General features: G+C 40.1%; 47 protein-coding genes and 1 pseudogene (1 of these 48 cut by a window edge). 4 read left to right on the top strand and 44 right to left on the bottom strand.

What is annotated here, in order from left to right; translation table 11 throughout:
* Positions 1–293 precede the first annotated feature (293 nt).
* Positions 294–1,166, top strand: a complete 873-nt coding sequence (locus WMZ97_RS13800) for a YitT family protein (protein ID WP_343272671.1) — start codon at positions 294–296, stop codon at positions 1,164–1,166.
* Between the two features lie 646 nt (positions 1,167–1,812).
* On the opposite strand, the gene WMZ97_RS13795 is transcribed toward WMZ97_RS13800, so the two are convergent.
* From WMZ97_RS13795 to sleB, 34 genes and pseudogenes are all read right to left on the bottom strand, one after another.
* On the bottom strand, positions 1,813–2,499 hold the full coding sequence (locus WMZ97_RS13795; protein WP_343272670.1) for a zinc metallopeptidase: 687 nt from the start codon (positions 2,497–2,499) through the stop codon (positions 1,813–1,815).
* A 60-nt stretch (positions 2,500–2,559) separates the two neighbouring features.
* Positions 2,560–2,664: pseudogene (locus WMZ97_RS13790) on the bottom strand (sporulation protein YpjB); the annotation flags it as partial.
* A gap of 311 nt (positions 2,665–2,975) precedes the next feature.
* The gene (locus WMZ97_RS13785) at positions 2,976–3,554 is read right to left on the bottom strand and encodes a DUF1405 domain-containing protein (RefSeq protein ID WP_343272669.1); all 579 of its coding nucleotides are present in this window, start codon (positions 3,552–3,554) and stop codon (positions 2,976–2,978) included.
* Between the two features lie 135 nt (positions 3,555–3,689).
* A complete protein-coding gene (locus WMZ97_RS13780) occupies positions 3,690–4,466 on the bottom strand; it encodes a menaquinol-cytochrome c reductase cytochrome b/c subunit (protein WP_343272668.1) in 777 nt (258 codons plus the stop codon).
* A gap of 20 nt (positions 4,467–4,486) precedes the next feature.
* Positions 4,487–5,161: a menaquinol-cytochrome c reductase cytochrome b subunit gene (gene qcrB / locus WMZ97_RS13775; protein WP_343272667.1), complete on the bottom strand. Its 675-nt coding sequence runs from the start codon at positions 5,159–5,161 to the stop codon at positions 4,487–4,489.
* Positions 5,162–5,167: 6 nt separating this feature from the next.
* Entirely contained in the window at positions 5,168–5,680 is a 513-nt protein-coding gene (locus WMZ97_RS13770; protein ID WP_343272666.1) for a QcrA and Rieske domain-containing protein, read from the bottom strand.
* Positions 5,681–5,871: 191 nt separating this feature from the next.
* Positions 5,872–6,333 carry a DUF2487 family protein gene (locus tag WMZ97_RS13765; protein WP_343272665.1) on the bottom strand — a complete coding sequence of 154 codons (462 nt, stop codon included), beginning with the start codon at positions 6,331–6,333 and terminating at the stop codon, positions 5,872–5,874.
* Positions 6,334–6,526: 193 nt separating this feature from the next.
* Positions 6,527–7,102 (bottom strand): ReoY family proteolytic degradation factor, encoded by a 576-nt coding sequence (locus WMZ97_RS13760; protein WP_343272664.1) that lies wholly within the window; start codon positions 7,100–7,102, stop codon positions 6,527–6,529.
* A 34-nt stretch (positions 7,103–7,136) separates the two neighbouring features.
* Positions 7,137–8,399 carry a tetratricopeptide repeat protein gene (locus tag WMZ97_RS13755; RefSeq protein WP_343272663.1) on the bottom strand — a complete coding sequence of 421 codons (1,263 nt, stop codon included), beginning with the start codon at positions 8,397–8,399 and terminating at the stop codon, positions 7,137–7,139.
* A gap of 288 nt (positions 8,400–8,687) precedes the next feature.
* A complete protein-coding gene (aroA, locus tag WMZ97_RS13750; protein ID WP_343272662.1) occupies positions 8,688–9,977 on the bottom strand; it encodes a 3-phosphoshikimate 1-carboxyvinyltransferase in 1,290 nt (429 codons plus the stop codon).
* 45 nt (positions 9,978–10,022) lie between these two features.
* Positions 10,023–11,132, bottom strand: coding sequence for a prephenate dehydrogenase (locus WMZ97_RS13745; RefSeq protein WP_343272661.1), 1,110 nt, complete (start codon positions 11,130–11,132; stop codon positions 10,023–10,025).
* An 8-nt stretch (positions 11,133–11,140) separates the two neighbouring features.
* Positions 11,141–12,226: a histidinol-phosphate transaminase gene (hisC, locus tag WMZ97_RS13740; protein ID WP_343272660.1), complete on the bottom strand. Its 1,086-nt coding sequence runs from the start codon at positions 12,224–12,226 to the stop codon at positions 11,141–11,143.
* Positions 12,226–12,603 (bottom strand): chorismate mutase, encoded by a 378-nt coding sequence (gene aroH, locus WMZ97_RS13735; RefSeq protein WP_343272659.1) that lies wholly within the window; start codon positions 12,601–12,603, stop codon positions 12,226–12,228. The genes hisC and aroH overlap by 1 nt, the downstream gene beginning before the upstream one ends.
* Complete coding sequence (aroB, locus tag WMZ97_RS13730) at positions 12,600–13,676, bottom strand: 3-dehydroquinate synthase (protein ID WP_343272658.1); 1,077 nt, start codon at positions 13,674–13,676, stop codon at positions 12,600–12,602. The genes aroH and aroB overlap by 4 nt, the downstream gene beginning before the upstream one ends.
* Entirely contained in the window at positions 13,676–14,842 is a 1,167-nt protein-coding gene (aroC, locus tag WMZ97_RS13725) for a chorismate synthase (RefSeq protein ID WP_343272657.1), read from the bottom strand. Before aroC ends, aroB begins: the two co-directional genes overlap by 1 nt.
* Before the next feature lie 260 nt (positions 14,843–15,102).
* Positions 15,103–15,891 (bottom strand): CheR family methyltransferase, encoded by a 789-nt coding sequence (locus WMZ97_RS13720; RefSeq protein WP_343272656.1) that lies wholly within the window; start codon positions 15,889–15,891, stop codon positions 15,103–15,105.
* Positions 15,892–15,950: 59 nt separating this feature from the next.
* Complete coding sequence (gene ndk / locus WMZ97_RS13715; RefSeq protein WP_343272655.1) at positions 15,951–16,397, bottom strand: nucleoside-diphosphate kinase; 447 nt, start codon at positions 16,395–16,397, stop codon at positions 15,951–15,953.
* Between the two features lie 458 nt (positions 16,398–16,855).
* Entirely contained in the window at positions 16,856–17,827 is a 972-nt protein-coding gene (hepT, locus tag WMZ97_RS13710; protein ID WP_343272654.1) for a heptaprenyl diphosphate synthase component II, read from the bottom strand.
* 59 nt (positions 17,828–17,886) lie between these two features.
* Positions 17,887–18,594 (bottom strand): demethylmenaquinone methyltransferase, encoded by a 708-nt coding sequence (gene menG / locus WMZ97_RS13705; RefSeq protein WP_343272676.1) that lies wholly within the window; start codon positions 18,592–18,594, stop codon positions 17,887–17,889.
* A gap of 3 nt (positions 18,595–18,597) precedes the next feature.
* The gene (locus WMZ97_RS13700; protein ID WP_343272653.1) at positions 18,598–19,380 is read right to left on the bottom strand and encodes a heptaprenyl diphosphate synthase component 1; all 783 of its coding nucleotides are present in this window, start codon (positions 19,378–19,380) and stop codon (positions 18,598–18,600) included.
* A 662-nt stretch (positions 19,381–20,042) separates the two neighbouring features.
* Complete coding sequence (locus WMZ97_RS13695; RefSeq protein ID WP_343272652.1) at positions 20,043–20,315, bottom strand: HU family DNA-binding protein; 273 nt, start codon at positions 20,313–20,315, stop codon at positions 20,043–20,045.
* Between the two features lie 698 nt (positions 20,316–21,013).
* A complete protein-coding gene (gene spoIVA, locus WMZ97_RS13690) occupies positions 21,014–22,492 on the bottom strand; it encodes a stage IV sporulation protein A (RefSeq protein ID WP_343272651.1) in 1,479 nt (492 codons plus the stop codon).
* Between the two features lie 545 nt (positions 22,493–23,037).
* Positions 23,038–23,769 (bottom strand): hypothetical protein, encoded by a 732-nt coding sequence (locus WMZ97_RS13685; protein WP_343272650.1) that lies wholly within the window; start codon positions 23,767–23,769, stop codon positions 23,038–23,040.
* Positions 23,770–23,781: 12 nt separating this feature from the next.
* On the bottom strand, positions 23,782–23,976 hold the full coding sequence (locus WMZ97_RS13680) for a DUF2768 domain-containing protein (RefSeq protein WP_343272649.1): 195 nt from the start codon (positions 23,974–23,976) through the stop codon (positions 23,782–23,784).
* A 268-nt stretch (positions 23,977–24,244) separates the two neighbouring features.
* Positions 24,245–24,508, bottom strand: coding sequence for a stage VI sporulation protein F (locus WMZ97_RS13675; protein ID WP_343272648.1), 264 nt, complete (start codon positions 24,506–24,508; stop codon positions 24,245–24,247).
* A gap of 113 nt (positions 24,509–24,621) precedes the next feature.
* Entirely contained in the window at positions 24,622–25,659 is a 1,038-nt protein-coding gene (locus WMZ97_RS13670; RefSeq protein WP_343272647.1) for an NAD(P)H-dependent glycerol-3-phosphate dehydrogenase, read from the bottom strand.
* Between the two features lie 12 nt (positions 25,660–25,671).
* Positions 25,672–26,982: a ribosome biogenesis GTPase Der gene (gene der, locus WMZ97_RS13665; RefSeq protein ID WP_343272646.1), complete on the bottom strand. Its 1,311-nt coding sequence runs from the start codon at positions 26,980–26,982 to the stop codon at positions 25,672–25,674.
* Positions 26,983–27,169: 187 nt separating this feature from the next.
* On the bottom strand, positions 27,170–27,796 hold the full coding sequence (locus WMZ97_RS13660; protein ID WP_343272645.1) for a YphA family membrane protein: 627 nt from the start codon (positions 27,794–27,796) through the stop codon (positions 27,170–27,172).
* 1,060 nt (positions 27,797–28,856) lie between these two features.
* The gene (gene rpsA / locus WMZ97_RS13655; protein WP_343272644.1) at positions 28,857–29,987 is read right to left on the bottom strand and encodes a 30S ribosomal protein S1; all 1,131 of its coding nucleotides are present in this window, start codon (positions 29,985–29,987) and stop codon (positions 28,857–28,859) included.
* A gap of 69 nt (positions 29,988–30,056) precedes the next feature.
* The gene (locus tag WMZ97_RS13650; RefSeq protein WP_343272675.1) at positions 30,057–30,656 is read right to left on the bottom strand and encodes a lysophospholipid acyltransferase family protein; all 600 of its coding nucleotides are present in this window, start codon (positions 30,654–30,656) and stop codon (positions 30,057–30,059) included.
* Positions 30,657–30,672: 16 nt separating this feature from the next.
* Complete coding sequence (gene cmk, locus WMZ97_RS13645) at positions 30,673–31,350, bottom strand: (d)CMP kinase (RefSeq protein ID WP_343272643.1); 678 nt, start codon at positions 31,348–31,350, stop codon at positions 30,673–30,675.
* A 142-nt stretch (positions 31,351–31,492) separates the two neighbouring features.
* Entirely contained in the window at positions 31,493–32,152 is a 660-nt protein-coding gene (locus WMZ97_RS13640; protein ID WP_343272642.1) for a flagellar brake protein, read from the bottom strand.
* A gap of 106 nt (positions 32,153–32,258) precedes the next feature.
* Positions 32,259–33,593: a germination protein YpeB gene (gene ypeB, locus WMZ97_RS13635; RefSeq protein WP_343272641.1), complete on the bottom strand. Its 1,335-nt coding sequence runs from the start codon at positions 33,591–33,593 to the stop codon at positions 32,259–32,261.
* Between the two features lie 15 nt (positions 33,594–33,608).
* Positions 33,609–34,415, bottom strand: a complete 807-nt coding sequence (gene sleB / locus WMZ97_RS13630; protein WP_343272640.1) for a spore cortex-lytic enzyme — start codon at positions 34,413–34,415, stop codon at positions 33,609–33,611.
* A 241-nt stretch (positions 34,416–34,656) separates the two neighbouring features.
* Here sleB and WMZ97_RS13625 point away from each other — a divergent pair, with 241 nt between their 5' ends.
* A complete protein-coding gene (locus tag WMZ97_RS13625) occupies positions 34,657–35,622 on the top strand; it encodes an asparaginase (RefSeq protein ID WP_343272639.1) in 966 nt (321 codons plus the stop codon).
* A 333-nt stretch (positions 35,623–35,955) separates the two neighbouring features.
* On the opposite strand, the gene WMZ97_RS13620 is transcribed toward WMZ97_RS13625, so the two are convergent.
* From WMZ97_RS13620 to WMZ97_RS13610, 3 genes are all read right to left on the bottom strand, one after another.
* A complete protein-coding gene (locus tag WMZ97_RS13620; protein ID WP_343272638.1) occupies positions 35,956–36,945 on the bottom strand; it encodes a YpdA family putative bacillithiol disulfide reductase in 990 nt (329 codons plus the stop codon).
* A gap of 293 nt (positions 36,946–37,238) precedes the next feature.
* Positions 37,239–38,516 carry a Glu/Leu/Phe/Val family dehydrogenase gene (locus WMZ97_RS13615; protein ID WP_343272637.1) on the bottom strand — a complete coding sequence of 426 codons (1,278 nt, stop codon included), beginning with the start codon at positions 38,514–38,516 and terminating at the stop codon, positions 37,239–37,241.
* A 192-nt stretch (positions 38,517–38,708) separates the two neighbouring features.
* Positions 38,709–39,290 carry a genetic competence negative regulator gene (locus WMZ97_RS13610; protein ID WP_343272636.1) on the bottom strand — a complete coding sequence of 194 codons (582 nt, stop codon included), beginning with the start codon at positions 39,288–39,290 and terminating at the stop codon, positions 38,709–38,711.
* A 339-nt stretch (positions 39,291–39,629) separates the two neighbouring features.
* Between WMZ97_RS13610 and WMZ97_RS13605 the strand changes: the two genes are divergently transcribed.
* Positions 39,630–41,735 (top strand): catalase, encoded by a 2,106-nt coding sequence (locus WMZ97_RS13605; protein ID WP_343272635.1) that lies wholly within the window; start codon positions 39,630–39,632, stop codon positions 41,733–41,735.
* Positions 41,736–41,832: 97 nt separating this feature from the next.
* Here the strand turns inward: WMZ97_RS13605 and WMZ97_RS13600 are convergent, their stop codons facing one another.
* From WMZ97_RS13600 to WMZ97_RS13585, 4 genes are read right to left on the bottom strand one after another with little or no spacing between them, the layout of a single operon-like run.
* The gene (locus tag WMZ97_RS13600) at positions 41,833–42,156 is read right to left on the bottom strand and encodes a hypothetical protein (RefSeq protein WP_343272634.1); all 324 of its coding nucleotides are present in this window, start codon (positions 42,154–42,156) and stop codon (positions 41,833–41,835) included.
* 9 nt (positions 42,157–42,165) lie between these two features.
* Positions 42,166–42,738 carry a CPBP family intramembrane glutamic endopeptidase gene (locus WMZ97_RS13595; protein ID WP_343272633.1) on the bottom strand — a complete coding sequence of 191 codons (573 nt, stop codon included), beginning with the start codon at positions 42,736–42,738 and terminating at the stop codon, positions 42,166–42,168.
* Complete coding sequence (locus tag WMZ97_RS13590) at positions 42,722–44,269, bottom strand: RecQ family ATP-dependent DNA helicase (protein ID WP_343272632.1); 1,548 nt, start codon at positions 44,267–44,269, stop codon at positions 42,722–42,724. Before WMZ97_RS13590 ends, WMZ97_RS13595 begins: the two co-directional genes overlap by 17 nt.
* Before the next feature lie 13 nt (positions 44,270–44,282).
* Positions 44,283–45,329, bottom strand: coding sequence for a helix-turn-helix domain-containing protein (locus tag WMZ97_RS13585; RefSeq protein WP_343272631.1), 1,047 nt, complete (start codon positions 45,327–45,329; stop codon positions 44,283–44,285).
* 327 nt (positions 45,330–45,656) lie between these two features.
* Between WMZ97_RS13585 and WMZ97_RS13580 the strand changes: the two genes are divergently transcribed.
* Positions 45,657–45,911 carry a ferredoxin gene (locus tag WMZ97_RS13580; protein WP_343272630.1) on the top strand — a complete coding sequence of 85 codons (255 nt, stop codon included), beginning with the start codon at positions 45,657–45,659 and terminating at the stop codon, positions 45,909–45,911.
* 385 nt (positions 45,912–46,296) lie between these two features.
* Here the strand turns inward: WMZ97_RS13580 and WMZ97_RS13575 are convergent, their stop codons facing one another.
* The 3 genes from WMZ97_RS13575 to ccsB all read right to left on the bottom strand — a co-directional run.
* Positions 46,297–48,066 (bottom strand): ATP-binding protein, encoded by a 1,770-nt coding sequence (locus WMZ97_RS13575; protein ID WP_343272629.1) that lies wholly within the window; start codon positions 48,064–48,066, stop codon positions 46,297–46,299.
* Complete coding sequence (locus WMZ97_RS13570) at positions 48,066–48,785, bottom strand: response regulator transcription factor (protein ID WP_343272628.1); 720 nt, start codon at positions 48,783–48,785, stop codon at positions 48,066–48,068. The genes WMZ97_RS13575 and WMZ97_RS13570 overlap by 1 nt, the downstream gene beginning before the upstream one ends.
* 197 nt (positions 48,786–48,982) lie before the next feature.
* Positions 48,983–49,436: the 3' portion of a c-type cytochrome biogenesis protein CcsB gene (ccsB, locus tag WMZ97_RS13565; protein ID WP_343272627.1), read on the bottom strand. 734 nt of this gene lie beyond the right edge of the window; 454 of the gene's 1,188 nt are visible here — the last part of the coding sequence; its start codon lies off the right edge, out of view; its stop codon occupies positions 48,983–48,985.

Here is a 49,436-nt window from a genome sequence, read left to right as displayed (position 1 = left end):
ACATTTTATGATAGAGTGCCTTTTCTTTTTTGGCTAGAATATCGCTCAAATACCCTCGAGAAATATTTTACACTTACATTTCATTGGGGATAAATATTGTTTGTTCGAACGAAAAATTTTAACTATAATTGAAAAGCATATTGGCGTATACTGGAAATATTGCATTTAGATTCGGCGCTTTTTGTGGTAATATGTCTCCGTAACTGGGTATGATTCTTGCACCTAATTTGAAGTGTTATGTTTATCAGAGATTGGAACATCCTATTAATGGCGATAGTCAGGAGGTTATGTAGATGATTTTTGGGTTAAAGGTAAAAAATATTTTATTCATATTGATCGGTTCAGCTATTTTTTCATTTGGCATTGTTCATTTTAATATGCAAAATAACCTTAGTGAGGGTGGATTTACCGGTATTCAATTGCTTCTCTACTTCTTATGGAACTGGGATCCGGCAATTACGAACCTGGTGTTGAATGTACCCGTATTTTTTGTTGGATGGAAATTTCTCGGCAGAAACACTTTTATGTACACAGTTATCGGAACGGTGGCTGTTTCGATCTTCCTGAGTATTTTTCAGATTCATCCGTTTGCTGTTCACCTCCAAAACGATATGACATTAGCTGCGCTGTTTGCTGGTGTATTTATTGGAATCGGTCTCGGAATCATTTTCCGTTATGGTGGGACGACTGGCGGTGTCGATATCATTGCTCGGATTGTCCACAAATATGCCGGCTGGAGCATGGGAAGGACCATGTTCATGTTTGACTTTATCGTTATCGCTACATCGGTCATTGCCTATCTCGACCTTGTAGAAGGGATGTATACGCTTGTTGCAGTCTATATTGGTGCAAGAGTTATTGACTTTATTCAGGAAGGTGCTTATTCCGCTCGGGGAGCAACGATTATCTCAAGTCATAGTGATGAAATCGCTCAAAAGATTATTGTTGAAATGGATCGCGGCGTAACCGTGTTAACTGGAAGGGGCAGCTTTACGGGAGAAACGCGTGATGTATTATATTGTGTCGTTGGTCGAAATGAAATTGTCAGGTTAAAAGGAATAATCGAAACGGTTGACCCTCATGCCTTCGTCGCTATGAGTTCTGTACATGATGTCGTTGGTGAAGGGTTCACACTAGACGAAAATAAAAACCCTATTCAAGAGTAGTTCATGATTATTAGCTTGTTCGCATCAAACAGCTAAGCCTTCTACGCTTTTCCCATAGGCCATAACTAAATACTTTTTCATTAAAGACGAACGATTATAGAATGGAAATGTAAAATATTCTTTCTAAAAGATGAATCTAGACATAGTTAATGGAAAATGCGACATAGAATGAAATGGTGGTTGAATTGCCGCTATGGAAAAACATGCCCCTCCAAAGGGGGATGTTTTTCCGTAGCTGGTATGGTGTGTGTCATTTTTTATAAATAGCCTAACCAGTCCGGGATCGCTACGGGCGGTGACTCCAGCGGGAAAGCGAAGACGATGAGACACCACAGTGAGCGTTCTTTGCGATCGAGTAGGCTCATCGCGAGCCCGCGGAAAGCATCCGCCCGTAGCGATCCCGGACGATGGGAGCAGCACTCGTATTTAAAAACCAACATCCTCCTTGTGTCACAATCTATAGATACTTGATACTTAAAAAAACCATCAACAAACAGATACTTCTTCCCTAAAACTTGATACTTTCCTAACGCGCAAAAATCCGAACGAATACAAATTGAAGAATTTGAATCATCGTTCGGATTTCCCTATAACCGAATGCTTTTATTCCAGGCTCTATATCTTATGAATAACGATGTTTCGCATGTTATTCCTGACTGGCGACATACATGAGAACAAAGCGCAATAATTCGGCAACTGCTACTAATGCTGCGGCAACATACGTTAATGCTGCTGCATTTAATACTTTCTTCGTCTCGCGTTCCTCATTATTGCGAATGATCCCGGTCGACACTAACTGTGTCATCGCACGGTTGGATGCATTGAATTCAACTGGCAATGTGACCAGTTGGAACAATACAGCTGCCGACATGAAGACAATTCCAAATAGCACTAAATTCATCATGTTAAAAATAAACCCAGCAATAATTAAAAAGAAAGATGCATTCGAGCCAAAGCTTGCTATCGGAGTCAGCGCACCTCTAAATCGTAAAAATGCATACTCTTCTGCGTCCTGAATAGCATGTCCTACCTCGTGTGCAGCAATTGCTGAGGAAGCCATCGACCGCCCATGAAAGTTTCCACTGGAAAGACGAACAACTTTTTTACGCGGGTCATAATGGTCCGAAAGAAACCCCTTTGTTTCCTCTATCTGCACATCGTAAATACCATTATCATGTAAAATCTTTTGTGCCACCTCAGCTCCAGTCATCTGAGATGAGGTTGGTTTTTTTGCATACAATTTGTAAGTATTTTTTACTTTAGATTGAGCCAACAGTGGGATAGCCATTAAAATGACTATATAAATAAGATATCCACCAAATCCAGCGAACATGTACATTCCTCCATTTATTTATTGTTCTAAGGTCAATTTTAGTCAAAAATCGTTAGAAAGTCAACGATTTGGTCCTTTCTTCTTTCTTTCTTCTCCTTTATATTTCCGATAACCAACATATGTCAATGTAACCGCAATTAACCCGCCAATAATAGCAATTAGCCAATAAAACACGCTCATATTATTGGTTGCCTCGGCATTCATGTTTGCCACTTGTAACGTTAAAGCGCTTGTTTTGACTGGTAAATACAACCAAAGGAATAAGAGGATGACAATTGATGAGAAAAACCGAATCACTAGTTGCAAAATATTCACAGAGATCACCCCACATACATCTTCTATCACCAATATATGTAGGGAAACTTACATTTATAACAGACAAATATCCTATCTAAGGTTACTTTAACCCGTAAAGGTCCAATTCTGTTCGGGCCTGCACGAAGCACGTTGTGTCGAACCCCCCACTGAATGAAGGTTCACTTTATTGTCTTCTGCTTTCTTAGGGTTAACCAATACGCAATCATTATCGATAAAATGCTAAGCCAAAATGTGAAATAACCAACTTCTTTCATATAAATGGTTAATGACCCGTACATAGGCATCATGCCAAATACATAGTCAATAATATCATTATGTAAGGTCCAAATAGCTGCCACCGTTAGATGACGTAGCTTTATGCGATAATAAGGTGCATACAACAAACCTTGAACAGCCATCGCACCGTGTGATGCAATTAACATGTATCCTTGCCAGCTTAGCGACCCATCGATATAGAGGGTCAACAAGTTCATGACGACCGCCCATATACCATATTTAAATAGAGTCACCATTGCTAGGGCTTCCATGTATGGTACGTTTTTTCGGATCAAAAAGAAAAAAAGCACAATCGTAAAAAACAGACTTGCGGTTGGGCTGTCTGGAACAAATATAAAAAATATAGGCGGAGTAATGGCTAACTGAGCCTTATACCAAATAAATCCATAAATGGTCCCCAATAAATTGATCATAAATAAAAAGAAAATGAACTTCCTGTCCTGTAATATGTACCTTACCATTTGTAATCCTTTCCATTTCGAATAATAAAGCTATTGTTCACCTAGTCATTACGTGCTTATAATTTCATTGAAGAAAAGCTTTTATGGAAAAAACACCTTCACCATTTAATATGGCAAAGGTGTTTTTAGCATACATTATTCTGCATCTTCGTTGACAGAAACAATGAAATCAGCCAATTGTTTTAATTCTTTATCGTTACCTTGGAATACACCTGGAGGCATGTCTCCGGTTCCTTCCTGGGCAATTGTCTGAATCTCGTCAGCAGAATGATCGATTCCAATCAGAGAAGGTGCAGATGAACCACCTTGTAAATCGTCACCATGACAAGATGCGCAATTGTCTTGGAAAACTGCATATCCCGGGTCATCTTCATCAATTTCTACATCAACTGTTGGTTCCGGCTTGTTGCTTTCTGCACGTGCTTCCCAATCAACATGTGATGCGGATTCATATGTTAGCCAAACCACTGATGCAACAGCAAGTAGCATCATGCCGACTGCTACTGGACGCTGATTTGGTCTTCTTCCCGGTCCATTGTCCAAAAATGGTGCCAGTAACAGACTGCCAAATGCAAGGCCGGGGATAACAAGAATACCAATTAAGATATATGGTCCACTTGCAAAATCGTATTTTAGCAGTTCATATAAAAATAAGAAATACCAGTCTGGTAACGGTATGTATCCTGCGTTAGTAGGATCTGCCATACCTTCCAGCGGTGATGGATGTGCGATGGTTAAACAGAGAAATCCAACCAGGAATACAGCACCAACCAACCATTCTTTCAATAAAAAGTTGGGCCAAAAAGCTTCTGTTCTTCCAGGATATTCTGAGTAGTCTTTTGGAATATTTGGTTTTGTATCGGCTGAAATTCGTGAGTCACCGACAAATTTCATTCCTTTTCCCTTGTGCACGGCTTTCCCCTCCTTTTATTTTATAGTGGTCCGGAAATTCCTTGTTTACGGATTAATAAAAAGTGAACAGCCATCAGAGCAAATAATCCTGCCGGTAAGAAGAATACGTGAATCGCAAAGAATCGTGTTAATGTCTGTGCACCAACAATACTAGCGTCACCGGATAACAGGATTTTAATCCAATCCCCAATAAATGGTACCTGCTCAGCAATTTCAAGTCCTACCTGTGTTGCAAAATAGGCTTTGTTATCCCATGGCAGCAAATAACCTGTGAAACCTAGCCCAAGCATACAGAAGAATAGCAGTACGCCGACCATCCAGTTAAGCTCACGCGGTTTCTTATATGCGCCTTGAAAGAATACACGCAAAGTATGTAAGAAAAGCATTACAATTACAACGCTTGCGCCCCAGTGGTGCATGCCTCTGACAATTTGTCCATGCGCAACCTCTGTTTGCAGGTAGTAAACCGATTTCCATGCATTTTCAATATCCGGAACATAATACATCGTTAAAAACATTCCAGAAAGTATTTGTATTACTGTTACGAAAAATGTTAACCCCCCGAAGCAATACACAAACGCCGAAAAATGGTGTGCGGGGTTAACATGTTCTGGTACTTCGTGATCCGCAATATCGCGCCATAAAGGCGTAATATCTACGCGTTCATCAATCCAATCATACATTTTCTGCAGCATAACTTATTACGCCCCCCCTCGTGGTTTTGCTTCTCCAAGGAACAACATTCCATCTTTTACTTTACTATCATAAACATCAAGTGGAGCCGTCGGTGGTGTATGTGGAACGTTTACACCATCTTTTGTATAACGTCCTCCATGGCATGGACAGTAAAATTGGTTCGGATAATCTTCACTGCCTTCCCACGATACAAAACAGCCAAGGTGCTTACATATTGGGGAAAGTGCGACAACATCACCGTTATCGTCTTTATATACCCATGCTGCTTTGTCAACTTTTGATTCATACCATGCATCGACTTGATCAATTTTCCAGTCGACACGCTGTGGCTCATCGGTAAGATCATCAACAGACATGCTGACATTTACTAAATCTCCTGATGTGGATGGCTGTAATACGGGATCAACGGCCATTCTTAACATCGGCACAAGCATACCAGCTGCCATAAATCCACCTACGCCTGTTAACGTATAATTAAGAAATTGCCGACGGGATACTTGTTGCTTTTTTTCACTCATGATTTTCCCCCCTCTATTCGTTTATCACGGACATAAAGATTTAATCAGATTACTAGGACATTACCATGATAGCGCAAACTGCTTGTCCGGTCAATAAATATTCCTTTTTGTAACAAAAGTTTCGTAATGTGTAAACATCTTTAAGCCCGCCGGCCGTTACCTTTTCCTAGTCGATCGTTTTTAGGTTTTTGTTATGACCAGTACGATTGAATCAATTCACTGATTTGACTAACCTGGTCACGAATAAATGATAACATCTCTTTGGATTGAATATCACCGGTTTGTATACCTGGCAGCCAAAGAAGTGTTCCATTTAGTTCCTGCTCGTGTCGTTTCCACTTAGCATCAAAGGTAACGAAAAAGACATGCTCAAAAGGCTGAGCTCGTCCATTCTCCACCCATGAATGCAATCGCTTGATTTCGGCATCCATTTCCTTTGTATTTAAATAAATGTAGCTTGGGCTTAGCAGGACTCTTCCGGTTAATTCTTTTTCGATTGCATTCGCAAAGATGCTCAGTACTTCTCCTTGAAAGGCACTTTTTTCAAGAGTTTCGTCATGTGCCAATTGAAACGGAAGTAATGGAATAATTAAAGTATCAACATATTCCTTGGCTTTTATGTATTGTTGTAAATCGTGTTTGCTCCATTGCATCTTGTATCAGCCTTTCTATATTATTTTACAAAAGCATGAAAAATATAAGTGAAAGTTCAAAAAGGGGGATAAAAAGGACTGAGGTCAGCTAAGCTTCCTGTCGAAGCGTCATTTTCATCGGACTTTTCGAACATCCTTATAAGCAAAGATCATCTTTCATAAATCTTACCGTATTCAGCCAAAAAAAATCAACCTATTGCTTCAGCAATTTAGGTTGATTTGGATTCTGCGCTTCAAGCTTATGTAAGCGTCTGGCCAGTTTTGTGAATTTTTGCTGATCTTTTTCATCCAATGCTTGATCGATTTCTTTTTGCAGTGCGTTTCTTTGATAATCATAGACTACTTTATCCAATAATTCCTTTGCGCATCTTTTATCCTTCTTTGTAATAAAATAATCTTCCGGAACAAAAGGATTTTCCTCTAAGACAGCAACGTACAGTTCATTTTGCTTTGCATTACGAAAATTCAATTGAATATATAAGGCTTCGTGCTGATTTAAACGAATATCATGGAATGATTTCTCGGCGTCAGTTGTCACTAATTGACTTTTATAAAAGCGGAACGGGACATCATTTGAACAATGACTGCTCATAATAATCGCTCGTGGACAGAATCTTGCTTCTCTAATAAAGTGAACATTAGCTAATAGTTCATCATGGTTAATCAAATAATTAAGAATCCATACACTTTCCCGTTTTTTTAATTGATAATGATTTAAAAACCATTGAATAAAGCTCTTTTTATCTTGTACAGAAATAGGAGTTTGCATCGATCGTTTCCTCCTTCACACCCAATTGAAAATGCTATCTATCTGTTTCATCATCCAGCCGGTGGTAAAATTCCTCTACCTCATAATCCTCTGGCTGTTCATATAGATATGCCTTGAAGATTGGCAGTGCATCCGCTATCCTCCCCTCCTCGGTTAAAAAGTACGCATATTCTTTTAAAAATTCACTATCTTTATTAAGGGTATTATATGCTTCCTGGTAATGGTTTAATGCATTTTTATATGAATCTGTTTCATTATAGGCCCGCGCTAATTCCCACTCGTATAGTGGATCGCTTGCCCCCGTTTTTTTGATTTCTTCAATTAGGTCGATGATGTCGGAATAGGAATCATTTGCTTTCAAGATTTCTATCAGGGAAAGGATGGCTTCTTTATAATCGGGATCCAGTGCAATTGCTTGGCGCATCCATTTTTCGCTTTCTTTATTTTCGTTTAATCGATAGGCTAATGAGCCAGCGTAGAAGAACAGCTCTTTGTTAAATTCATCAACCTGTAAACCTTTTTTTGCGGTTTTATAGGCCTCATTCGGCAGTTCTTCTGCTTCGTAGGCTTTGGCAAGCTGGTAATAAACTGTATGGTAATATGGATCTATATCAATGACATGTTCCCAAGCTTTGATCGAGATATCTTTTCTGCCTGCCTGAAAAGCGGTCAGCCCATATTTAAATAGGGTATCAGGGTCCTCGTGTCCGGTGTCTTGATAAATGGCCAGCGCTTGTTCATACTCCCCAATCGCAGCGTAGCTTTCTGCTAACCGTCCCGGAATCGAAACATTTGCCATTTCCTTTGTTACCCCAATAATTCTTTCATAATACGTGATTGCTTTTAAATAATCGCCAGTTGAAAACAATAATTCTCCTAAAGCGAAATCAATGATCGGCTCAGCAGGATTTAATTGTTTAGCAACTAATAATTTTTGTTCCGCTACTTCAAACAATCCTTGGGCCTGATAAAGATCAGCAAGCTGAATAAGTGCTTGCAAATAAGATTCATCGTCTTCGGAAATATCATTTAATAGTTGAATCGCTTTTTCATCATTTTCCAGTTCAATATAGATATCGGCCAGCGTAATTTTTATGTCACTTTCATGCGGATATTGCTGCAGCAGATCTTGTAAAATATTGCTCGCTTCTTCTAAAAATCCCCATTGAATAAATAACTCTGCAATCGTAAATCGTTCTTCTTCATCAGCTATCGGCAAATAATCTTCCAATAAAGCAATTGCCTCATCGCTTTTTTTACTTTCCATCAAATGGACAGCTTCCATAATGGTTTCCAAACGGCTACATCCTTTCGTTATCTTTCCTTAACTCTTCTTTTGATAAAGAAGCTATTTGGGGTGAAATTTTCTTTATCTCATTCTTATCGGGACAGTAAGCCCCCACTTCAAGATTTTGAGATAAAATTAAAAAAGTAAGTGGGAGTTAACTGCATGACAAAGGTACGATTCTGTTCTCAGCCTGCAGCACGCCTGCACTAGAACATCTGCGTTCGTTGAATGAAGTTTCACTTTATCGTAAACCGAAAAAGAACCCACGGTCAAGCGGATTCTTCGTGATGCAAAATATTAACCTAATGCTCCTGTCAGGTCCGTAAAGAAATCTGGGTAAGAAATGGCAATACAGGAAGCATCATCCAAATATACTTGCTCTGTTGCGATAAGCGAGGCGATCGATGCCATCATGGCAATTCGATGATCGTGGAATGTCCGTACCTTTCCACCACGCAGTGTTGCCTTCCCATGAATAACCAATCCATCATTGGTGGGTTCAATTGCAGCTCCCAAGGCAGATAACACCTCGACAACAGCGGCGATACGATCGGTTTCCTTTAAGCGTAATTCGGCGGCATCGCGAATAATCGTTGTTCCTTCAGCTTGAGTCGCCAAAAGAGCAATAATCGGGATTTCATCAATTAAACGTGGGATGATTTCTCCTTCAATAACAATACTTCTTAAATGACTATAAGAAATTGTAACATCACCCATTCGTTCACCACTAATGGTTTGCTCATTATTGATTTCCATGTTTGCGCCCATTTGCTGCATGACTTCGATCATACCTGTACGTGTTGGATTTAGTCCGACATTTTTAATGGTTAATCGACTAGTAGGTACAATAGCAGCCGCGGCAAAAAAGAATGAAGCCGATGATATGTCGCCAGGTACAAAAACTTCAGTTGCCGTTAATTCCTGCCCGCCAACAAGGGAAATTTCATCCCCAGATTGCTCTACGGTCGCACCGAAAGCATGCAGCATATTTTCCGTATGATTTCTTGTAGGGGTGCGTTCCATAACCGTTGTGGTTCCCTTAGCGAACAGTCCGGCAAGCAGTACAGCTGACTTAACCTGGGCACTCTTTACAGGCAGGCGATAACGAATCCCGGTTAATGTTCCTCCTCTAATCGATAACGGAAGAAATGAGCCACTTTTTCGTCCATCAAATATTGCTCCCATTTGTGTTGCCGGGGTTATCACACGGTCCATTGGTCGTTTGGTCAAATACGGGTCACCATAAACCGTGGTAAAAAAAGGTAAACCACTAAGTACGCCAAGCAACAGACGAGCAGTTGTACCTGAGTTACCAAAATATAACGGCACAACTGGTTCTGATAAAGCATCCATTCCCTGTCCATGAATGATGAGTCTTGTATCCTGCTTTTCTATGGAAACGCCTAAGCTCTGAAAAATCTTAACCGTTCGTAAACAATCTTCGCCATCAAGGAAATTGGTGACCGTTGTTGTCCCATTCGCCAAGGCACCAAAGATAACGGAACGATGTGAAATGGATTTATCTCCAGGTACACTAATTACACCAGAAAGCCCATTCTTGCTAGGCCTCAATTCTTTAACACTCATTCGACACACTTCCTTTTTCTTTTACGTCAACCGAGAATGATACCACTAATCATCCATAATGACCTCGTAACCTTTTCTCTGTAAGATACGGCTTGCTTCCAATCGAATTGCCTCTGTTGGAAAACTCAGGCGTAATACACCGGAAATACTGTCGTCACGTATTTCCAGTATTTCAATATTTTTGATGCTTAATTCTTTGGCAGCAATAATTTGCATTACCGACGCAACCGCACCGGATTGGTCAGGAATGTCCACATATAAATCATGAAATGACGGAATTGCCCCCGTATCATTTTTGCCCAGTCCATCCCGGTATTCCTTTGCTAGATTTAAATAGCCAGTCATTTGTTTATGTTGATTTTGATCAATCAGCTGTTTCAGTTCTTCCATTTCTGCTATCCAATCGGATAATAACTGGGACATTTTCTTACGATTATGATAAAAAATATCCTGCCACATTTCTGGATTACTGGAGGCGATGCGGGTTATATCTCGAAAACCACCCGCTGCCAGCTTTGGAATAAAGGAGTGGATATGCTCCCACTTCCTTGCCTGATGAACCAAGGATGATGCAATCAAATGGGGAAAGTGAGAGATTACCCCTGTCATCGCATCATGCTCACCTGGGTTTAGTGTAATAAAATTGCTATGTGTATTTTCTAATAAAACCTTTAGCTGCTCCACCTGTGTATCTGCTTTGTCATGTTTCATTGGAGAGAGCACATAGATCGCATTTTCAAACAAATGTGCTTTAGCGGCCATAATTCCTCTTTTGTGCGAACCTGCCATTGGGTGTCCGCCAATAAACGTGATGTTCGGATTCGTTAATTGGCTGGCAGCCATCATAACCGTATTTTTAACAGAACATGTATCGGTCATAATAACTGGATGATCCAGTACTACCTCATCCATTTGCTGCATGATGGTAATGGTTTGCGAAATAGGTGTCCCCAAAATGACGACATCCGCTTTTGTTAATGCCTTTGTAACTGATGCACTGGACTCATCAATAATCCCGCTCATCAGGGCGAATTCAATAGTTTGAGGGTTCGTATCATACCCGATGATATGGTGTTTATTCGATTGCCCAATTGCCTTGGCTAATGAACCGCCGATTAGCCCAAGCCCGACTACAAGTATTGTCTGCTTTGTCATGTTATCCCTCACTGCGAAAAATCATTTAATATCGTTTGTAGTTGTTTCATATCGTGTTCATTTCCAATTGTGATCCGAACTGTATTAGTCGGACAACCAATCGCTTCCCCGGGTCTGACGATAAACCCGCGTTTTAGTAAATAGGTAAATAGTTCGTTACCGGACACAGGCAGTTTAACGAACAAAAAATTGGTCTCTGAATCATCATATTCCCAGCCAATCCCATCTAGAAAACGTTGAAAGTCTTGTTTGATTGCAATATTTCGTTCATTCGTTTTCCGAATAAAATCCTGATCATCAATAGCTATTGATGCAGCCTTCTGGGCAAATGAGGATGTATTAAACGGCCCACGTACAACATTCAATTTGTTGATCAGGTTTTTTGCACCAATTCCATAACCGACACGTAATCCGGCTAGTCCATAAGCTTTTGAAAATGTTCGCAAGCATAACAGGTTCGAATATGATTTAATAGCTGCAATCGTATTATATTGTCGCTTAGGTTCAATGAACTCGTAGTATGCTTCATCAAGCACAACAAGAACATCTTGTGGACACTGTTCCATAAATGAATAAAATGCTTCTTCCGGAATCAAGCTTCCAGTTGGATTATTAGGTGAGCAGAGCCAGATTACTTTTGTTTGATCATCAATCGAACGAAGCATTCCTTGAAGATCGTGGTAGCCATTTACAGTTGGTATTTCCCTTACCTCTGCTCCTTCAACCAATGAATGGTGCTTATACTGTGGAAATGTTGGCGTCGCCATTACCGTATTCACACCAGGGTATAAAAATGTCCGGCAAATGATCTGTACCAGTTCATCAGAACCACTGCCAAAAACGAGCTGATCATCTGAAACCGTTAATGTTTTCGCCACCTTTGTCCGAAGCTCTGCGGCATGACCATCTGGATAAAGCTCGAATTGGCCAACTAATGATGACATTTGATCTCTCAATACTGGTGAATACCCAAATGGATTTTCATTGGACGCTAGTTTAACAATCTTGGTCAATCCATATTCCGCCTTCACTTCCTCCATTTGTTTCCCTTGTTTATAGGGTGCCATTTCACTTAATATTTGTTTTCCGTACATTACTCCTTACCTGCCTTTTCAATTAAATCCGGACGTAGTTGTTTGGCTTCATAATGGAATACATGGTGGATATCCTGCTGGTCAACCTTTGTATTCGTGACCATCATGACTCGAATACATCGCGGCAGACTTCCCGGAACCTCAATCTCCTGCATGCACATAACCGGAACATAGACCCAACCAGGAATTTGTCGCAATGACTTTGCCGGAAATGCTGCTGTTACATCACGTGTTACCGAGATGAATACATGGGAAATATCTTCTGGCTTAATCCCATTTCTATCCACCATTTCTTCAACCAATTCTTTTGTATTACTTACAATCTCGCGTTCATCATTTTTGCTAACAGTTGTTGCTCCACGTACACCGCGCATCATTTCCTCACCAGCTTTCTATAGAAGGATTCTAGTGATAATGTCATTTGCTGATCATCTATCTCTACATCTGCCAAATCGCCAATTTGTTTGATTAGCACCATATGAATCTTATTGGCAATCGATTTTTTATCAGTTTTCATTTTGTTTCGTAAGGGTTCCGTATCAAACGCTGGAAGCGATAATGGATAGTTATTCTGTTTTAACCAGTCATATAATTTCGCATATGGAAGACTAATAGAATAATGTTGTTCACTCACATGTAAAGCAAATAACGTCCCTATCGCCACCGCTTCTCCATGTGTTAATTTGCCATAGCCTAATTCGGCTTCCAACGCATGGCCAAGTGTATGGCCCAGGTTCAAATATTTACGAATTCCTGCTTCCTTTTCATCGGCTTCCACGATTTTCGCCTTGATTGACATTCCCCTTAGCAAATCACGTGCAAGTTGTTGTGTCGTCAATGTGGCAAGGTTTGTATGCATCAGTTCCTCGAAAAAGGTTGCATCGGCAATTAATGCCTCTTTGACAAGCTCGGCATATCCAGAGCGAATTTCACGTTCATCCAGCGAAGCTAACATTGCTGTATCATAAATAACGGCGCTAGGTGGATAAAAACTGCCAATCAGGTTTTTACCTAAGTCATGATTGATTGCCACTTTTCCGCCGACACTGCTATCATGGGCAAGAATGGTAGTCGGCATTTGGATATAATCGATTCCACGCATAAATGTTGCTGCAACAAAACCGGCAACATCGCCAACTACTCCACCACCTAATGCAATAATTAGTGACTGTCTATCCAGTCCGTTTGCAATTGCATCTGTAAGCAACTGGTAATACGTCTCAATCCCTTTTGCTTGCTCACCGTGCTTAATGATCGAATGAAACACCTGTGCATCAGGAGGCAGGCCTTGCAGACAATCGTTAAGGTACAGATCGGCAACCGTATCATCTGTAATTAGAAAAAAGGATGAATAGGTCTTTGGTAATAATGCTGGGATCGAGAACCGAAGATCCTTCTCCACATAGATGAAATATGGGTGGGTGCTTGTTTGGACGAAAAGTTTATCCATTAAAAACACCTTGTTTCTTCACGATAGTCCGCGATCGTCCGTTTGAGCACCGGGAACTGGTCGTGCGGGAATTGTTCTAAAAGTGTTCGTGCCAATTCAAAGGCCACGACATGCTCCATTACAACAGATGCGGCTGGAACCGCACAGGAATCAGAACGTTCAATACTCGCGTTAAACGGCTTCTTCGTTTCAATATCGACGCTCTGTAAAGGTTTATACAAGGTTGGGATTGGCTTCATGACACCTCGAACAACTATAGGCATTCCCGTTGTCATTCCACCTTCAAAGCCACCTAAACGATTCGTCTTGCGATAGTAGCCCTTCTGTTCGTCCCAAGCAATTTCATCGTGAACCTCACTGCCGTTTTTTCTCGCGGCTTCAAAACCAATACCGAATTCAACACCCTTAAACGCATTAATACTTTGCACGCTGCCAGCAATCCGGCCATCGAGTTTACGGTCATAATGGACATAGGAGCCAACTCCCGCCGGCATCCCTTCTACATATACTTCACAAACACCGCCAATCGAGTCACCTTCTTTTTTTGCTTGATCGATGGCATCCATCATTTGTTTTTCCACTGATTTATCAAGGGTACGCACTGGAGAGGCCTCCTGGAGCTCAAAACGTTCCTTCGTCGATAGTGCAGGATCCTCAGCTGCCTTGATCCCGGCAATTTCCTTTACATAGCCAACAACTTCAATGCCAAGCTGTTTTAATAATGTTTTTGCAACAGCTCCCGCTGCGACTCGTGCAGCGGTCTCTCTGGCCGACGAACGTTCCAGTACATTACGCATATCGCGATGTCCATATTTAAGAGCCCCATTTAAATCGGCATGCCCTGGTCGTGGTCTGGAAACTTCACGTCTGATTTTTTGGTCATCCGAAATGGGATCTTCTCCCATAATATCAGTCCAGTGTTTAAAATCATCATTATGTATAACCAGGGCAATTGGCGACCCTAATGTATAGCCGTGGCGAACACCACTCGTAATTTCTGCCAAGTCCTTCTCAATTTGCATTCGTTTACCGCGGCCATGCCCTTTTTGTCTCCTAAGTAAAGATGCGTTTATATCTTCCTTTAGCAATGGCATATTGGAAGGGATACCTTCGATGATGGTTGTTAATTGTTTCCCGTGTGATTCTCCTGCAGTTAAGTAGCGCATATTATATCCTCCATCTAAGCAATTTTGTATAACTATATCATATCCCATTCTAAATGTGGCACTAATTTAGGAAGAATTTTAGTTATATGTAAATAATAATTTACAATTATATGACTAATCCACTATTTTTGCAAATGGAATATAAACAAATTCTATTTACCAAGTATTTATATTTCGGGTTGTTCTTATTGATTTGAGCAGCATAGAACCTAAATTTTGATGCCCTATCTTCTTAATAAAAAAATACTCTTGGGAAATCCCTAAGAGTATAAACCGGGTTCTTTTTTATAAAAAAATGTGTTTTGTAGCGTTAAACCATATTTCTGCGGGCTGAAAATTTGTTCGGTACTGCCTACAAAAAGTACTCCATTATCGGCAAGCGCATTGCTAAACGATTGATAAATGATTTCCTTTGCTTGATCTGTAAAATAAATTAACACATTCCGGCAAATGATCAGGTCGACCTGTTGTGGGAAACGATCAGAAAGTAAGTTATGTTTTTGAAATGTCACTTGTTGCTTTAATTGTGGATCAATTTGGAATAGCCCATTTTGTTTCGTGAAATACTTATTCTGCAGATGCCGCGGAAGATCTCTTAATGATTGTTCCGTGTAGCTGCCCTGCTTCGCCTTTGCCAACACTGTTTCATCAATATCACTAGCTCGTATATGCAGCTTTATATTCGGAAAATATTCTGCACCCAACAGTGCCATACTGTATGGTTCTTCTCCCGTTGAACAGGCTGCACTCCAAACGGTAAGCTTGCGTTTTACCTTAGTCAATTCTGGTAATACTTCATTCTTCAGAACTTCCCAACGTTTTGGATTCCGGTAAAATTCAGAAACATTAATGGTAATGCGATCCATTAATTCCTGGAATAATTGCTTATTCTTGTCTAACGCTTGAAAGTATTGATAAAAATCAGTGTAGCCACGTTTGTCTCTAAGGGAAGTGAGCCGCCGTTTCATTTGTGTTTCTTTGTACAGCTTTAAATCAACACCAAGCTTTTGTTTCATTTGTGAAACAAATTTACTGTATCCCTCGTCCATTCCCGTTCCCCTCTACAAAAAATCTAAAGAAACCTCCGTATATGACGGAGGCTACTGCATTAGTAAATCCACGTGCTGTCTTGTTTCTGATAGGATAATACATCATTTTCATTGAAAAACAGACCAATTTCCCGCTCTGCACTTTCTGGGGAATCAGAACCATGAATAATATTTTTACCGACTGTAACTCCGAAGTCACCACGAATGGTCCCAGGTGCTGCTTCAGACGGATTGGTCTTACCCATCATTTCACGAGCAGTTGCAATCACATTTTCCCCTTCCCAAACCATTGCAAAAACAGGTCCAGATGTGATGAAATCGACCAATTCACCAAAGAATGGACGTTCCTTATGTTCCCCATAATGTGTTTCAGCCAGATTTGTCGGGATGTTCATTAATTTCGCGCCAACAAGCTGAAATCCTTTTCTTTCCAGGCGAGTAACAATCTCACCGATTAAATTACGTTGAACACCATCTGGCTTTACCATTAAAAATGTTTTTTCCATTTTTCCACCTCTTCAGTATGTATAAGTTTTATTGTGTCAGATGCACCTATAAAATAGTAACAAATTTCGACGCAAATGACAATAAAGTGAAACTTCATTCAGTAGGGCTGGCGTACAGGACGTGCTAGTGCAGGCGTTGTCACAGGGCGTGACGGTTTTAGCCTCCCTTTCCTCTCTCACTTATACTAAGGAACAAAGGCTAAGTTCTCAGGCATCTGAGTTGCAACGCCTTTGTGAGCTGCATCATGCAGGCTGAGAAGAGAATCGGACCTTAACGGGCAGTTGGCCCCACTTATCTTTTTTAATTCCATCTTAAAATCTTGAAGCGAGGGTCTTACTGCCTGTTAAGGTGGGATAAAGTGAAACTTCATTCCGTGCGATGCCTCTCCCCCGCTGATTTAAACACTCCCCCTAATTGGTGCATTTTTGTTTCATAGTTGACTGCGACGTTGAGATAATTACATGCGTCGCTTACCAATATACTTGGCAACACTTCTTAACGCATGCTTTGCTTTCACATTTGGCAGCTGTTCGACAATGTTAAGTGCCTTTACCAAATAACGATTGCTAAACGCATACGCGTACTGAATAGCATCCGTTTCATGCAATTTGGTTATTAGGTTTTGCATCTGTGTTTGAGAAATTGTCTCGGGACTCAAAAATGCTCTCTGCAACAGCCGGTTAAAATCTTCATCTTTCATCGCGTACAAAACAGGTAAGGTAATATTGCCCTGCAAGAGATCATTCCCAGCTGGTTTACCAAGCTCTTGTGCAGATGACGTAAAATCAAGGATGTCATCAATAATTTGATATGACATGCCAATATAATAGCCATATTGGTACAATTTATTCGCTAACCCTGCTGGTACATCAGCTGCGATTGCACCTAATTTACAACTGGTTGCAATTAATAAAGCTGTTTTACGCTTGATTCGACGTAAATAATCCCGCAATTGTTGATTCCAGTCATACTTATCTTTTATCTGCTCGATTTCGCCCATGCATACATCCACAATTGTCTTGGATAACACATGGTGAGCCTGGTTTTTTTTTAACGAGGTAATTGTTTCTAACGACCTTGCTAGTATATAATCACCAGCATACATGGCGACACGGTTATCATATAATTGACGAATGGTTGGTTTTCCCCTCCGCAATTCAGCATCATCGATCACATCATCATGAACAAGAGTTGCCATATGAATTAGTTCCAACGCTACGGCTACCGTCTTCATACGTTCGATGTCATAGTTACCAAATTGCCCCGACAGCAGAACAAATACAGGACGGATTCGCTTACCGCCCGCGTTCAGCAATTGTGTCGCTGCATTGCACAAAACAGGATGTTCAGCCTGGATCGCATTATTTAATGCCGCTTCAATGTGATCTAAATCTTTTTTTAAGTATCCATATGTTTTCGCTATTTTCATGCATGTCACCTTTAATGTCTCACTATTGTTTTAATATAAATCACGCCACTAACCGGGGGTTATGCTTTTGTGCCCATATGCATCGCCGCTGCCCCGCCACTGTAACTTTTGACTTGAACCTGGGTAAGCCCGGCTTGGGAAAACATTTGTTTCAGTTCTTGTTTTCCAGGAAAGTCCTTTGCTGATTCGTGCAGCCATGCATATTCGTCATAACTTTTTGCCAGCAAGCGGCCAATGAATGGCATGATAAACCGGAAATAAAAGTAATACAGTTGCCTGTAACCAATTAAAGCAGGTTGCGAAGTCTCTAGACAAACTACTTTCCCTTGTGGCTTTACTACACGGTACATTTCCTTTAAAACGTTCATGTAGTCCGGAACATTTCGTAATCCGAAGCCAATTGTAACGTAATCAAAGGTATTATCTTCAAATGGCAAATCCATCGCATTTCCGTAGATAAAGCTAAGCTGCTTCATTGGAAAGGTGTGCTTTTGCTTTTCTTTGGCAACCTGTAGCATATTTTCACTAAAGTCAAGCCCTATTACGGTTCCTTTTGGTCCTACTTTTTTCGCTAGCGCCAGAGACCAATCTCCTGTTCCGCAGCATACATCAAGTGCTTTTTGTCCATTTGCAACCTGCATCCGATCCATGACATCTTTGCGCCATGCCTTGTGGCGCTGAAAAGAAATAACGGAATTCATCGTATCGTAATTATTATAAATTTTTTCAAAGACGTGATGGACACGTTCCTCTTTCGTTTCTTGCATCATTTACCCTTCTTCCGCGTATTTTGTTTGTCTAGCAGGAGGATTCTTTAATTGGCAAGTAAGATGAGCCTTTATATCGTGATAGCCTGTTGGAAGTTGAGCAACGGTCGTGGTCAAACGGTCGTTAAGGGTGGTGATTTTTACCTCCAAAGCAGTTAGGAGTTCTGACTTGTCTTTGGGCCACCAGGCAAATAACGGTGAATATCCTTCGCAGAGCAATAATTGTTTTTCAAGAACTAACCGGTTATGCAGTAACCAATCCTCTATCAAACTGGTTAGTGCCTGTTCTTTGACATACGCTGCTGTGCGAACAAATAATAACGATTCCACTTTCTGCACAATCTGTACATAGTCATTAAAGGAATCAGTTGCTAAATAGTATAAGTTCATTTTTGCTTCATTAATTTCTTTAATCGCTGAAGCAAGTACATGTATCATATCAAGGTCATTACTATTTGCTAGTAACGAATAATAGAGCCCGCTATAGTAATCTCCAGCTAAAACTGCTAACTGTTTTTCATGCTTTTCCTGTTTACCCTCATCAGGTGTAGTTACTTTCACGACTGTATCATGTGTATCCAATGCTATTTGAACGAGCATCGTGGTAATGATGTAATTGTTTTTTTGCAACGCTGACAATTCCGCATGATTCATGACAGATAGCAAAACGAATAGCTTCTCTTCTGGTATAACAGCCTTTTTCATATGCTTGTCCAAATATGTATGTTGGAGTTTATCTATAATTAATGCTTGGAGCTCTTTCATTTGCGTATCTGATGTGTTCAATCGTCATCACCTAAGCCTTTTCTCTAAGTTTACTGATATAGAGACAGCAAGAAATCTGCTTTTCAAGTAGAAGGATTGGGTAATCAAAGTTGCGTTTTACAGCCATTTTTATAACAAGACCAAAAAGTCCGCCTCGAAAAAGCAACTATTCAGTGAGCGGTGTTAAGGCCGTTAATGTGTTAAAAATGGAAGGTGCAGCCTTTCATCTTCCCATCAGTCATTATAGCATAATTTTATCGTAAAACCCACACAACGTGGAAATAACTATTACTTTATAACGCGATCCTTTTCACTCTCCCGCTCTTTTCTCTTACAATTTATCCGTATGGAAGGTGAATTAAAGTAAAACTTCATTCAGTGGGATTTCTGACGGAACTGACACGTTCTAGTGCAGGCGAAGACATAAGGATGTGGCGTTCTTAGTCTGCCTTTTCCTCCACTTTAATAGAGGAAGGAACAAAGGTATGTTCGCAACATCTGAGTTATGAGCGATTATGACCTGCATCATGCAGGCTGAAACAGAATCGGACCTTTGTCATGCAGTTAACTCCCATTTATCTTCCTCAAAATCTTGAAGTGGAAGTCTTACTGTCCGTTAAGAGTGAGATAAATAGAAAAAGGGTGCGTCTTGACGCACCCTTTTTCCGCCCTATGTAAGTCCATTATTTTACTGTGTCTTTTAGGGCTTTACCTGGTTTAAACGCTGGAACCTTGCTTGCAGGTATTTCAATTTCTTCACCAGTTTGTGGATTACGGCCTTTACGAGCTGAACGCTCACGTACTTCAAAGTTTCCAAATCCAATCAACTGTACTTTTTCACCTTGTTTTAGTGAATCCATGACAGATTCAAAAACTGCATCAACAGCTTTTGTAGCATCTTTTTTTGACAGTTCGCTTTTCTCGGCAACCGCATTTACTAAGTCTGTTTTATTCATGACATTCACCTCCTCCCAAAGAGTCTGGAATCGACATTGGTATTCAAATAAATCATGATGTCTTCATTTGTTAACCAAATTGCCTTCTTTTATACTTTCGAGTCACCTTTTTCATTGATGACAAGGCTTATAATAACTGAGTTTGCAACAAAATTCAACAATAAGATCACATTTTATCGCTAATTATGAGGTTTTTTTGTGATTTGCCCATCATATTTGGAAAAAATGAGGAACTCGCCTTGTGTCAGCGTATAAGCCTTATTATATCTATACGACGTAAATACTGAATTTCCTGCTGTTTATTAAAAAAAATGCCCAAAAAAAATAGCAGCGTTTTAGCTGCTTGTCTTGAACCTTATAAATTTATTTCAATGGTTAGTTGACGAGTCAAGAGCAAAGGAAGTTCGACTAAGAGCGCGACGTCTTGACCTGCATCCTGTTACCCCTCTTCAGGCTCCAGTGACTAGTGGCCAACACCCACCTCCGTATGATAAGTTAACATCGGTTTGTAGATGAAGGAAGGCCGATTAAATACGGCCTTTGCATCCACCAAGTCTATCCCTGTTGCAGGGACATGTAACATTATCCCCTACGGTAGGAGGTTTGATTAAGACCATTGCTATGCGCAACAACACCGAACCCACCTGCTTGGCAGGGCGTAATCCATACGTTGCTAATCGGGAGCCTCCACCTTTGGGTTATAATATAATGGCGATTAATCCGCCTGATCCTTCATTGATGATGCGTTCCAATGTATCTTTTAGCTTATACCGTGCATTTTCTGGCATCATAGCGATCTTTGCTTGAATGCCTTCTCTGACGATCGAGCTGAGTGAGCGGCCGAAAATGTCTGATTCCCAAATGGATAGTGGGTCTTCCTCAAAGTCTTGCATCAGGTATCGGACAAGCTCTTCACTTTGTTTTTCTGTTCCAATGATTGGAGAAAACTCCGATTCTACTTCCACCTTGATCATGTGGATGGACGGGGCCACTGCCTTTAAACGTACTCCGAAGCGTGATCCTTGGCGAATTATTTCTGGTTCATCAAGTACCATATCTTCTAAACTTGGAGCTGCAATCCCATATCCTGTCTGTTTCACCATTTGCAATGCACCAGAGACTTGATCATATTCCCTCTTAGCATAGGCAAAATCTTGCATTAATTCAAGTAGATGGTCTTTCCCGCGAATCTCTTCACCAACAATTTCTTTTAGGATTTGATCGTATAAATCATCTGGTGCATGGAGATCTATTTCCGCTACCCCATCCCCCATCTCCATACCGGCAATATTGGCCCGATCAATGTATTCATAATCCGTGAAGTGGCCAACAATATTATCGACATCCCGAAGACGTTTGATGTCTTTTACAGTTGTTTGAATGGCATCTTGATAATTCGTACGGAGCCAATGATTCTCCCTTAGCACCATTACCCAGCTTGGCAAGTTAACATTGACTTCCAATACAGGAAATTCATATAATGCTTCACGCAGTACATTATGAACATCGTGTTCTGTCATCGATTCAATACTCATGGCAAGCACTGGAATATCATATTTCTCAGCGAGCTCTTGTCGTAATAATTCCGTATCCTGACTAGATGGTCTTACCGAGTTGATAACCATGATGAATGGCTTGCCTACTTCTTTTAATTCATCGACGACCTTTGCTTCGGCATCAACATAGTCACTACGAGGGATTTCGCCAATGGTTCCGTCAGTGGTTATAATAACTCCCATCGTAGAATGCTCTTGAATAACCTTTCTTGTGCCAATTTCGGCAGCATCATGGAATGGGATGGGTTCCTCATACCATGGTGTGTGAATCATTCTTGGTCCATTCTCATCCTCAAATCCTTTGGCCCCTTCTACAGCGTAACCCACACAGTCAACTAGTCGTACGTTTACATCTAAGCCTTCATCCACGTGAATGGAAACGGCCTGATTAGGCACAAATTTCGGCTCTGTTGTCATAATCGTTTTACCTGCTGCACTTTGTGGTAATTCATCCAGTGCCCGGCTGCGATCATTCTCATCCTCAATATCCGGCAGAACAACCTGTTCCATAAATTTCTTAATAAACGTTGATTTGCCTGTCCGAACCGCTCCAACAATGCCTAAATAAATATCTCCATTCGTCCGTTTCGAAATATCTTTAAAAATATCAACTCTTTCCAAACGATCCCCTCCCGATCTCCATTACATTTACTAACGAACAAACTACGAATAATTGACATTACAAGTCTATGATGTTGTCCTATCAAATTATGCCTTAAATAAATAGAAAAATATAAAGTAAAACTCCATTCAGTGGATTTTCCACTTACAGCACGTTGTAGAGGAGGCAAAGAGACAAGCTGATAGCATCCATATCCTGGGCCACCTCCCCCACTGAGTCAAGGGAACATAGGCTAAATTCTTAGATGTATGGGTTACATCGCTTTTGTAACCTGCATCGTGCAGGCTTAGAACAGAATCGGATCATTGTCATGCGGTTGTCTCCCACTTACTTTTTAAATTTCACCAAATCTTGAAGCGGGGGGTTAACTGCCCGTTAAGAGCGGTATAAAAAGAATCTTGCCTCTCCCCGTTTCAGATACATTCAGCATTAGAAAGGACCGAAATAAATTGTTTCTTGTAAACATATTTAGTCGAGCAAGCGATAATAAATGCAGCAAATAAAATCCCTTGCCACAATATATGCAGCAAGGGAGATTATATGCTTATTTATTCGATTGTAAAAAGATGGGTTCGCCTTCATGTACGGTGTATGGAAGCGAGTAAGCCGGCACGAATGGTGCATTTTCTGCTAATAGATTTCGGATATCGTCCCCTTCTGTTGCGTCATGTTTGCTCTCTTTTAATGCATCATACAGATCCATTCGATAATCAACAAATAAATCACCCTCTGTGTTCATGATAAGGGGCAGATTTTTTCCTGAGTAGGGGCTTTTTACAACCGGTTCGCTGTCAAGACCTAACTTTTTATAATTTAATTTGTATATTCCTTTGGTAATCTGTTCTCCGTATGGAGGATACAAATGATCGTTGCGGTAAATATCCAACTTTACCCCGACCGAACGAATCGTTTCTGTTAGACGCAGATCGATTAATTTGACGCGGGGATTGTCCTCTGGTGTGATCAATGCGTATTGATAGACTCCACCGTTTTCATACGCATTCCCCGGTGTTTCAGTGATCAAATGCTTTTCTTTTAAAGCAGTAAAATCAATTAAGTATTTTTGAAAAATCGGTGTGTCTTCTTCTTTTGTTTTGATCGGAACTAACCCGTTTGTCTGTTCCCGGTATTCATCAACAGCTTTTTGGACCAATTCCAACTGATCTTCGTTTGGCGTTTGGTTTTTTTCCAGCTTATTTTCCGGATATAAACATCCGCTTAACAGGATAATCACCATCATCAACATCATACAAACACGTAAATATGTAAATTTCATCGGCATATCCTCCTAAGCTGGCCCGCTAAAGACAATATAAAATATAATAATGCCACCTAAAATGAAACATAGATAGGCAAATACTGAAACAATACCAGCAAAAAATCCCCTTAGCTTGTACCTGCTTAAAAGAATCAAACCGATTGACACTAAAAGCAGTATAATACCAGCAAAGGATATCCACATTTTTATCAAGCCTACTGTCATATCCTCACTCCTAAATCAATACACATAATCACTGACAAGCTATTATAACACAGCGAAATCTCCAAAAGCACGAAAAGACCTTTAATGTGTACTAAAGGTAGCAGTGTCATGTCAACGTTTGGCATAAGGTAAAAGTTCCTGAGATGAAGGGGGCCAGCTTCATCTCAGATTGACTAAATAATACCCACAACATCTCTATCCATGAATGCTTGTGCGATTTATCTTATGCGATTCTTTCTGACTTTGTATCCTCATATGCCCAGTATCCCTATTTTTTATTGAATAGTTGATTCATCGATTGCATATCCATCGGCATTTTGTTCTTAGTAATCGATTGTACGATTTTATCCTCTTTTTCTTTGGACAATGGTTTGTTTGCCATTTTTGATAGCCTCCGCACTAGATCTCGAACGGTTTGCTCATCTGAAAAATCTGCATTTTTCACGGAATCTGCTACTTTATATACTTCACTTGGGTCGATGTTTGCCTTTTTGTTTAATTTATCGAATAACCCCTTTTGAAAATTGCTCACTTGCTCGCCTCCTTGCAACTGTTAATTCATCATATTATATGCAAGAGGTGAGTGAAAGTGAGTGTGCTAACAGCCAGTAATTTCGGAAGCGCGCACGTTCAGAAATCTGAAATTCAAGACGAGTATCGATTACTTAACAATACAGCTAAATCATCCATTTCTTCCCTTTTTGTTCGGTTCATTAATTGATCGACTACATCTTTTGGTTTTGCTTCTTCAAACAATATTTTATGAATACCATGGGTAATTGGCATTTCAATTCCTTGTTTTTCTGCGAATTGATTGGCAGCCTTAGCTGTTCGAACACCTTCGACAACCATACCCATTTGGCTTAGTACCTGATTAAGCTTATTTCCTTTCCCCAACAAGTTACCAGCACGCCAATTACGGCTGTGTACACTTGTACAAGTAACAATTAAATCACCGACACCTGGCAAACCTAAGAAGGTTAACGGGTTGGCACCAAGGGAAGCACCAAGTCGGGCAATTTCTGCTAAACCTCTCGTAATAAGGGCTGCTTTCGCATTGTCCCCATACCCTAAACCATCAGATATTCCAGCGCCAAGCGCGATAATATTTTTCAGTGCACCACCAAGCTCTACACCTACGACATCAGGACTGGTATAGACACGAAAGGTATCACTCATAAATAAATCCTGGGCAATTTTAGCATTTTTTTCATTTACAGATGAAACAGTAACTGTTGTTGGTTGACGTTTGCCAACTTCTTCTGCATGACTTGGTCCGGAAAGTACAACAATATCATCGACTGTGTATCGTTCCATTTCTTCTGCAATCATTTCCGATACCCGTTTTAAAGTTTCCGGCTCAATTCCTTTTGATGCATGAATGATCGTTACCTTTTCATCCATTAACGTATCTAATTGGCTGCAAACTTCCCGAATGGCCTTGGTTGGTACGACAAGAACAATGGCAGAAACATCTTTAATAGCCCGTTGTAAATCATCAAATGCGTTAATTTTTTCCGGGATCATGATTTCCAGGTATTTTTCATTTTTATGGGTGGTATTGATCGCATCAGCCTGTTCTTTACGATGTGTCCATAACCGCACATCATGTCCATTATCAGCCAGTACAATGCTTAATGCAGTACCCCAGCTTCCAGCACCTAATACAGCAACTTTTGCCAAAATAGTTCCCTCCTATTCCCTTTTTCTTGCAAAGATTTTGATTGGTGTACCAACAAATCCAAATGCATCTCTTATTTTATTTTCCAAGAATCGTTTGTAGGAAAAATGCATTAATTCCGGATCATTTACAAACACAACAAATGCTGGTGGTTTCGCTGCTACCTGTGTAGTGTAGAGAACCTTCAACCGCTTCCCTTTCATAGTTGGTGTCGGATTCATTGCCAATGCATCCATGATGACATCATTCAATACATTGGTTGGTACTCGTTTGGCATGATTCTCGCTGGCTAAATTGATAGCTGGCAACAGGGTGTGTAACCGTTTTTTTGTTTTCGCCGATAAAAAGACGATTGGTGCATAGTCCAGAAATTGGAAATGCGCCCTGACCTTCGTTTCAAATTCTTTCATTGCTTTTTCGTTTGACTCGACGGTATCCCACTTATTGACCACAATGACAATAGCTCGCCCAGCATCATGGGCATATCCTGCAATCTTCTTATCTTGTTCGCGTATGCCGGTTTCCGCATCAATTAAGACTAAAACAACATCTGAGCGTTCGATAGCCTTTAATGCACGCAATACACTATATTTCTCCGTCGTTTCATATACTTTTCCACGCTTACGCATCCCGGCCGTGTCAATAATAACATAATCTGTTTCATCCCGATGCAATTTGGTATCAATTGCGTCTCTAGTTGTACCTTCTATTTCACTGACAATGACTCGATCTTCGTTTAAAATGGCATTTACTAACGAGGATTTTCCCACGTTGGGCCGGCCAATTAAACTGAAATAGACGGTATCTTCATTTTCATCTTCCTTCTCACGCTCCGGAAAAAGTTCCACGACGGCATCCAGCATATCACCAAGGCCAAGGCCATGCGCACCGGAGATTGGAAATGGCTCGCCAAATCCCAAAGAATAAAATTCATAAATTTGTTCTCGCATTTCTGGATTATCTACTTTATTTACCGCCAAGACAACGGGCTTGTTTGACTTATATAATAGCTTAGCCACTTCTTCATCAGCAGCAGTAATCCCTTCTCGTCCATTCACTAAAAAGATAATGACATCCGCTTCATCAATAGCGACTTCAGCTTGTTGGCGCATTTTCACCAATAATGGTTCGTCACCAACTTCAATTCCTCCGGTATCAATTATGTTAAAGGTTGATGTTAGCCATTCTCCTTCTGCATAAATTCGATCCCTGGTTACCCCTGGGATGTCCTCTACAATTGATATTCGCTCGCCAACCAGTCGATTAAAAATGGTTGACTTTCCAACGTTTGGTCTTCCTACAATTGCTACAACAGATTTCCTCATGAAAGGAACATCCTTTCTACTCTTTCTTTCTGTGTCGGATACAGCCTGGTTATATACGAAAATAGCTCTTGTATTTCCTGTACTGTCACGCACTGTGTACAACCATTTTCGACAGAATGACACTCACTTCACTTATTCTAGCAAAAGTACCTGCCAATCACAATGTTTTTCCTGATATCAATTCTCATCAGCCGTTCAACCTTTTTTGTACTTTATTACTTACTGGTTGTGACGGCTGGTTCAACCGTTTTGTTGTTTTGTATAACGCCAGTTTTCCTTTATGCAGGATTTCAAGAATAGTAAGGAACATGAGATACACAAATATCATATCAAAAAAAGCCATGTCTCCAATGGTTTCCTGAATCGAATAACTTGCTAAAATTAAACTATAGTATATTTCCCCAAACGTTATGCCAATTAATCCTACCGCTAATTTATAATCCATCCGATTTGTGATGGTAGAAACAAGAATAATAAGAATAAGTGGAATAAGCACATATCGTGGTAAAAACATCCAAATAGGAGTAATCTGTTCCCAAAATAAAATACCTGTATACCCTAAACAAATGGTAAAGGAAGCAAACAATAAATAGAGCGATTGAGCGACCCCATGAAAGAATATAAGAGACGCCAATAGAATAACAAACGACGGAGTAACTTGATAGCCACTGATTGCCCAAGATGCATTGGAACCGCAAATTAACAACAATATAATACAAGCAAAAAAAGTTCGCCTGCTTCCCTTTTTCATAAAAAACGTCACAATGATCCATAGTATCCAAGCAAACCATAAAAAGATTAGTCCATCCGACAATAAACTCACCACCCTTAGCATTATAACTAACGTGATGTCATCTTAAACAAAAAAGAGGATGGGAACATGACAAAACTTCTACACGAAAGATGAACAATTACAGGATGGGACGGTTTAAAGGTTACTTTTTCAAGAAGATCTTAAATTATACGTAGTTGATGGAAACTACGACGTAGTGATAACTTTATTACATGACACACGTTCTATTGGAAGAGGGGTGCACGCCACCGTCCGAAATTGCTTCGAGTAGATGCTTTCCGTGGGCACGGCTTCAGTCTCCTTGCACCTTCATAGGGGTATTATGCCGACGTTGGCCGCAAAGACCGTTTTTAGTCGGCCCTCCTTAAGAACCACTCTGCGGGGTCTTCGGACACGTGCTGTTCCCACAGGAGTCACCACCCGGAGCGATTCCGGACTAGCATAGCCTGTCTACTGGCTGAAAGATTATTAGCATTTCTTCAGCTAAAGAATTCTGTTGTCACAAGCTATACTGCATGCAGGATAATACACGCTTGTTCATAATAATCCGACAGTTGAATGCGGTGTCTTTTCACAGAATCGTATTATGGGACCTTTAGACATGGTTGTTTTCAGCAGGTATCAACTACCCTTCGATCCAATGCTCTAATTATTAAATAATTAAGAGTTGAGCGCCTATAATTATAGGTGGCACCAACCCTAGCGGAGGAAAAACACGGAGACTCCTGCGGGAGGAATGGCATAGGTGAGACCCCGGAGTGCGTCAGCACGAGGAGGCTCACCAGCCACCCGCGGAAAGCGTAGTGTTTTTCCGCAGCGATCGCCAGAGCATCGAACATAATTTCAAGTTACGTCGCAGTTTATGGATACTGTCACTTAAAAATTTTTACTCATGTGAGATACTTCATCGAATAGCTTTTGTGGTTCTTAAAATACAAAAAGAGAAATCTGAACGAATGCAAATTCCAATGAAGAACTTGAATCATCGTTCGGATTTCTCTATGACTAAAGCACTTTTGCTCCTCCAGTTACGAATCGAAACAAAGGCTAGTAAATGTTACAAGTATATTTTTTACTTATATTATTTATATTTATTCAATTTATCGCCAATCACATCACCAAGCTGGAAACTGGATTGTTCATCATCTTTTTCATATTGTTTGTAATCAGCCGTTTCTTGTTGTTGTTCCAGTTCCTTGATACTTAAAGATATGCGTTCTTCAGCTTCATTTACATCCAGAACTTTTACGTTAACGGTTTGGCCTTCTTCCAGCACTTCCTGCGGTGTACCAATATGGCGATTCGCAATTTGGGAGATGTGCACTAACCCTTCAACACCTGGAAGCACCTCAACGAACGCACCAAAAGTTACCAATCGTTTTACTGTGCCTTCCAAAACATCACCTTTGGAAATCCGGTCCTGGATATTCTCCCATGGTCCTGGCAATGTCGTTTTACGTGATAAAGAAATACGCTCGTTATCACGATCCACAGCTAATACTTCGACTTTAATCGTTTCACCCTCAGAAACAACGTCAGACGCTTTGTTGACGTGTTCATGGGCAAGCTGGGAGATATGAACAAGACCATCAATACCTCCAAGATCAACAAACACACCAAAGTTTGTTATCCGCTGTACCGTTCCCTCCAGTACTTGTCCTTCTTCTAGTGACTGTAATAATTGCTGTTTTTTCGCAGTTAATTCATCCTCCACTATGGCACGGTGGGAGAGAATTACCCGATTTTGCTCTTTGTCCAGATCAACAATTTTTACGGTTAACGGTTGAAGGAGATAATCGGAAAAATCCTCTACATAATAGGTCTCCACCAATGAAGCTGGTATAAAGCCGCGCAAACCGATATCAACTACTAGTCCACCTTTGACAACCTCTTTAACCTCTGTTTCCAAGATATCGCCATTTTGATACTTGGCTTCAAGTTCTTCCCAAGCATTATCCGCATCTACCGCCCGCTTGGATAAAACAACTTCATCGTCTTCCACTTTTTTCACTTTCAGTTGCAGCTCGTCGCCTTCATGGACTACATCACCTGTTGTTTCCACATGAAGGTTAGAAAGTTCACTAATTGGAACAATCCCCTCTGTTTTATATCCAATGTCGACCAATACCTGCTTATCTTCCACTTTAACAACAGTCCCGGTCACGACATCACCTATCGAAACCTCGGTTAATTCATGCTTCATTTCACTCATCACACAATGCCTCCCTTAAGATACCAACCAAAACAAAATATTCTTTTTTCTAACATCTAATAGTTATAATTATTTGTCAAGTAAAGCAGACTGATGACTCTCTTGTAATTTCTTGATTTCGGCCATTATTGCTTCCGCTGCTTCTCTGGGCGAGCTTTTATTTTTGCGGTAAAAATCTATGTCCATCGGTTTTCCGTAAATGACTGTCTGTTTTCGAAATGGTTTATACGGACCAGTAATAAAACACGGAACAATCGCAGCGTTCGAACGTAATGCAAAGAATCCAGCTCCGGCCAATGGTTCTCCTAATTCACCAGTTTTGCTTCTGGTCCCTTCAGGAAAGAGTCCAAGTGTATGACCTTCTTTTAGAATACCTAACCCTTTTCTTAATGCATTTCGATCACTCAACCCTCTTTTAACTGGAAAAGCCTGAAGCGCTAACAATAACCTGCCGATAAAACGTTTCGTAAACAGTTCCCCTTTGGCCATAAAATGAATTCCGCGCGGGGAGGTAATCCCGACAATCGGGGGATCCAAATTGGATATATGATTACTGCAAATGATAACAGGCCCAGTTTTAGGTACATGATGTTCACCAACGACACGGATCCGATATAACGGGAAGAATAGGAGTGATATCACGAACTTCGCAAATTTATAAAGGCTCACCATTTATTCACCCATTTCAATGTACTACTTTTTTAACCTCTTTTAGAATGCGCTCGGCAACTTCATTGATTGATAATGCAGTTGTATCGACTTCAACAGCATCTTCAGCTTTCATTAATGGAGCTGTAGCCCGTTTGGAATCGATCATGTCCCGTTGTTCGATTTCCTTTTTCAGTTCCTCTAAATCTGAAGTGTACCCTTTTTCACTATTCTCTTTATATCGGCGTCTTGCCCGCTCTTCTACGGTCGCTAGAAGAAAAATCTTTACTTCAGCATTCGGAAGTACATGCGTACCAATATCTCTCCCATCCATAACAACACCACTTTTAGCGGCCAAGTCTTGCTGCCGTATGACCATTTCTTTACGGACACTCGGATGTTTCGCAACATGGGAAACTTGATTGGTAACCTGTAACGAACGAATTTCCGCCGTTACATCTTGTCCATCCACCAAAACTTTTTGACCTTCTTCTGCCTGCATCAGCTTAATTTCGGTATGTATTAATAACTCGGCCAAACGTATCTCATCATCCAGTGGGATGTTCTCTTGCAACGCTTTAAGTGTCAAGGCACGATACATTGCCCCTGTATCAATATAGATATAAGCAAGCTCACGAGCAACGATCTTCGCTACAGTGCTTTTTCCCGCTGCTGCAGGCCCATCAATTGCTATCCTAATTTGTTGTTCATACATGAATACCTTTCATTCCTCTCATTCCCTAACAATCCAAATACATAACCCAACTACAGCCAAGTTACATAAAAATAATAACATAATAATTGTAAAAGAGGAAGTGTCCCGGTTAGCGTGAGTGTTCAAATCATAATAAGGGCCATTAAATCAACTCTTTTTTCCTGGCTTCCCGTTGCTTTTCAAAACAAAAATGCATAATTTGTTGCTGAAAGTCTTTTGATATGGAGGTGAATTTTATCGACATTGCTGATACAGTATTCTCGGCCGATTGAACACGAACCACTTCCGCTTGCGCATAAATATAATGATAGTCCCCGGATTGCATTGGCAAAACGAACCATATATCTAGTTCATCTCCTTGAATAAGCAATACAGTATGCGGTAAAACAATCGATAATCCCCCACCACTTACATCATTTGTCACCGACTGGAATGGAGGAAACAATCCATCTGTACTATGAACCGTTACATCAATCGCTGTATCGATTCGAACATATTCCCGTCGTTGAATTCGTTTGATCGATTGTTTTTCCGGTATTTGAAGTGCGAGAGCGGGAATGTTCACTTTTACCTTACTGATAATCTTGGAACGAAAAGAATAGACGGACTGATTGGTACTGACAAAAGTAACTGTTAAAACTTGATTCTTAGGTAAAAAGACTGTCTTATTCGTTTTTTCATCAATTGGATAATCAACAAATAAATAATGGGTATTTTGCTCAATGACTTTACAACGATACCTTTTGATAGTTGCCGTTTTAGGATCGTTTATTTCCAAACGCAGTAGCGTTCCAATTTTCATGACCCACCCCTCCCAAAGAACTAAAAGTTTCAGGTAAATAATTCTTTATACCTATTATCACAGAATAATGGAAAAAGGGAAAGGCTTTTGCCATTCCCTGCAAATGTTACGCATATTTCAATTCGGTGCCGCCCATTTTTTCCACTTTTTCTTCTTGTCCATTCATCGCATTAATATAAATACGATATGTTTCATTATCGAGCACACCAAGAAATTCATATGTTAGTACTTCATCACCTGTATCATTATCAATAATCGCCAAATTTTCTTCATTAATTTTCACTTCTGGATTCACTTTTTCTTTAGCTTCATCTTGAGTAATCGTTGGTTTAGCAATATTACGATCGGAGTGATTCATGTAGTATTCTCTGGCAGTAAATCCTAAAATATCACCTTCATCTAAACCTACTTTTACTTGAACAGCATCGGAATAAACCCGTACCCCATCATCATCATAAAGAAAGGAATAGACACCAACATTGTCATATTGACTGCTTTGGTATAGCTTCATATCTTTAAACCCATATTTTTTCAGGTTCTTTTTTGCTTTTTCCAATCCGTCATTAAGACTTAATTTTTGTTTGCCAACTGGGCGATCAATTACTAGTGAAATCGGTTTTCCGCCTTGTTCGGTCATATCCATATATGCGCTCTTGTCCCCATCTTGATAGGAAATACTATAAAGTGGTATATCTGCTCCTTTACCACTTTTCGTTAACGTGATATCATCCTCATTTTTCACATGTAATAGTGATTTACTCCGTTTTAAGGCTTGCTGTTCAGAAATCTTATCACCAGTTAAAAATTTATACTTGTGTTCTTTTGATGATTTCCCAGTTGGTGCAGCATTCAAATTACTTTCAGAATACCCTTCCGCTTTTTTCTCAACTGTTTTTAGTCCGTCAATAATGGTATTATCCGATTTTGTTTGATCAGAGGCGAGTGCCATTTGCACATCCATCCAGCGTAAATTGTTGTCAAGAACGACGTGTTGTACCTGTCTGAGTTCTTTAGTAATATCACCTGATTGTTGATATAGTGTTTCTAATTTTTTTGTTTCCTCATCTGATAGTGGTTTCTTATCCAAATCGCGAACAGCTGCTTTATAGGTGAAATCGCCAGTACTGGATAAAAACTCCTCCGTCTTATTAAATGGCAGCAGAGATAATGGCAATTGTCCAACATCAGATAAGGCATCGGATGTAATCCGCCAAATCTCTACTAATTGAGGGGACAGCGTTTCTCTTGAGTTCATGGCTAAGGCTGTACCAATTTTATCGTTTAATAAATCCATATGATAAGACAGATCATGGAACGATCGCTGATACGTGTTCTCCGCTTGCATAAGAACAGCATTTTTATCGCGATGTTCCTGATAACCCCAAATTCCTACCCCGATTACACCAGCTGATAATACAGTAATTAATATCCATCGCATCATTTCCATCACACCTTTCTATTTACAAAATATGTGCTTACCAATTTTTTTAATCTGTGGCCTTGACCAAATCCAGGCAGATGTAGCCGTATCAGGATTAAAATAGTAGAGTGCATTTCCGGTTGGATCCCACCCGTTGATTGCATCTATTACAGCTTTTTTTGCAGTTTCATTCGGTGTTAACCAGATTTGTCCGTCTGCTACGGCTGTAAATGCTCTAGGTTCGAATATGACACCGGACACCGTGTTTGGGAAGGTTGCACTTTCCACTCGATTTAAGATCACTGCTGCTACGGCTACTTGACCAACATATGATTCCCCACGTGCTTCTCCATGAACGGCATTTGCCAGTAATTTAATATCATTCTGTGAGTAGCCTTGTGGTACGTTGACAGCGGTTGGTGTAGGGTTTGTCGATTTTTGTGTTGTATCTTTTGTTTGCTTGTTCTGACCTGAATTACCATAAGTATTAAATTGATTACCTTGACTTATTTGTTGTTCAACGTGTTGTTTGTCATATTTACTTGCTTTAACAAGCTTTTGTTTCACCTTATCGCCGGCAAGTCCATCTACTGTCATACCAAAATCCTGTTGAAAGTTTCGCAACGCCCAATATGTCCCCCAACCAAACACACCATCAATTTTTCCAGTATAGAATCCAATATATTGTAATCTTGCTTGAAGCTCGATAACATCGTCTCCTGATGCACCCTTCTGGATTACCTGATTACTAAATGCGTGTACTTCAGAGTCTTGCGATGCTTGGAGTCCAATAGAAAAACAACATATTATAATCAATAATAGGGACATTTTTTTGCATGTCATATTTTTTCCTCCTACGCTTGTATGGTTGAACCTATTTTTTGATTAACCCTTTTTTTTATTCATTTATAATTAATAACCTGACAGAAGAAAATATATTTAAGCGTACATATGACATCGCAGTTCTTTTCAATATGGGCAATCTTGTCGTATGATAAGTAGTGTCATGAAAACTGGCAATAGATTTACATTAACCATAATTCTTTATGACATTCCTATTTAACACATATTGGTGGGTGATATTTTGAAACGCATATTAATTATTCATACTGGCGGAACGATCGCTATGTTGGAAAATAAACAAACAGGCGAGGTTACAACGACATCAGAGCATCCATTAACGAATTTTGCTGCACATTTCAAGACTGTTGCCGATGTAGATGAGGTGATCGCATTCCAATTGCCTTCTCCGCAAATAACTCCGAAGCATATGTTGGAATTGAGCAAACTAATCGACGAAAAAAGCAAGTTGTATGATGGCTTGGTTGTAACACATGGTACAGACACACTGGAAGAGACGGCTTATTTTCTTGACTTGGTTGTCCAAACAGAGAAACCGATCATCTTAACCGGTGCCATGCGTTCTAGTAATGAAATTGGCTCTGATGCGTTATACAATCTGATTAGTTCCATTCGGGTTGCGGCAGATGATCATGCAGCGGGCAAAGGTGTACTAATTGTCATGAATGATGAGATACACACAGCAAATAATGTGACCAAAACATCAACAAGTAATGTCGCAACGTTTCAAAGTCCGCAGTATGGACCGATTGGAATAATTACGAAGGATTCGATCATTTTTCATCATACGATTATTGCCCGACATACCTGTTCAATAAACAAGGTAACGAAGAATATTTTTTTATTAAAAGCGTATGCTGGAATGGATGGTCAATTAATCGAAGCGGTTCAAAAGGTAAAGCCGGATGGAGTAGTAATCGAAGCCCTTGGCCAGGGGAATTTACCAAAAGCCACAATTGGTCCGATTCAGGCAATGATCGATGAGGGTATTCCGGTTATCCTTGTATCTAGGTGCTATCAAGGCATTGTCCAGCCAACGTATGGATATGAAGGTGGAGGAAAAAAACTTAAAGAAATGGGTGTCATTTTTGCAAACGAACTAACCGGCCCGAAAGCGCGAATTAAATTATTAATCGCATTAGAACAGCTCAAACATGATTATCAGACATTAAAGGAATACTTTTCTTAAAAGTAAAAATGCCGGCCGGAGCATATGGAGAATATTTTTTTGGATAGATTTGATATATAGTTGAGTTCTGTTCAACTAATATTCAGTGGGGAGAAAGGGAAACCCCCACTGAATGTAGTTTCACTTTACGGATAATTTGCATCAAAGTTTTCAAAACTTGACAAAACCTTTAGCTCATTTTTAATAGGCAGTAAAATTTCCACAAATAAAGTGTCATTTTATACGTTTTTAAATGCAAAAAGATAAATACGACTGAATATAAATTCCAATTGAAGAAACTGGAATTATATTCAGTCGGATTTATCTATAATTTAAACACTTTGTCTCGGCCTGCTATTTTCGATTCACGATCGACTCAGCGATTAATTTGCCGTGGTCCCGGCCATTTTCAATAAAGATGATATTATTATTATATCCTGATGAGATAACGCCGGCGACGTAAATTCCTGGAATATTGGTTTCCATTGTTTCCTCATTAAAATATGGCCTGCCATCTTCCTCGTTGACTAATATACCTGTGTCTTTCAGAAATTGGTGATCAGGCCGATAACCGGTCATCGCAAAAACGAAATCATTCTTGATTCGTTTTGTTTCACCATTTACCATATAAACAATCGCATCATTTGTAATTTCCATCACTTGAGCATTAAATTCCATTGTCACGATATTTTTCCGTATTAATGAATCGAAATCCGGTAAGATCCATGGCTTGATGCTTTTAGAATAAGAGTCACCTCGATACAGAACAGTAATACTGCGGGCACCTGATTTGTGGAGCTCCATGGTTGCATCAACAGCTGAATTTTTTCCACCGACCACAACGACATCTTTGTTGAAATATGGATGACCCTCTTTAAAATAATGCATGACTTTTTTCTTTTCTTCGCCCGGTACATGCATCCAATTTGGATGATCATAATAACCTGTAGCGATGATCACATTTTCCGCTTGATATTCTTGAGATTCCACTATTTCTCCATTAGTCCTTTGTGATTGTATATAAAATGTATCATCGTGTTTTTCTATCATTACTACCTTTTCATAGGCATTGATTCTAAGTTTTTCTCGCTGTGCAACTGTACGATAATACGTTAAGGCTTCCATTCGCACAGGTTTTTGCTTTTCTGTAATAAACAACCGATCGCCAATTTCCAATCGTTCACTGGAACTAAAAAACGTTTGATGAGTCGGAAAATTATAAATGGTATTGACAACATTTTCCTTTTCAATAATTAGCGGTGTGATATTTTGTCGTTGTAATTCAATTGCAGCTGATAGACCACATGGCCCGCCACCAATAATAATCGTATGTTCCCTTTGCATCTGTACGCACTTCCTTTACTAACTTCTAAAACAACAAAAAGAAAACCCTTACCACACTACTATACATGATAAGAGTTTCCTCGTCATTTAAATTGTTTTCTCAATTTCGACCTCTGGTTATCATCCAGCTCCAGCGACCAGCGGCTAGTAGACTTCCTTCACCTCCGTACGATAAATCAACACCAGTTACAGGGGAAGTTCGGTTAAAACCGCGACGTCCTGTCGCAACACCGAACCACACTAAATGGCAGGGCGCAGTCCATACGCCGCTAAACGGTCGCTTCCGCTTTTGATTATACCCAGCCGCGGAATCTTGCTGCTTCGGCCATTTTGCGAACGCCGACCATATATGCTGCGAGTCGCATATCAACACGTCTTGTTTGTGCAGTATTATAAATAGCATTAAACGATTTGACCATAATTTCCTGCAATTTTTGTTCGATTTCTTCTTCTGGCCAATAATATCCTTGATTATTCTGCACCCATTCAAAGTAGGAAACGGTCACACCACCTGCTGATGAAAGAACATCCGGTACCAGCAATTTACCACGTTCGGTCAGAATCTTGGTACCTTCCAATGTTGTTGGTCCGTTTGCAGCCTCTACCACAATATCTGCCTTGATATTATGTGCGTTTTCTGCTGTGATTTGATTTTCTACCGCAGCAGGTACGAGTATATCACAATCTAATTCCAATAATTTCTTATTAGAAATGGTATTATCAAATAACTTAGTCACCGTACCAAAGCTGTCACGACGATCCAATAAATAATCAATGTCAAGTCCGTCAGGGTCATGAAGAGCACCATAAGCATCAGAAATTCCTACTACTTTTGCACCTGCATCATGTAAGAATTTAGATAAGAAGCTGCCTGCGTTACCAAAACCTTGGACAACCACTCTTGCTCCTTTTACATCAAGACCGCGTTTCTTTGCTGCCTCATTAATGACAATCGTAACACCTTTTGCAGTTGCAGAATCTCTGCCGTGCGAGCCACCAAGCACGATCGGTTTACCGGTTATGAACCCTGGACTGTTAAATTCATCAATTCGACTGTATTCATCCATCATCCATGCCATGATTTGTGAATTAGTAAACACATCTGGAGCAGGAATATCTTTATTCGGACCAACAATTTGGCTGATTGCCCGAACATAACCACGACTTAATCCCTCCAGCTCGCGAAAGGACATTTCACGCGGGTCACATATAATCCCACCTTTTCCTCCACCGTATGGCAGGTCAACAATACCTGCTTTTAAACTCATCCAAATGGATAACGCCTTCACTTCTGTTTCTGTTACATCCGGGTGAAATCGGACACCACCCTTGGTTGGACCAACCGCATCGTTATGTTGAGCTCGATAACCAGTGAAGATTTTGATCGAACCATCATCCATTCTGACGGGGATTCTTACTGTCAACATCCGCATTGGTTCTTTTAACAATTCAAAAACTTCATCAGGATAACCCAACTTATTCAATGCATTTTTTACAACAGTTCGAGTTGAATTTAAAACGTCCAATTGTTCATGTTGCTCGGTAGAATCTGCTGCTTTATCGGCTGCCATGAATTTACCTCCTATAATATCCATCCATATTTGTATAATAGCTGTACTCAGACATTAGTATACACCTTCATCATAAATATGCAATAAAATCCAGCCATTTTTCGCAAAAGAAGTAGGAAGCGGTTACGTTCATTTTGGCTGTTAATATTACGATTTTTGCAATATAAAGTATTGCCCATGAAGTCAGCATATTCACACATGAAATGTATCGACAATTTGTCTGATGGCAGTCCTTTCCATAATCACTTTTCCATACTCTTTCAATCTTGTTGAAGTGATAATGCTAGGTGATGAAAATTCAAGAATAATGGCAATGATATGCTCCTTGTGATTGCCACTTAAATCTGCTTCTTCGATTAACATATAATAGCGATCGTCCATGAAATAAATTTTTCCTCCATCCATTGACTTCGCATGTAAATATGCGGCTAACTGAATCACATCCTCGAATTCATCAAAAGAAAATATTAACTCTTTGCTTTCATCCAAGGTAACTTTCATCTCAACAAAATCCTCATCCCAATTTATAGTTTCATGGTGTTGTGTGACAATAACATGCATGCCTTGTGCTTGCATCAAATGTACTTGGACAAGCAATACACCACCTAGTTCAAAACCTAATTCAGAGCTTGCCTCATACATCATATCACTAAACAAATTTCTGACACCTGTGACATCTTCCCATAGATCCTCTTTCGTAAAACCACGTTCAATTAAATCATCAAACGTCAAAAAAATGGTAAATTGACTATCGGATACTCGTTCTATACGCATGTTGTATCCTCCTTTACTGAACAATATAGTCTAATTTAGATCACTTATTTTATCGTCTTACCATATCATATGCAACTATTCGCATTGTTGAACTACTGGCAAAGATCATTTTTTGTTGATATTAAATGCGAAAACGATTTATTCATCCTGTGTTATCCCTTACCATTCGTATTGTGATCATACCACATTTTCAGTATTTAATTAACCGGAATAGGACAAATTCTGAACACATACACTTGAAGAGTGATTCAATTGATAAAGAGGAGGCAATTGATAGTTTAAAACAACCATTCCCTATATGCTGGTATTTGGAAATCTAACGATAGGAGTGATGACTATATGGATAATAACAATAATAATAATAATGAAAATAATAAAAATGATTTATCGTCAAGACACTACAAACCGGTTAACGAAAATGAAAAACAGAAACAATTGGAGCAGTACCGCAAAAAAAATACAGGTGATCACAAAAAACTGACAAGTGATGCTGGATTAAAAATTTCGAATGATCGGTGGTCATTAAGGGCTGGGAAACGTGGACCTACATTATTTCAAGACTTTCATTTTTATAAGAAACAGTCGCACTTTAACCGTGAACGAATTCCGGAAAAAGTAGTTCACGCAAGAGGTGACGGGGCTTATGGAGAATTTGAATTATATAAATCGATGCGCCACGTTACAAAAGCTCACTTTTTACAGAAACCTGGCTGTAAAACCCCTGTGTTTGTCCGGTTTTCCAATTTTATCGGAAGTAAAGGTTCTAAGGACACAGCAATCGATATTCGTGGTTTTGCAACCAAGTTTTACACTCAGGAAGGAAATTACGATATGTTAGCCCTCTCGTTTGCTATCTTCTCTGTTATGGATGCCATGAAATTTGCCGATTTTGTGCATGCCGTTAAACCGAACCCGAGATCAGGCGTTCCGCAAGCCACTGTCGCGCATGATAATGCCTGGGATTATGTTGCTAACAATCAGGAAATTGCGCATTTCATCATGTGGCTTATGTCCGATCGAGGCCGTCCTAGAAGCTGGCGAATGATGGAAGGTTACCCGGTTAATACATTCCGGTTTATCAATGAACAAGGTAAATCAACTTTTGTCCGGTTTGTATGGAAACCTCTACTTGGTGTTCATTCATTGTTACTGGATGAAGCTAATATTATCGGTGGAGTCGATCCAGACTTCCACAGACGGGATTTACAAGAGGCTATTGAGTGCGGAGCATACCCGGAATATGAATTAGGGGTGCAACTGATCGCGGAGGAAGATGAATTCAAGTATGACTTTGATATTCTGGATGATACCAAACTCTGGCCAGAAGAAGTTGTTCCCGTTGAAATCATTGGCAAACTAACGTTGGATCGGTTGGTTGATAATCACTTTGCCGAAGAAGAACAATCGTCATTTGACCCCTCAACAATTGTTCCCGGAATTGACTTTACCAATGATCCTGTCCTGCAAGGCAGATCTTTTGCCTACCGAGATACGGATTATCATCGACTGGGAACGGGAAATATTAACAACATACCAGTCAACCAGCCTATCGCCGAAAAAAACACAAACCAGCGACAAAGCTACGTAAGGCATGAAATTGATGTTGATGCAGTCAACTATCATAACAATTCACTAGCGGGTAATACACCGGCGGAAACTCCACCACAAGAAGGTGGATATGCACATTATCCCGAAAGAGTTGAAGGACACAAAACAAGAAAGCGCCCAAGTGAATCGTTCTATGACTATTTTTCACAGCCAAGACTCTTCTGGAACAGCTTATCATCTGTTGAAAAACAACATACCGTAGAAACATTCACCTTTCACCTTGGATACGTAAAAAGCAAATCTGTACGACAGCAAGTTGTCGATATGTTTGCTAACGTCGATACGAAAATGGCGTGCGCGATTGCCGATAATATCGGTGTGAACCGTCCAAGTGAACCACATGTCCCTGTTTCAGCAAGTTCCCCAGCACTTAGTGAAGCCAATACAAAGTACTACCCATATACACAAAAAGTTGGTGTCCTGATCGGTAATGGTTTTGACGGTAAAGAGGTAAGCAATACACTTCATTTACTACAGCAATATGGGGTATTTATCGATATTATTAGTGAGAAACTTGGAGTGGTCACAGGGTCAGATGGTACACAAATCAACGTTAACAAGCCGTTTGTTTCTACAAATTCAGTACTTGTAGACTCGCTCTATGTCGTTGGTGGGAGTTCTGAAAATCAGACTAAATTCCATCAAGATATAATGTCCTTCATAAATGATGCATATAAACACTATAAACCGATCGGGGTTGCCACAACTGGGCAGGACTATTTTCAAGTACAGGATCCAAATACATTAGCCGGGGTTGTTTTTGCTCAAACCAACCCAGACTTCGGACATGAATTTATCAAGGCAATCGCTCACCAGCGTTTTTGGAATCGAAAATAGGCTGGGCATGGATCCGATACCAATATATGATAAATAAATACCCTGTAGTTTCCGATAATCGGCTACAGGGTCCATTTGTCGAACACCTTTATAGCGTTTAGCGAGGGAAGTTCCACATATCTCCATCCCATACATAGTAAAGCCCGGCTAAAACCACTAATATAACAATGATCACCAGTAATAACCGAACGAATGGTCGGCTTATTTTGATATGGAGTCGCTGATTGGTTTGGCTGTGAACTTCATTTCTTGGTGGTAAATTTAAAATATCAATTTCCCTTGTTCGAGTTTGTTCGATTACTTCCTCATTTTTTGTATGTTCATTCATCACAGAGCTATTTGGCGCCCCGTCCTCCACCAATTCCACCAGCTTCTTTAATTCTTCCGCCTGATCGTCCTGTTTCGTTGATTGGTTTGTCATATTAACACCTCATTTTTTCGCGTACCGGATGAAAAGTCCAGTTAAAAAATCAATGATGAAATGCGCTGTAATTGTTGTGAGTAAATTTCCGGTCAATTCGAACATATAGCCAAGGTAAAAACTGACAAGGAGAACGGAAATCAATAATACCGGTTTTTTTAAATAGCGAACATGAACGATTGTAAAAATGATACTCGCAATGATATAACCAGCTGCAGTTTGCAGTACACCTCGGAATAATAGCTCCTCTGCAATGGCAATCAGCAGCACAAGTTTAACAATGCCAAAAACAGATCGGTTTGCAAAAATTCGCTGATTGATTCCACCATCATCATAATAACGTTCAGGGAGCAAATACATCAATATCATATCGACAGCGACGACAATACAGCCAGGAATAACTCCGTGATAAATGATTTCTTGGATATCCACGCGAAACAACTGCATCCATTCAGATAAATGGTCAAATAGAAAATAACTAAACAAAATACTAAGAAAAAGGATAAATCCTTGTGATAACAGTAATTGTTTGGTTAATTGCTCATCGGTTAGCTGATTCACAATATCACGTTGACTTTGCATGATCGTCTCCTATGAATAGCAACTGTTGTAATTTCCTCTGCCAGGAAAATGATGTTCGATCCGCATTTACCGCTTGCACTACTGGAAAAATCGATAACGAAAAACCGCAATTACTGCAGCACTGGTTTTCGGGCTGGGTATAGGAGTCTTGAAAGTGTCGATAGAGATGCTCTCGCAGACACCCATTTTCCTTGATCCAGTTAATCATTTCCGCCAATTTCCGCTCTTTTATGGAAACTCGTTCTTCCACAAACTGCTGAATAACCATAAATGTTTTCTCCCAGATAACACGATCATGGATCAATTTATTATCAACTATCATACCATGTTTTTCGAGTTGATAGTGCAAAAATCGCCATTGAATTTCACTCAGCTGCAGCATTTCAGCAAATTCGCTGGTGACAGAAATCGTTTGTGATGGATCGGTCAACAAACTTAATTGTTCAAAAACAACTGTTAGCTGCTGGGTTGAAGGAAGTTCCTTACGAATAAAACTTTCCGGTATCCACTGGTCTGTTTTGTTGTGAAATAATAACGCAAGACTTGCTTTGCCATCGCGCCCTGCCCGTCCAATCTCTTGAATATAGGATTCCAGCTGTGAAGGTAAGTGAAAATGGACAACAAAACGAATGTTACTTTTATTAATTCCCATGCCAAATGCACTGGTACAACAAACGATATCTAATTGGTTATGCATAAATTGCTGTTGGATGGCAATTCGATCCATTTGCTCCATTCCACCATGATAAAACGCAATCCGGTGGTTTGGCAAATTCCCCCGTAATAGCTGGGCCATTGTTTCAGCTGATTGCCGACTGGAAAAATAAATAAGTGCCGGGCCGGAATAGTGATTAAATAATGTCTGAAGTTCAGCTATTTTTTCGTTGTCGTTGTTCACTTGCTTCACCGAAAAAATAATGTTTTCCCGATCCATCGGAAAAATATGCCTTGCCATCTGCGGATGCTCCAGCGATGTGACAATATCGCGCTGCACGTCTTTGGTAGCAGTAGCACTTAACGCCATAATAATGGGATTACTTAATTGTCTGATGACAGAGCTTAGTCTTAAATAATCTGGACGGAATTCATGCCCCCATTGTGAAATACAATGTGCCTCATCAATGACAAATAACGCAACATGGATTTGTGTTAACTGCTTGATAAGTTCTTTTTGTTGCAATAGTTCGGGTGAAACATAGATTAAGTCATACGTATCTAGTTCACGGTAAATTTGTCTTTTTTCCATCGGGTTCATAAAACTATTTAACGCTGTAACCTTTTTAAAATGATTTGCCTTGAGTTGATTGACTTGGTCCATCATTAAAGAGATGAGTGGGGAGATAACAATTGTCGTACCGGGTAATAATTTAGCGGGCAGCTGGTAACACAACGATTTCCCTGCTCCTGTTGGCAATACACCTAAGACGTCATTCCCACGCATGACTTCCCCAATAATTTCTTGTTGTCCTATTCGGAATTCGTTGTACCCAAAATGTGTATATAAACTTTTTTTCAATGTGTCATGTTCCATAAACGCGTCCACCTTATTTTTGTTTAATCATTGCTAAAACCAGCCGAATTTGAAAATAACTTATGTCTACCGCAACGTTTTCCTTTATTTGTTTCAAGGAAAAACTATCAATTTGCTGAATTGCCTCCATGATTGCCTGATATTGCTCATTACTAACAAATGGATCAATTGCAAACGTTGAATCGGCTAGTGCAATTTCTACCACATGATCATAGATTGTATTTACCTTGAGTCCTCTTATCGCAGCAATTTTATCAAGCGTGTGCTGTTGTTTTAATAATCGATATGTTTTTTTTGCTGTATCGGTGAGTAGGGATACTTGTCTGTAATCGCTTATGATTGCATATAATGCCGGGTGGTTCGTCTGATGCTGCTGAATCATATGTAACATATAATGAATTATTTTGGTCCAGATAAGTGGAATATCTACCGGCTCGATGTGGTATTGCTCCGCTAGTTGTTGTTGACTCTTACCATATGTGTGATATCCAGTAAGCCGGTCTACAAATAGATTCGCTTCTAATTCTGATAAGCCGCTTAACACGCTATGTAATTCGGTGTACAACGATTGTATAAAGGCGATTTCTTTCGGTTTAACCATTTTATAAAATGACTTTACCCACATTTGTACCGGTTTTTTGTGTATGATTGGAATGAAACGGAGATTCCCCATCCGACTATTTGTCACTGTCTGAATGATTAATAGCAATCGATCAGAAAAAACCGATGCTAATTTATGGTATGCTAGTCCGTTAAAGCTGGTAAGCGATATTGTATGATCTGATGTATGCAGCCATTCTCTTCCTTCAGCAGTTAGTTGGAAACAATTTTTTTCATCAAAATCTAGTAAATGTTGGTATTCAAGTTGCTGGATCAACTGCTGAAATGCATGTTTGGACAATGACTTTGCAACCCCGTAATAGGCTTGCAACTCATAAATATGGATATCTTGCATCGTTTGAATCGACCTTTTGCCAGTTAAAATATGATAAATTGCTGCGGTTGTTCGTTTTGCAGTGATCTGTTGGCAGCAGGTTAGAATAATGCCTTCCATTAACATATTTTTATCCCCTTTTTTACTATAAAGTGAAACTTCATTAAGTGGGGGTTCCCTTCCTCCCCCATTTAATAAAGGAACAAAGGCTAGATTCGCAACATCTGAGTTGCAACGCCTTTGTGACCTGCATCGTGCAGGCTGAGAACAGAATCGGACCTTTGTCATGCAGTTGATTCCCACTTATCTTTTTTAATTTCACCTCAAAATCTTAAAGCGGGAGTCTTGATGCCCGTTAAGAGTGGGATAAAAACAAACGCTGTAAATTGAAATATCAATTAAAGCCTTTTACAATGGAGAGTGGGTTATTTGTTCACCTTAGGAGGTAAAGCCATGCCGAAATTCACAATTGTAGACAAAGAAACATGTATTGCCTGTGGTGCTTGCGGGGTTTCCGCTCCAGATATCTATGACTATGATGATGAGGGACTAGCCTACGTTCAAATTGATAATAATGAAGGAACCGAAATGATTCCCGAAGTATTAGAAGAAGATATGGAAGATGCCCATGATGGTTGCCCAACGGACTCCATCAAAATTGCTGATGAGCCGTTTTACGGTGATCCATTAAGATTTGAATATGAATAAACGATGCAATATGTTGACTGACAATCTATTTGCACATGACATTCTTCGTTATTCCTTTGCCACCTTCTACTAGTAAAATAGACCAAACTTCATCCCTATGAATGCAAACGAAATGTTGCATCTTTCCTTTATCATAATTTCCTTGATCGATAATGTCAAAACAAATAAGGCTGTGATAAAGGTCTTTTACACCTTGCTATTTCCATTAAAAAGCTACCGTATACTGTTGACGATCGTTGAAATAATCATTTGGTGGAAATAGAAGTGCAAAGGTAACATAATGTGCAAATTGCGTTGGTTTTTGAGCCACTTTCTATAAAAAACCCCCATCCTTCCAGGTATAAGAAAGCTGAAAGGATGGAGATTTCGCATGCCTGTATATGTTTTACTGATTTTCTTCAACCGGAATTTTGAAGCTAAATGTCGTTCCCTGATTTACCTTACTTTGCACCGAAATGGTACCATGATGGGCATTGACAATATTCTTGGCAATGGAAAGCCCCAGACCGGTTCCCTTTTTCTGTGCATTTCTCGTCCGGGATTTATCCGCTTTATAAAACCGTTCAAACACAAATGGAAGGTCTTCTTCAGGAATACCGCTGCCGTTATCTTCTACCATGACGTGCAATTCTTTACTGTCGGCTTCCACTGTGACGTTTACAAACCCGTGAAGACCAGTATGTCGGATCGCATTATCGATCAGATTGGTAAATACTTGCTCAATTTGATCCGCATCACAGGTGATAATAGGATTCGTAATATCCTTGGTTAACGTAAACGAAATGTCTTGCTCATCAGCAATTCCTTTAAACTTTTTCATAATTCGTTCCACAAAAGCTTCGATTTCGACCGAATCCAGAATTAACTGGGTATGTCCTGCCTCCATACGGGCAAGGTCCAACAATTCATTAACAAGCCGGCCCATCCGATGAGATTCTTCATAAATAATTTGTGCTAATTCATTCTTTTCTTCAGGGCTTTCAGCAACATTATCAACAATCGCTTCACTATATCCTTGCAATAAGGAAATAGGTGTGCGCAATTCATGGGACACATTGGCGATAAAATCTTTGCGCAGTTTGTCCAAACGACGTTCCTCGGTCATATCCCGAATAACTGCAACAGCCCCTCGTACATACGCCTGATCATATAGTGGTGTCATGATCATCACCCAATTTCGCCCCTGGAGTACAATTTCTTTTAGTGCTTCCGTTTCTCCCTCGACAACCTCTTGGAGCACCTGATTTAACTCGGTTGGAAGTTTATGATTGTCATCATTGACCGGCAAATTATGTTCGAAGTACCAATCTTGAACGAATCGTTCGGCCGGTGGGTTGGTAACGATCATATCCCCATTTCGATTGAGCGTAACGACCCCATCTGCCATTGAATTTACAATGCCAGACAATTGTTCCTTTTCCTGCCGTAACGCATTAATATGAAATTTTAACTGTTTGCCCATTCGGTTAAAAGCCATTGCCAATTCACCAATTTCATCGTGTGTCAGAATTGGCACCTTTGTATCAAATTCTCCCCTGGTCAAGTCAAATGCAGCTTCTCGCATTTTTATTAACGGCGACGTGATTCTTGTGGATAGGAAAAAAGCAAAAATTGTTGTTAAAATAATAGCAATTCCAGCGGCTAAAAAAATAATTTTGGTTGTCTCAGCTTTGGTCTGATTGACCACACGCAATGATTGATACACAAAAACAGCATTATTATCATCAGAAACAGGTATACCGACAATCATTATTTTTTCGTCCGTCCCCGGGATAACAGTTTGCTTTTTTGCCTTTTTCTGATCAGTCAAAACACCTGCCAGATCATCATCATTCGTTAACCATTTATCCGTGAGTTTTGCCAGGTTTTGGTTGTTACTTGGTGAGACCCATAGTCCCCCATCCTGATGGACAATAGCAACCCGGCTTGACGGATCTTTAATCCGGTCCGTAAGTTCATAAAGTAACGTATCATCATCGTACTGATCGATCATATAGGAGACCTTTGTTGCGGTTTGCATCAATTCCTTTTCTGCCTCGGAAATATGGAAGTTCTCAAAAAACTCCAGCAGTAAAATCGTTAAGATAAACAATACAAAAGAAACCAGCAATAATATGGTTACTGCTAGTTTCCCTACTACACTGCGCCAGAACATTATGCTTCATCCACCTCGAATTTATAGCCAACGCCCCATACGGTTACAATCATCTTGGCTGCTTCTTTCGAGACATTGCTTAATTTTTCACGTAGTCGTTTGACATGGGTGTCAACCGTTCGCAGATCTCCAAAGAATTCATACTGCCAGACTTCCTTAAGCAATTGCTCGCGATTGAACACTTTATCAGGTGCTTTAGCCAGGAAGCAAAGCAGTTCATATTCCTTGGGCGTTAAACTAACTTCTTTTCCATCCGCCGTCACACGATAAGCATCCTTATCAATGGTCAAGTGTGAGAAAACAAGTAAATTCTTCGGAACGGTTTGCTCTTCCTGTACACTAGCTGCATTGCCCGTTCGGCGCAATAATGCCTTGACCCGTAAAACTACTTCCCGCGGGCTGAATGGTTTTACAATATAATCGTCGGTCCCCACTTCAAATCCCTGAACCCGGTTTGCTTCTTCCCCTTTAGCCGTTAGCATAATAACCGGTGTTGCTTTCTCTTTTCGCAATTCCTGGCAAACTTCAATACCGTCCATCCCAGGCATCATAATATCCAGTAATATGACATCATAGTTTTTATTCAATGCCATCTGTAAGGCATCCTGTCCATTATCGGCTTCTTCCACAACAAAATCTTCTCGTTCCAAATACATGCGAATCAATCGTCTGATTCGATCCTCATCGTCAACAACTAACACCATTTCGATAGCTTCCATATCGATTCACTCTCCTCTAATCCTTACCTAAAGTATAATTGATTAAGTACAAAATGTATAAGAAAAACACTGCATTTAGTACTGTCTAAGCAAAAGAGTGGTCCTTTGATCTCCAACAAATGCTAAATCGAAAACAAGGAAACCGATATTCATCGATTTCCCTCCCTCGGCGATGCAATCGTTACATCGCTTTATATTTATGCATAGGAGTGCAGACCAGCGAGAATTAAATTTACCGCAACAAGGTTAAACATAATAATGGCAAACCCTCCTGCTGCCAGCCAAGCTGATTTTTCTCCATGCCAGCCTTTTGATAATCGCAGGTGTAAGAAAGCCGCATAAAAAAACCACGTTACAAGTGCCCATACCTCTTTTGGATCCCATCCCCAAAAGCGTCCCCAAGCTTCTTGCGCCCATATGGAAGCAAAGACAAGACCGCCTAAGGTAAAGAGTGGAAAGCCGATTGCGACGGCTCGATACGAGACCTCATCCAGTAAATTTGGACTGATTTTACGGAGCAAAGGCTGAATAGCTGCACCAACTCTTTTTCTGAATACTAATCGGAAAATAACGTAGATGATCAGTGCTACAAACACGGACCAGATAACTGAATTAAATTTCCGCCCTGCATCTGCCCCCTTCATCCAGGAT

This window comes from Lentibacillus songyuanensis (assembly GCF_039548255.1).
Taxonomy (GTDB): Bacteria; Bacillota; Bacilli; order Bacillales; family Amphibacillaceae; genus Lentibacillus_C; species Lentibacillus_C songyuanensis.
The sequence above is the reverse complement of the archived record's forward strand: the minus strand, read 5'-3'. Positions and strand labels throughout refer to the sequence as shown.

What these genes read in the sequence shown, in the direction of transcription:
- WMZ97_RS13600 (WP_343272634.1), bottom strand. Translation starts at nt 42,156, where the DNA reads ATGACAAACCAATCAACGAAACAGGACGATCAGGCGGAAGAATTAAAG.
- WMZ97_RS13570 (WP_343272628.1), bottom strand. Translation starts at nt 48,785, where the DNA reads ATGGAAGCTATCGAAATGGTGTTAGTTGTTGACGATGAGGATCGAATC.
- WMZ97_RS13770 (WP_343272666.1), bottom strand. Translation starts at nt 5,680, where the DNA reads ATGAGTGAAAAAAAGCAACAAGTATCCCGTCGGCAATTTCTTAATTAT.
- WMZ97_RS13615 (WP_343272637.1), bottom strand. Translation starts at nt 38,516, where the DNA reads ATGGCAGCCGATAAAGCAGCAGATTCTACCGAGCAACATGAACAATTG.
- WMZ97_RS13800 (WP_343272671.1), top strand. Translation starts at nt 294, where the DNA reads ATGATTTTTGGGTTAAAGGTAAAAAATATTTTATTCATATTGATCGGT.
- sleB (WP_343272640.1), bottom strand. Translation starts at nt 34,415, where the DNA reads ATGACATGCAAAAAAATGTCCCTATTATTGATTATAATATGTTGTTTT.
- WMZ97_RS13695 (WP_343272652.1), bottom strand. Translation starts at nt 20,315, where the DNA reads ATGAATAAAACAGACTTAGTAAATGCGGTTGCCGAGAAAAGCGAACTG.
- WMZ97_RS13610 (WP_343272636.1), bottom strand. Translation starts at nt 39,290, where the DNA reads ATGCGTATAGAACGAGTATCCGATAGTCAATTTACCATTTTTTTGACG.
- WMZ97_RS13760 (WP_343272664.1), bottom strand. Translation starts at nt 7,102, where the DNA reads ATGCAAACTCCTATTTCTGTACAAGATAAAAAGAGCTTTATTCAATGG.
- WMZ97_RS13785 (WP_343272669.1), bottom strand. Translation starts at nt 3,554, where the DNA reads ATGGTAAGGTACATATTACAGGACAGGAAGTTCATTTTCTTTTTATTT.
- der (WP_343272646.1), bottom strand. Translation starts at nt 26,982, where the DNA reads ATGAGGAAATCTGTTGTAGCAATTGTAGGAAGACCAAACGTTGGAAAG.
- aroC (WP_343272657.1), bottom strand. Translation starts at nt 14,842, where the DNA reads ATGCGCTACTTAACTGCAGGAGAATCACACGGGAAACAATTAACAACC.
- WMZ97_RS13765 (WP_343272665.1), bottom strand. Translation starts at nt 6,333, where the DNA reads ATGCAATGGAGCAAACACGATTTACAACAATACATAAAAGCCAAGGAA.
- rpsA (WP_343272644.1), bottom strand. Translation starts at nt 29,987, where the DNA reads ATGAGTGAAATGAAGCATGAATTAACCGAGGTTTCGATAGGTGATGTC.
- WMZ97_RS13575 (WP_343272629.1), bottom strand. Translation starts at nt 48,066, where the DNA reads ATGTTCTGGCGCAGTGTAGTAGGGAAACTAGCAGTAACCATATTATTG.
- menG (WP_343272676.1), bottom strand. Translation starts at nt 18,594, where the DNA reads ATGCAAGAAACGAAAGAGGAACGTGTCCATCACGTCTTTGAAAAAATT.
- hisC (WP_343272660.1), bottom strand. Translation starts at nt 12,226, where the DNA reads ATGTACGGAAAACAAATATTAAGTGAAATGGCACCCTATAAACAAGGG.
- WMZ97_RS13745 (WP_343272661.1), bottom strand. Translation starts at nt 11,132, where the DNA reads ATGACAAAGCAGACAATACTTGTAGTCGGGCTTGGGCTAATCGGCGGT.
- WMZ97_RS13580 (WP_343272630.1), top strand. Translation starts at nt 45,657, where the DNA reads ATGCCGAAATTCACAATTGTAGACAAAGAAACATGTATTGCCTGTGGT.
- WMZ97_RS13720 (WP_343272656.1), bottom strand. Translation starts at nt 15,891, where the DNA reads ATGGACGAGGGATACAGTAAATTTGTTTCACAAATGAAACAAAAGCTT.
- WMZ97_RS13590 (WP_343272632.1), bottom strand. Translation starts at nt 44,269, where the DNA reads ATGGAACATGACACATTGAAAAAAAGTTTATATACACATTTTGGGTAC.
- WMZ97_RS13795 (WP_343272670.1), bottom strand. Translation starts at nt 2,499, where the DNA reads ATGTTCGCTGGATTTGGTGGATATCTTATTTATATAGTCATTTTAATG.
- WMZ97_RS13620 (WP_343272638.1), bottom strand. Translation starts at nt 36,945, where the DNA reads ATGCAAAGGGAACATACGATTATTATTGGTGGCGGGCCATGTGGTCTA.
- WMZ97_RS13585 (WP_343272631.1), bottom strand. Translation starts at nt 45,329, where the DNA reads ATGTTAATGGAAGGCATTATTCTAACCTGCTGCCAACAGATCACTGCA.
- WMZ97_RS13640 (WP_343272642.1), bottom strand. Translation starts at nt 32,152, where the DNA reads ATGAAAATTGGAACGCTACTGCGTTTGGAAATAAACGATCCTAAAACG.
- WMZ97_RS13685 (WP_343272650.1), bottom strand. Translation starts at nt 23,769, where the DNA reads ATGAAATTTACATATTTACGTGTTTGTATGATGTTGATGATGGTGATT.
- cmk (WP_343272643.1), bottom strand. Translation starts at nt 31,350, where the DNA reads ATGTATGAACAACAAATTAGGATAGCAATTGATGGGCCTGCAGCAGCG.
- aroH (WP_343272659.1), bottom strand. Translation starts at nt 12,603, where the DNA reads ATGATGCGCGGTGTACGTGGAGCAACAACTGTTAGCAAAAATGATGAA.
- aroA (WP_343272662.1), bottom strand. Translation starts at nt 9,977, where the DNA reads ATGAGTGTTAAAGAATTGAGGCCTAGCAAGAATGGGCTTTCTGGTGTA.
- aroB (WP_343272658.1), bottom strand. Translation starts at nt 13,676, where the DNA reads ATGGATAAACTTTTCGTCCAAACAAGCACCCACCCATATTTCATCTAT.
- hepT (WP_343272654.1), bottom strand. Translation starts at nt 17,827, where the DNA reads ATGAAAATAGCGAAAACATATGGATACTTAAAAAAAGATTTAGATCAC.
- ndk (WP_343272655.1), bottom strand. Translation starts at nt 16,397, where the DNA reads ATGGAAAAAACATTTTTAATGGTAAAGCCAGATGGTGTTCAACGTAAT.
- ypeB (WP_343272641.1), bottom strand. Translation starts at nt 33,593, where the DNA reads ATGATGCGATGGATATTAATTACTGTATTATCAGCTGGTGTAATCGGG.
- WMZ97_RS13595 (WP_343272633.1), bottom strand. Translation starts at nt 42,738, where the DNA reads ATGCAAAGTCAACGTGATATTGTGAATCAGCTAACCGATGAGCAATTA.
- WMZ97_RS13605 (WP_343272635.1), top strand. Translation starts at nt 39,630, where the DNA reads ATGGATAATAACAATAATAATAATAATGAAAATAATAAAAATGATTTA.
- WMZ97_RS13680 (WP_343272649.1), bottom strand. Translation starts at nt 23,976, where the DNA reads ATGACAGTAGGCTTGATAAAAATGTGGATATCCTTTGCTGGTATTATA.
- qcrB (WP_343272667.1), bottom strand. Translation starts at nt 5,161, where the DNA reads ATGCTGCAGAAAATGTATGATTGGATTGATGAACGCGTAGATATTACG.